Origin of the sequence: Amycolatopsis sp. NPDC051758 (genome assembly GCF_044453095.1) — a bacterium.
Lineage (GTDB): Bacteria > Actinomycetota > Actinomycetes > Mycobacteriales > Pseudonocardiaceae > Amycolatopsis.
The window spans coordinates 54908-109608 of the sequence record NZ_JBITCJ010000003.1; the positions used below are offsets into that span (position 1 = coordinate 54908).

Annotated in this window: 56 protein-coding genes and 1 pseudogene (1 of these 57 cut by a window edge); 25 read left to right on the forward strand and 32 right to left on the reverse strand. The window is 71.2% G+C overall.

The genetic code is table 11. The features are described 5' to 3' along the window. Positions 1-88 precede the first annotated feature (88 nt). The gene (locus tag ACIA5G_RS15585) at positions 89-610 is read left to right on the forward strand and encodes a helix-turn-helix domain-containing protein (RefSeq protein ID WP_395923587.1); all 522 of its coding nucleotides are present in this window, start codon (positions 89-91) and stop codon (positions 608-610) included. Between the two features lie 55 nt (positions 611-665). On the opposite strand, the gene ACIA5G_RS15590 is transcribed toward ACIA5G_RS15585, so the two are convergent. From ACIA5G_RS15590 to ACIA5G_RS15620, 7 genes and pseudogenes are all read right to left on the reverse strand, one after another. Continuing rightward, complete coding sequence (locus tag ACIA5G_RS15590) at positions 666-1631, reverse strand: anti-sigma factor RsbA family regulatory protein (RefSeq protein WP_395923588.1); 966 nt, start codon at positions 1629-1631, stop codon at positions 666-668. A 650-nt stretch (positions 1632-2281) separates the two neighbouring features. After that, positions 2282-2941 carry a hypothetical protein gene (locus ACIA5G_RS15595; protein ID WP_395923589.1) on the reverse strand — a complete coding sequence of 220 codons (660 nt, stop codon included), beginning with the start codon at positions 2939-2941 and terminating at the stop codon, positions 2282-2284. Positions 2942-3002: 61 nt separating this feature from the next. Further along, positions 3003-3374 (reverse strand): hypothetical protein, encoded by a 372-nt coding sequence (locus ACIA5G_RS15600; RefSeq protein ID WP_395924897.1) that lies wholly within the window; start codon positions 3372-3374, stop codon positions 3003-3005. A 73-nt stretch (positions 3375-3447) separates the two neighbouring features. Then, the gene (locus ACIA5G_RS15605; protein ID WP_395923590.1) at positions 3448-3816 is read right to left on the reverse strand and encodes a roadblock/LC7 domain-containing protein; all 369 of its coding nucleotides are present in this window, start codon (positions 3814-3816) and stop codon (positions 3448-3450) included. Positions 3817-4300: 484 nt separating this feature from the next. Next, positions 4301-5229: pseudogene (locus ACIA5G_RS15610) on the reverse strand (MerR family transcriptional regulator). Then, positions 5223-5918, reverse strand: coding sequence for a HEAT repeat domain-containing protein (locus ACIA5G_RS15615; protein ID WP_395923591.1), 696 nt, complete (start codon positions 5916-5918; stop codon positions 5223-5225). The pseudogene ACIA5G_RS15610 and the gene ACIA5G_RS15615 overlap by 7 nt, the downstream one beginning before the upstream one ends. A 29-nt stretch (positions 5919-5947) precedes the next feature. Further along, complete coding sequence (locus tag ACIA5G_RS15620) at positions 5948-6934, reverse strand: helix-turn-helix domain-containing protein (RefSeq protein ID WP_395923592.1); 987 nt, start codon at positions 6932-6934, stop codon at positions 5948-5950. Positions 6935-7092: 158 nt separating this feature from the next. On the opposite strand from ACIA5G_RS15620, the gene ACIA5G_RS15625 reads away from it, so the two are divergent. Genes ACIA5G_RS15625 through ACIA5G_RS15640 form a run of 4 tightly spaced genes read left to right on the forward strand, consistent with a single transcriptional unit; the run spans position 7093 to position 10882 of the window. Next, positions 7093-8046, forward strand: a complete 954-nt coding sequence (locus ACIA5G_RS15625) for a VOC family protein (protein ID WP_395923593.1) — start codon at positions 7093-7095, stop codon at positions 8044-8046. Between the two features lie 12 nt (positions 8047-8058). Further along, the gene (locus tag ACIA5G_RS15630) at positions 8059-9027 is read left to right on the forward strand and encodes an alpha/beta fold hydrolase (protein ID WP_395923594.1); all 969 of its coding nucleotides are present in this window, start codon (positions 8059-8061) and stop codon (positions 9025-9027) included. Between the two features lie 20 nt (positions 9028-9047). Next, on the forward strand, positions 9048-10232 hold the full coding sequence (locus ACIA5G_RS15635; RefSeq protein ID WP_395923595.1) for an acyl-CoA dehydrogenase family protein: 1185 nt from the start codon (positions 9048-9050) through the stop codon (positions 10230-10232). After that, on the forward strand, positions 10229-10882 hold the full coding sequence (locus tag ACIA5G_RS15640) for an alpha/beta hydrolase (protein ID WP_395923596.1): 654 nt from the start codon (positions 10229-10231) through the stop codon (positions 10880-10882). Before ACIA5G_RS15635 ends, ACIA5G_RS15640 begins: the two co-directional genes overlap by 4 nt. Positions 10883-11010: 128 nt before the next feature. Here ACIA5G_RS15640 and ACIA5G_RS15645 read toward each other — a convergent pair whose 3' ends face one another. Together ACIA5G_RS15645 and ACIA5G_RS15650 are read right to left on the reverse strand one after the other, a co-directional pair. Next, entirely contained in the window at positions 11011-11952 is a 942-nt protein-coding gene (locus tag ACIA5G_RS15645) for an SDR family oxidoreductase (RefSeq protein WP_395923597.1), read from the reverse strand. Between the two features lie 44 nt (positions 11953-11996). Further along, positions 11997-12620 (reverse strand): NADPH-dependent F420 reductase, encoded by a 624-nt coding sequence (locus ACIA5G_RS15650; RefSeq protein ID WP_395923598.1) that lies wholly within the window; start codon positions 12618-12620, stop codon positions 11997-11999. A 121-nt stretch (positions 12621-12741) separates the two neighbouring features. Between ACIA5G_RS15650 and ACIA5G_RS15655 the strand changes: the two genes are divergently transcribed. Beyond that, positions 12742-13653, forward strand: a complete 912-nt coding sequence (locus tag ACIA5G_RS15655; RefSeq protein WP_395923599.1) for a LysR family transcriptional regulator — start codon at positions 12742-12744, stop codon at positions 13651-13653. Between the two features lie 65 nt (positions 13654-13718). Here the strand turns inward: ACIA5G_RS15655 and ACIA5G_RS15660 are convergent, their stop codons facing one another. Beyond that, complete coding sequence (locus ACIA5G_RS15660) at positions 13719-14348, reverse strand: hypothetical protein (protein ID WP_395923600.1); 630 nt, start codon at positions 14346-14348, stop codon at positions 13719-13721. A gap of 414 nt (positions 14349-14762) precedes the next feature. Between ACIA5G_RS15660 and ACIA5G_RS15665 the strand changes: the two genes are divergently transcribed. Next, positions 14763-15056, forward strand: a complete 294-nt coding sequence (locus ACIA5G_RS15665; RefSeq protein WP_395923601.1) for a hypothetical protein — start codon at positions 14763-14765, stop codon at positions 15054-15056. Then, positions 15043-16080: a ketoacyl-ACP synthase III family protein gene (locus ACIA5G_RS15670; RefSeq protein ID WP_395923602.1), complete on the forward strand. Its 1038-nt coding sequence runs from the start codon at positions 15043-15045 to the stop codon at positions 16078-16080. Before ACIA5G_RS15665 ends, ACIA5G_RS15670 begins: the two co-directional genes overlap by 14 nt. A 102-nt stretch (positions 16081-16182) precedes the next feature. Here the strand turns inward: ACIA5G_RS15670 and ACIA5G_RS15675 are convergent, their stop codons facing one another. The 3 genes from ACIA5G_RS15675 to ACIA5G_RS15685 are packed head-to-tail and all read right to left on the reverse strand — an operon-like array spanning position 16183 to position 18963. Then, the gene (locus ACIA5G_RS15675) at positions 16183-17112 is read right to left on the reverse strand and encodes an SDR family NAD(P)-dependent oxidoreductase (RefSeq protein ID WP_395923603.1); all 930 of its coding nucleotides are present in this window, start codon (positions 17110-17112) and stop codon (positions 16183-16185) included. Between the two features lie 10 nt (positions 17113-17122). Then, positions 17123-17599, reverse strand: a complete 477-nt coding sequence (locus ACIA5G_RS15680) for a TspO/MBR family protein (RefSeq protein WP_395923604.1) — start codon at positions 17597-17599, stop codon at positions 17123-17125. Then, on the reverse strand, positions 17596-18963 hold the full coding sequence (locus tag ACIA5G_RS15685; RefSeq protein WP_395923605.1) for a TIGR01777 family oxidoreductase: 1368 nt from the start codon (positions 18961-18963) through the stop codon (positions 17596-17598). The genes ACIA5G_RS15680 and ACIA5G_RS15685 overlap by 4 nt, the downstream gene beginning before the upstream one ends. 173 nt (positions 18964-19136) lie before the next feature. Between ACIA5G_RS15685 and ACIA5G_RS15690 the strand changes: the two genes are divergently transcribed. Genes ACIA5G_RS15690 through ACIA5G_RS15700 form a run of 3 tightly spaced genes read left to right on the forward strand, consistent with a single transcriptional unit; the run spans position 19137 to position 21381 of the window. Beyond that, positions 19137-20705: a cytochrome bc complex cytochrome b subunit gene (locus ACIA5G_RS15690; protein ID WP_395923606.1), complete on the forward strand. Its 1569-nt coding sequence runs from the start codon at positions 19137-19139 to the stop codon at positions 20703-20705. After that, on the forward strand, positions 20702-21085 hold the full coding sequence (locus tag ACIA5G_RS15695; protein ID WP_395923607.1) for a hypothetical protein: 384 nt from the start codon (positions 20702-20704) through the stop codon (positions 21083-21085). Before ACIA5G_RS15690 ends, ACIA5G_RS15695 begins: the two co-directional genes overlap by 4 nt. Next, positions 21082-21381, forward strand: coding sequence for a DUF3099 domain-containing protein (locus tag ACIA5G_RS15700; RefSeq protein ID WP_395923608.1), 300 nt, complete (start codon positions 21082-21084; stop codon positions 21379-21381). Before ACIA5G_RS15695 ends, ACIA5G_RS15700 begins: the two co-directional genes overlap by 4 nt. Here ACIA5G_RS15700 and ACIA5G_RS15705 read toward each other — a convergent pair. Continuing rightward, on the reverse strand, positions 21346-22197 hold the full coding sequence (locus ACIA5G_RS15705; protein WP_395923609.1) for a MerR family transcriptional regulator: 852 nt from the start codon (positions 22195-22197) through the stop codon (positions 21346-21348). The two genes, ACIA5G_RS15700 and ACIA5G_RS15705, sit on opposite strands and share 36 nt — an antisense overlap. Positions 22198-22474: 277 nt before the next feature. After that, a complete protein-coding gene (locus ACIA5G_RS15710) occupies positions 22475-22879 on the reverse strand; it encodes an SDR family NAD(P)-dependent oxidoreductase (RefSeq protein WP_395923610.1) in 405 nt (134 codons plus the stop codon). Between the two features lie 124 nt (positions 22880-23003). On the opposite strand from ACIA5G_RS15710, the gene ACIA5G_RS15715 reads away from it, so the two are divergent. Next, the gene (locus tag ACIA5G_RS15715; protein ID WP_395923611.1) at positions 23004-23633 is read left to right on the forward strand and encodes a TetR/AcrR family transcriptional regulator; all 630 of its coding nucleotides are present in this window, start codon (positions 23004-23006) and stop codon (positions 23631-23633) included. Positions 23634-23641: 8 nt separating this feature from the next. Here ACIA5G_RS15715 and ACIA5G_RS15720 read toward each other — a convergent pair whose 3' ends face one another. Continuing rightward, positions 23642-24580, reverse strand: coding sequence for a helix-turn-helix transcriptional regulator (locus ACIA5G_RS15720; RefSeq protein WP_395923612.1), 939 nt, complete (start codon positions 24578-24580; stop codon positions 23642-23644). Between the two features lie 61 nt (positions 24581-24641). Here ACIA5G_RS15720 and ACIA5G_RS15725 point away from each other — a divergent pair, with 61 nt between their 5' ends. Then, positions 24642-25199, forward strand: coding sequence for a DinB family protein (locus ACIA5G_RS15725; protein WP_395923613.1), 558 nt, complete (start codon positions 24642-24644; stop codon positions 25197-25199). Continuing rightward, positions 25196-26281, forward strand: a complete 1086-nt coding sequence (locus tag ACIA5G_RS15730) for a winged helix DNA-binding domain-containing protein (RefSeq protein WP_395923614.1) — start codon at positions 25196-25198, stop codon at positions 26279-26281. The genes ACIA5G_RS15725 and ACIA5G_RS15730 overlap by 4 nt, the downstream gene beginning before the upstream one ends. Here ACIA5G_RS15730 and ACIA5G_RS15735 read toward each other — a convergent pair. Beyond that, positions 26278-27135, reverse strand: coding sequence for a GNAT family N-acetyltransferase (locus ACIA5G_RS15735; protein WP_395923615.1), 858 nt, complete (start codon positions 27133-27135; stop codon positions 26278-26280). The two genes, ACIA5G_RS15730 and ACIA5G_RS15735, sit on opposite strands and share 4 nt — an antisense overlap. Before the next feature lie 49 nt (positions 27136-27184). Beyond that, positions 27185-28141 carry a helix-turn-helix transcriptional regulator gene (locus ACIA5G_RS15740; RefSeq protein ID WP_395923616.1) on the reverse strand — a complete coding sequence of 319 codons (957 nt, stop codon included), beginning with the start codon at positions 28139-28141 and terminating at the stop codon, positions 27185-27187. A gap of 111 nt (positions 28142-28252) precedes the next feature. Between ACIA5G_RS15740 and ACIA5G_RS15745 the strand changes: the two genes are divergently transcribed. Further along, complete coding sequence (locus tag ACIA5G_RS15745) at positions 28253-28711, forward strand: nucleoside deaminase (protein ID WP_395923617.1); 459 nt, start codon at positions 28253-28255, stop codon at positions 28709-28711. Positions 28712-28751: 40 nt separating this feature from the next. Beyond that, entirely contained in the window at positions 28752-29714 is a 963-nt protein-coding gene (locus tag ACIA5G_RS15750) for an isopenicillin N synthase family dioxygenase (protein WP_395923618.1), read from the forward strand. 30 nt (positions 29715-29744) lie between these two features. Here the strand turns inward: ACIA5G_RS15750 and ACIA5G_RS15755 are convergent, their stop codons facing one another. Further along, positions 29745-31019: a diguanylate cyclase gene (locus ACIA5G_RS15755; protein WP_395923619.1), complete on the reverse strand. Its 1275-nt coding sequence runs from the start codon at positions 31017-31019 to the stop codon at positions 29745-29747. 236 nt (positions 31020-31255) lie between these two features. Between ACIA5G_RS15755 and ACIA5G_RS15760 the strand changes: the two genes are divergently transcribed. Both ACIA5G_RS15760 and ACIA5G_RS15765 read left to right on the forward strand, forming a co-directional pair. After that, positions 31256-32215 carry a chitinase gene (locus tag ACIA5G_RS15760; RefSeq protein ID WP_395923620.1) on the forward strand — a complete coding sequence of 320 codons (960 nt, stop codon included), beginning with the start codon at positions 31256-31258 and terminating at the stop codon, positions 32213-32215. A gap of 162 nt (positions 32216-32377) precedes the next feature. After that, positions 32378-32935, forward strand: coding sequence for an HD domain-containing protein (locus tag ACIA5G_RS15765; RefSeq protein ID WP_395923621.1), 558 nt, complete (start codon positions 32378-32380; stop codon positions 32933-32935). Here ACIA5G_RS15765 and ACIA5G_RS15770 read toward each other — a convergent pair. Together ACIA5G_RS15770 and ACIA5G_RS15775 are read right to left on the reverse strand one after the other, a co-directional pair. Then, positions 32923-33399 (reverse strand): NUDIX domain-containing protein, encoded by a 477-nt coding sequence (locus tag ACIA5G_RS15770; protein WP_395923622.1) that lies wholly within the window; start codon positions 33397-33399, stop codon positions 32923-32925. The genes ACIA5G_RS15765 and ACIA5G_RS15770 overlap by 13 nt on opposite strands. Continuing rightward, on the reverse strand, positions 33399-34160 hold the full coding sequence (locus ACIA5G_RS15775; RefSeq protein WP_395923623.1) for a helix-turn-helix domain-containing protein: 762 nt from the start codon (positions 34158-34160) through the stop codon (positions 33399-33401). The genes ACIA5G_RS15770 and ACIA5G_RS15775 overlap by 1 nt, the downstream gene beginning before the upstream one ends. 167 nt (positions 34161-34327) lie before the next feature. Between ACIA5G_RS15775 and ACIA5G_RS15780 the strand changes: the two genes are divergently transcribed. Together ACIA5G_RS15780 and ACIA5G_RS15785 are read left to right on the forward strand one after the other, a co-directional pair. After that, positions 34328-34585 (forward strand): zinc finger protein, encoded by a 258-nt coding sequence (locus ACIA5G_RS15780; protein ID WP_395923624.1) that lies wholly within the window; start codon positions 34328-34330, stop codon positions 34583-34585. A 40-nt stretch (positions 34586-34625) separates the two neighbouring features. After that, positions 34626-35984, forward strand: a complete 1359-nt coding sequence (locus tag ACIA5G_RS15785) for a purine-cytosine permease family protein (protein WP_395923625.1) — start codon at positions 34626-34628, stop codon at positions 35982-35984. Here ACIA5G_RS15785 and ACIA5G_RS15790 read toward each other — a convergent pair. From ACIA5G_RS15790 to ACIA5G_RS15840, 11 genes are all read right to left on the reverse strand, one after another. Beyond that, the gene (locus tag ACIA5G_RS15790) at positions 35963-36442 is read right to left on the reverse strand and encodes a hypothetical protein (protein WP_395923626.1); all 480 of its coding nucleotides are present in this window, start codon (positions 36440-36442) and stop codon (positions 35963-35965) included. The genes ACIA5G_RS15785 and ACIA5G_RS15790 overlap by 22 nt on opposite strands. Positions 36443-36569: 127 nt before the next feature. Then, complete coding sequence (gene murJ / locus ACIA5G_RS15795) at positions 36570-38351, reverse strand: murein biosynthesis integral membrane protein MurJ (RefSeq protein ID WP_395923627.1); 1782 nt, start codon at positions 38349-38351, stop codon at positions 36570-36572. A 100-nt stretch (positions 38352-38451) separates the two neighbouring features. After that, on the reverse strand, positions 38452-38709 hold the full coding sequence (locus tag ACIA5G_RS15800) for a hypothetical protein (protein ID WP_395923628.1): 258 nt from the start codon (positions 38707-38709) through the stop codon (positions 38452-38454). Positions 38710-38792: 83 nt separating this feature from the next. Further along, positions 38793-39404 carry a TetR/AcrR family transcriptional regulator gene (locus tag ACIA5G_RS15805; RefSeq protein WP_395923629.1) on the reverse strand — a complete coding sequence of 204 codons (612 nt, stop codon included), beginning with the start codon at positions 39402-39404 and terminating at the stop codon, positions 38793-38795. Continuing rightward, positions 39401-40234, reverse strand: coding sequence for an SDR family oxidoreductase (locus ACIA5G_RS15810; protein WP_395923630.1), 834 nt, complete (start codon positions 40232-40234; stop codon positions 39401-39403). Before ACIA5G_RS15810 ends, ACIA5G_RS15805 begins: the two co-directional genes overlap by 4 nt. Before the next feature lie 8 nt (positions 40235-40242). Further along, complete coding sequence (locus tag ACIA5G_RS15815; RefSeq protein ID WP_395923631.1) at positions 40243-41409, reverse strand: acyl-CoA dehydrogenase family protein; 1167 nt, start codon at positions 41407-41409, stop codon at positions 40243-40245. Continuing rightward, complete coding sequence (locus tag ACIA5G_RS15820; RefSeq protein ID WP_395923632.1) at positions 41406-43355, reverse strand: acetyl/propionyl/methylcrotonyl-CoA carboxylase subunit alpha; 1950 nt, start codon at positions 43353-43355, stop codon at positions 41406-41408. Before ACIA5G_RS15820 ends, ACIA5G_RS15815 begins: the two co-directional genes overlap by 4 nt. Before the next feature lie 7 nt (positions 43356-43362). After that, entirely contained in the window at positions 43363-44961 is a 1599-nt protein-coding gene (locus ACIA5G_RS15825) for an acyl-CoA carboxylase subunit beta (protein WP_395923633.1), read from the reverse strand. Then, positions 44958-46106, reverse strand: a complete 1149-nt coding sequence (locus ACIA5G_RS15830; RefSeq protein WP_395923634.1) for an acyl-CoA dehydrogenase family protein — start codon at positions 46104-46106, stop codon at positions 44958-44960. Before ACIA5G_RS15830 ends, ACIA5G_RS15825 begins: the two co-directional genes overlap by 4 nt. Continuing rightward, a complete protein-coding gene (locus ACIA5G_RS15835; RefSeq protein WP_395923635.1) occupies positions 46103-47791 on the reverse strand; it encodes an acyclic terpene utilization AtuA family protein in 1689 nt (562 codons plus the stop codon). Before ACIA5G_RS15835 ends, ACIA5G_RS15830 begins: the two co-directional genes overlap by 4 nt. Then, positions 47788-48579: a TIGR03084 family metal-binding protein gene (locus tag ACIA5G_RS15840; protein WP_395923636.1), complete on the reverse strand. Its 792-nt coding sequence runs from the start codon at positions 48577-48579 to the stop codon at positions 47788-47790. The genes ACIA5G_RS15835 and ACIA5G_RS15840 overlap by 4 nt, the downstream gene beginning before the upstream one ends. Before the next feature lie 140 nt (positions 48580-48719). Between ACIA5G_RS15840 and ACIA5G_RS15845 the strand changes: the two genes are divergently transcribed. The 5 genes from ACIA5G_RS15845 to ACIA5G_RS15865 form a co-directional block, all read left to right on the forward strand. After that, a complete protein-coding gene (locus tag ACIA5G_RS15845; protein ID WP_395923637.1) occupies positions 48720-49550 on the forward strand; it encodes an enoyl-CoA hydratase-related protein in 831 nt (276 codons plus the stop codon). After that, entirely contained in the window at positions 49547-50149 is a 603-nt protein-coding gene (locus ACIA5G_RS15850; RefSeq protein ID WP_395923638.1) for an acetoacetate decarboxylase family protein, read from the forward strand. The genes ACIA5G_RS15845 and ACIA5G_RS15850 overlap by 4 nt, the downstream gene beginning before the upstream one ends. Before the next feature lie 291 nt (positions 50150-50440). After that, positions 50441-53380 (forward strand): ribonucleoside-diphosphate reductase subunit alpha, encoded by a 2940-nt coding sequence (locus ACIA5G_RS15855; RefSeq protein WP_395923639.1) that lies wholly within the window; start codon positions 50441-50443, stop codon positions 53378-53380. 13 nt (positions 53381-53393) lie between these two features. Beyond that, positions 53394-54467: a ribonucleotide-diphosphate reductase subunit beta gene (locus tag ACIA5G_RS15860; protein WP_395923640.1), complete on the forward strand. Its 1074-nt coding sequence runs from the start codon at positions 53394-53396 to the stop codon at positions 54465-54467. 90 nt (positions 54468-54557) lie between these two features. Next, a protein-coding gene (locus ACIA5G_RS15865; RefSeq protein ID WP_395923641.1) for an alpha/beta hydrolase crosses the window boundary here: on the forward strand, positions 54558-54701 show its beginning. Its footprint extends 765 nt past the window's final position; 144 of the gene's 909 nt are visible here — the first part of the coding sequence; it begins with the start codon at positions 54558-54560; its stop codon lies off the right edge, out of view.

Genomic DNA, 54701 nt, shown 5'->3' on the forward strand with positions numbered 1-54701 from the left:
TCGGCGGACCGGACACAGGCGGCCGTTCCCCATTTCGGGGGCGGTGGAAGTCTTGATCGACGACTACACTGAACGTCCATCGGAAGGGATGGTTGCCGTGGCGGAATCGGCCGGTCGGGGGCACGAGGCGGTGATCGAGGTCGTCCCGGTCGAAATCGACAGCAAGATTTTTCCGGCGCGGCCGTCGTCGGTTCCGGAAATCCAGGAATTCCTGCGTGCGTGCCTCGCGGGCGCTTCGCTCACCGAGGCGGAGGAGCGTGAAGTGAGCGCCGCGATCCTGCGCGCCCTCCTCACCGCCGCCGGTACCGCCGGCACGCTCGAGGTTTCCTGCCGGCGATACGCCCGCCACGTCGAGGTCGACGTGCTCCCGTCGCGGGCCGAGCTCCCCCGCCCGGCCGCGCCGCCGGCCGAAGTCCCGGTCGCCGCCGCCAGTTTTGCCGAATGGCTGACCGAAGCGCTGCACAGCAGCGGGCTGCGCAAGGAGGCCGCCGCCGAGCGGCTGGGCGTTTCGGTGAAGACGATGAACCGCTGGCTCGGCGGGCGGACCGAGCCGCGCCTGCGCGACCTCCGCCGGATCCAGGACGAGTTCGGCGCCGTCCGGCTGCGCTGACCCGCCCGGTCCTGGGCGCTGCCGAAGACGCGAGCGTGACTTGCGCGGGCAGCGCTCAGGCCTGCTCCGGTCGATCCGGCATGGCCAGCTCGATGGTGCAGCCGGCGGCGTCGGAGCTGACGTCCAGCCACTCACAGATCCGGTCGGTCATCACCAGGCTGGTGCCGGGGCGCGCCGCGGACCGGAGGCCGTAGAACGCCGGGCCGTCGACCGGGCGGTCGCTGTGCAGCGTGCACACCACCCGGCCGGCCGCCGGCCGCACCCACACGGCCGCCCGGTTGATGCCGTGCTCGAGCAGGTAGGCGATCGCCTCGCCGACGGCGATGCCGAACAGAGTCACGGCGTCCTCGGACCGCAGCAGCGCGCTCGCCTTGTCCAGCACGTGGCGCCGGACGGCGACCAGGTTCCCCTCGAAGTGGAACAGGTCGCCGGCGGTGCCCGGAGCCGCGGAACCGCGCTCACCGGTGTCGCCATCGGGTGCCGCGAACGGCGCGGACGGCGAGGGCCGGCCGTTCCTCGCGCACTCGGGATGGGTGCGCCGGGCCTCCTCGACCACGCCGGCGTCGACGGTCCTGGTGTCGTAGGGGCAGATCATCCAGATCCCGGTGTCCGCCAGGGAGGTGTTGAAGCCCGCCTCCACGCGCTGCCAGCCGGCCCAGTCGCCGGGCTCGCCGGTGCGAGCCGGCTCGGCGAGGATGCGCACCGTGCCGGTCGGCGCGGTCGAGCGGTGCCGGTGCCAGTAGCGGCGCAGCGCGTTGGCCAGCTGCGCCGGCCGGCGGCCGAAGTAGGCCGATTCGGCAAAAGCGATCCGGTCGGCGTCGGCGCCCATCGCGGTGTGCAGCAGTTCGCGGTTCGCCGCCGTCGTGGTGACCAGCACCGGCTCACCCCCGCGCAGGCCGTCCTGCACGAACGAGACGGCCACCTCGAGGAACTCCGCGTCACTGCCGTAGAGGCAGCCTTGGTGGCGGAAGCCTGGCTTCTCCACGCTCCCCGACGCGGGGCCGGCTGCCGGGGTGGTCATGCGCACCGAGCCTCCTGGGGCCGTTCTTCACGGGTCGTCACTTCGATCGGATTTCCTCACACGTTCCGGCGGATCGATGGGAGAGTACCCGCCGCGGGGCCATCCGGCTATTGCCTACTGAATTGATTGCACCCGTTCGGAGCAATTCCCTCCGCCACGTGATCGAAAGCGCGCCAGGAGCCCCGTCACCAGGGAAACGCCTGGCGGGCAGGCCCATGGCCACAAGTGTCCCGCCGCGCGTGAGCTCCGACATTAATGTCCGCCGCGGCCCGCCGAAATGGATCCGAAATACGGCGACGGCGGCTTGTTCGAACAACATTTACCATGACGTTTCCGGGGTTCCCAGGAATTGTTCGGCGCCCACCGGCACCGGCGAGTTGCAGGTCCTGGCCCGGGACGGACCGGAGCCGGGTGCAGCGGCTGCGTCAGCACGACGGCCGCCGGACCGAAGTCGACGGCGGCCGGCCGGGCCCGTACCTACTCATCCCTGGAGTCGTCGGCGGTCACGAAGACCAGAAGTGTCTCGCCGGCGAGCGGCGGCTTCGGGCTGCCGGCCGGCGCGCGCGTCATCAAGGACGGCATGCTCCGCCGGGAACCGGCGGCCGACGTGAACCGGCCGCGTCAGATCGAACGGGCCGGGCAGGGCGCCGTCAGGACGGCAGCTCCACTTCGAGGCCCATGATCTTCGCCGTGCGGCGGCGGCGGATCCAGCGGCGGGTGGACGTCACGTCGGGCAGCTCGTCGGCGAATGCCTTGCGTTGCGCCGATGTCGCGGAGCGCCAGCGCATCACGAGCACCGGGCGGACCGGCGCGACCCACCCCTTCGCCGAATCGTGGGCCGCGGCGAGCCGGTCCTCGTAGCCGGCCTCCGGCCGGTACCCGAGCTCGAGGTCGATCAGTGGCTCGGGGCCGCCGGCGTAGTGGTGGCACCGGGAGAGCATCCGTGCGATCTCGTCCAGCGCGATCCTCAGCGCGGTGGGCACCTGGTCCTGCCACCGCCCGGGGCGCGGGGCGTCCGGCGCCCGCGCCTCCGGCACGACGATCACGGCCCGCACCGCGGTCCCGGCGAGCTCGACGCGGATCCGGCGGCCGCTCGCGTCGACGAAGAACCGCGGCACGTGGCCCGCCACACCGGTGCCGGACCACCGTTGCACCCACTCCGCCACGTCGTCCGGCGGCGGGTCGGACAGCACGAAGGTGAATTCCAGATCCTCGCCGGTCAGGTTCATCCGCACCGGGAACAAGGCCCCGAGCACGTCCATGAACGCCGAGCCGACGACGAGAGCGGCGCCGGAACCGCCTCCGGTCAACGCCGCCTCCTTTCCTCGCGGGCGGTCGATGCCCGCTGCCGCGCCGAGCGAGCGGCGGTCACTACACCTGCAGGTCCGCTTCGATGCGCTTGAGGTAGTGCCGGGCCAGCGCCAGGTTCGCCCGGTCGCGGTCCAGGACCAGGTACAGGAACAGCGAATTCCGCGAACCCACCGAGTTCATCAGGCGGATCAGGTGGTACTGGCGGTGCAGGGTGATCAGGATGTCCTCGATGCTGTCGTTCAGGGCGAGCGAGGACATCACCCGCAGTTTCGACCGCACGACCTCCGTGTTGCCGGCCGCGGCGACCTCGAGGTCCAGCCACTCGCCGCCCCCGCTCGTGCCGAGCGACATCCCGCTTTCGTAGTCGACCAGGGCGACGCCGACGGCGCCCGCGATGGACATGGCTTCCTTCAATGCGGTGTCGATGTTCATCATCACGCGACTTCCTCCTGTGAACTGGTGATCGGCGGCCGTGCGGCGCGCCCGGCCGGAAAACGGGTGCCGGTCAGGCGGTCAGGACCAACCCGATCCGATCGAGGACCGGACGGGACTCGAACAGGAGACGGCCGACGTTCAGCCCCTTGTCTCCGAGGACGACCAGCACCGCCAGCCGGCCGATGGCGTAGACGGCCATGTAACCCTCGCTGCTGAACACCACCGTCTGGTTCAGCGTGCCCTGGCCGCACACCTCGGCCGCCTGCCGTGCGATCCCGAGATCCGCGGCGGCGAGTGCGGACAGTTTTGCCGGGTCGATGCGGTCGTCCGCATCGGCGATGATCGGGATCCCGTCGACGGCGGCGAGCACCACGTCGGTGACCCCGGCAACGTTTTCCCGGAGTTTTCGCAGTTCGGCGGCCAGTGCGTCGAAGTCCACTGTTCTTTCTTTCTGCGTCGAAGAGATCGATCTGAATGATGGCAGCATTGACTCCGGGTGATCTCGTGACACGAAAAGCCCGGCCGGCTCCACGATCGGCCATTCGGGCCGCCCTCTCGCCGGGAGACCTTACCGGCGTGACTACTTCCCGCCTATCGGCTGCTCGATCTCGCCCTCAGCACTACACGATCGGTTCAACCACGCTGAGTTGCTTCGGATAACTGTTCAGAAATCACGTCGACGACCATTTCCCGGTTTCGAATTTCCGCAAAACCACGTGAACTGCCACGACACGACCGGGGAAACGTCGAAACCGGGCCACGGCCCACGGCAAACGCGCGGTGCCGGGCCGATTCACCGACCACGCGGGCGGTCAAGCGAGGTTGACACTCAGCGCGACAAAGCGTCGCCCGTTCAGCGGGTTGCGGTGGCGCCCCGGCACCGGCAACCGGACGCACAGTCCTTTGTGGACGATGCCGGGTGCTCAGTCGTGGGACCGCGATTCGAGCACCCCCACGAAGGCCGAGGCGATGCGGGCGACGGCCCGGTCGTCGTCGTCGGCCAGCTGCCGCAGGACACCGCACGCGGCGGTCCCCGGCAGCTCGACGAGTGCCTGGGCCAGCCGGATCCGCACGGCGGAGTCCGTGGTGTGTGCGGCGAGCGCGCCGGTGAGCGCGCTCATGATCCGGTCCGTGCCCGCGGGGTCCCGTGCCAGGGTGCCCAGCACCTCGGCCGCCTCGACGTCGTTCGTGCCCTCGACCACCATGCCGACCAGGGTCGGCACGGCCGCGATCGCACCACGCCGGCCCAAGGCCGGCGCGGCGTGCCTGCGCGCCGCCGGACGTCGGCGTCGTCCGAACCCATTCCGGACGCCACGCCGGCCACACCGTCGTCGCCCGCCCGCGCCAGCGCCCACCGCAGGGCGCCGGCGACGTTCGGATCGGATTCGGCGAGGACGGCCCTGGCCAGCAGCTCGGCGGGCAGCGGCACGTCCTCGGCCGGGGCCAGGACGGTCTGCTGCCGGCGTGCGGCGCTGGGCGAGCCGAGCCCGCGCAAGAGCTCCACGACCCGCAGGACGCCCGCCCAGCCCGACGGCGCCGAGGCATCGATCGTCCGGAGCCGCTCGAGGAGCTCCTGCTCCCGCTTCAGCCGGTCTTCGGTCCGCCGGATCAGGTCACCGACCAGGGCGGCCGGGGTGAAGGCGGGATCCGCCAGCAGACCGCCGATCTGCCGCAGGGACAGTCCCAGGGACCGCAGGCCCTCCACGTGGAAGATCCGGCGGATGTCCTCGGCGGAGTACTCGCGGTAGCCACCCACGGTGCGGCCGGTCGGTCGCACCAGCCCGAGCGAGTCGTAGTGCCGGAGCATCCGGGTGCTCACCCCGCAGCGGCGCGCCACTTCGCCGATCAGCACGCCGTGCCCCCGGCACGTTCCGGGCCGAGCGCGACGACCCGTTTCGCCTCGTCGACGGCCGGCTCGAACCCGGCGTCGGGGTCGAGGAGGAGCCGCTCGGTGGCACGGGCGTGCGCCCGCACCGCCGGGTCCCGGCTCGCCAGGCCGGTCCGCAGGGCCGGCCCGATCTCGTCGCCGAGTGCGACGAGCGCCCGGCTGAGGCTCAGCTGCACGGTCCGGTCGCCGCGCCCGAACTGCGCGGCCAGGTCCAGGGCCAGCCCGTTCCGCGCTTCGGGTGGCACGAGGACAACAGCAGCACGCCAGGCGCTTCGCGCGACCTCGTCGTCGGCGTCGTACAGCACCGACCGCGTGATGGCGGGCCACGCCGTCCGGTCCCCGATCTTCGACAGCGTGTGCAGCGCCTGGCTCCGGGGCTGAGCGCGCCCGGACCGCAGCTCGGAGAGGAGCCGGGGCACCGTGACCTCCGGCGGCAGGCGGGTCAAGGCCCAGGTGAGCATGTCACGCACGAAGAAGTCCGGCTCGACCGCGCACCGCGCCACGAGCGCGTCGACCAGGCCGGGGTCGGCGTCCGTGCCGGCGACCAGCGCCGCCTGCAGCCGCGTTGACGAGTTTCCGGCGCCCAGCGCGTCGAGCAGGCGCGTACTGGGTGAATCCTTGTGTGCCGAGTTGATCGGAACCACCTCCGGCACCCAGTGAAGACCTTGTCACCGTGTCAACGTCAAGCGCCGGTCTCGACCGGCCCGGCGAGCGTCCGCCGGCGGAACTCCGCGGGCGTCAGGCCGGTTTCCCGTTTGAAGACCTGCCCGAAATGGGAGGCGCCGGGGAATCCCCAGCGGGCGCCGATGGCGGCCGCCGGGACCTGCGTGAGTGCGGGGTCGGCCAGATCGAGCCGGCAACGTTCGACGCGCCGCTCGCGGATGCAGCGGGACACCGTGGTGCCGGTTCGCTCGAAGAGGATGTGCAGGGCCCGCGGCGACAGGAAGTGCGCGGCCGCGATCGGGCCGGGACCGAGATCGGCATCGGCCAGGTGGGCGTCGATATGGCCGAGGATCCGCTCGAGCAGGTCGTCGTGGCGGGACGGCGCGGGGACGTGGTGCCCGAGTTCACCGCGCAGCATCGTGCCGACGAGGGCCATCAGGGACCGCACGGCGGCAGGCCCGTGCACGCCGAGCGACTCGAGGTTGCGGTTGACGCTGAGCACCGCGCTCCACACCGTGTCGGTGAGGCCCGGCCCGCAGGCGAACGGCCGCGCGGTGAGCTCGGCCAGCGGATCGTCCTGCCGGGGTGTGATCGCGGTCTTGGGGAACCGGATGCAGGTGGAGCGGTAGCCGTCGCCGACGGTCAGCGTGGCCGGCTTGCCCGAGTCGTAGAGCGCGAACAGACCGGGCTCGAGCAGAGCGGCGCGGCCGTCCTGAGCGATGCGGATCTCGCCGGCGAGCTGCAGGGTGAGCACGTAGAACCCGGCGTCGGCGGGGCGGATCGTGTGGTGGTCGCGGTAGGCGGCGTGCCGTCCGGAGGCCATGTCGACGAAGCTGACCCCGTGCAGGTGCCGGTCGCGGACCCGGCCGGTGAACCGGTCCGGCCGGTCGCAGTCGAAGTCGAAGCTCAGCACACTGCGCCGGACGGCGTCCGCCCAGGACGTGAACGAGATCGGACGCGGCGCCACCCCGGTGTACTGCTCCGTCAGCGCTGTGAATGACGTCATCGTCATCTCCACGGTCGTTCAGGCCACGGTACCCAGCCGGCGCGCCGCAGGCCACGGGTGCGCTGGTTCGACATCGTCGTGCGCGCTCGCGCCACACACCGGCCGGCGGCGTTCCTACAGTCCCCCTCGGCGGACATCTCAGTGCAGAGGAGCCACCCATGACCTACGTGCAGGGTTCGCACCACGTGACGCTCTCCGTGGCGGACGCCCAGGAAGACGTCGACTTCCACGTCAAGATCCTCGGCATGCGCTTCATCAAGCGCACCGTCCTGTTCGACGGCTCCCTGCCGATCTACCACCTGTACTACTCGAACGCCGCGGGCGACCCGTCGAGCGTCGTCACGACCTTTCCCTGGGCGCAGGCCGGGTTCTTCGGCAAGCGCGGCACCAACCAGGCTCGCGAGGTCCTGCTGTCGGTCCCGGACCACTCGCTGGACTTCTGGCACGACCGGCTGACCGGGCACGGCATCGAGGTCACCGACGTCGAACGGTTCGGCCGGCGCCGGCTCGCGTTCCGGCACCCGTCGGGCATCGAGTACCTGTTCGTCGGCAACGACGGCGACGAGCGGGTGGGCCACCCCGGCCACGGCGTGCCGCAGGAGCACGCGATCCACGGCATCCACGGCGTGGGTGTGCACATGACCACCCCGGACCGCATGGTCGAGTTCGCCGGCGAGTCGTTCTTCGCCCAGGACGCCCTCGCCGAGGAGGGCGATGTCATCGGGCTGCGGATCGGCGACGCCAAGCACGGCAACCACCTCGAGATCACCGTCGACCGCACCGGCGACCAGGGCACCTGGAGCTACGGCGCCGGCACCTACCACCACTTCGCGTGGAACGTCAGCACCCTGGAGAACCAGGACGCGGTGAAGTTCGAGATCGAAGGGCGCGGGTACACCGACATCTCCGAGCTGAAGGACCGCAAGTACTTCAAGAGCGTGTACGTGCGCACGCCGAGCGGTGCGCTGTTCGAGCTCGCCGTGACCCACGCCGACGGCGGCTGGACCTGCGACGAGTCCCCGCACGAGCTGGGCACCCGGTTCCAGCTGCCGGAGCAGTTCGAGCACCGCCGCGACGAAATCCTGGGGCGGCTGGAACCGATCGACATCTGAGGACGGGATCACATGCCAGCTCCGCACGTGGCCGGCGGGTACGAGATCACCGTCCGGCGCGGCCAGTTCTGGGTGCCCGGCGAGCGGGTGCGCACCGAGTACGGGACCGTGCAGCGGGCACCGCTGTTCGTGCAGTGGGAAGCGCCGCCGGGCGAAGCTCATCCCGTGCCGCTCGTGCTCGTGCACGGCGGCGGCGGGCAGGGCACCGACTGGACCGGCACCCCCGACGGCAGGCCGGGGTGGGCGACCCGGTTCGTCGAAGCGGGCTTCGCGGTCTACGTCGTCGACCGCTGCGGGCACGGACGCTCGCCGTACCACCCCGATGTGGTCGGCCCGATGGGCGCGCCGTTCCCGTACGAGGCGGCGCGGGCGCTCTTCCTGCCCGACGAGGTGAATGACGCGCAGACCCAGTGGACATACGGGCCGGAGCACCTGGATCAGCTCCTCTGCCCGATGGGTCCGCTCCCGGCCGACCTGGCCGAGTCGCAACGCCTCGACGCGGACCGGCTGGGCCGGCTGCTCGACATCGTGGGCGAGGCCGTGCTGGTGACCCACTCGGCGGGCGGTCCGATCGGCTGGCTGACCGCGGACGCGCGGCCGGAGAAGGTCGTCGCCATCACCGCGATCGAGCCGATGGGTCCCGCCTTCGCGCAGTTCCCCGGGCTGGGCGCGCTGACGTGGGGTCTCACCAGCACGGAGATCACCTACGACCCGCCGGCCGGCGACCCGTCCGAGGTCACCGGGCGGCGCATCCCGGCCCTGGCGGGCAAGCCGGTCGCGGTGGTGACGGGCGGGGCGTCGGCGTTCGCCGCGTTCGCCCCGCAGATCGTGGAGTTCCTGGCCGGTGCCGGGGCTCGCGTCCGGCACCTGCACCTGCCGGACTTCGGCATCACCGGCAACGGGCACGGACTGATCTTCGAGGCGAACTCGGACGAGACCGTGAAACCCGTCGTCGACTGGATCCTGGCCACCATTCGCTGACCACCGCGGAGGACGGACACATGAACCACCTGCACGTCAGCGACGAGTTCGACGCGCTCATGGCGCGCCTCGACGCGATCACGCCGGTTCTCCAGGAGAGCGCCGAAGAGGGCGAGGTACTCGGCCGCGTGCCCGACGAGGCCGCCAAGGCACTGCACGGGACCGGCGTGTTCAAGGTCGGCATCCCCCGGGAGCTCGGGGGTTACGAGTTCTCGCCCCGCCAGGTGCTCGACACGATCGCCAAACTGTCCTATGTAGACGCTTCGGTGGGCTGGGCCTTCATGGCCGTGCAGATGGTCACCGGCACGACGGCCGCCTACCTCGGCCCGGAGGCCGTCGCCGACCTGTACCCGGACGTCGGCAACGGCGAGTACGCGCTCATCGCCGGCCAGGGCACCAAGCTCGGCACGGCGGTGCGCGTGGCCGGCGGCTACCGCATCAGCGGGCACTGGCACTTCGCGTCCGGGATCTCGATGGCGACCCACATCCACACCGCCGCGCTCTGCGCCGAGACCGGCGAGGCGCTGGTCTTCACACTGCCCAAGGACCAGGCGACGGTGATCGACAACTGGGACGTCATGGGCCTGCGGGCGACCAGCAGCCACGACTACCTGTGCGAGGACCTGTTCGTGCCGGAGAGCCACGTGTACGGCATCGCGACCACCGAAACCCGGCACGGTGGCGCGATCTACCGCATGGGACTGGTGAACATGGCCGGCATCTGCCACACCGGGTGGGCACTCGGGGTCGGCCGCCGGCTGCTGGACGAGCTGAAGGCGTTGGCGGCCAAGAAGACCGGCAGTCCGAACGCGACGGTGGACACGCAGCAGTTCTTCGCGGAATACGCCCAGGCCGAAGCGAAGCTGCGCGCGGCGCGGGCGTGGGCGATGGAGACCTGGGCGGACAGCGAAGCCACCCTGGACCGCGGCGAGCTGCTGGACACCGGGCAGGAGACGCTGACGCGCCTGATGCTCAACAACACCACGTGGTCGGTGCACGCCGTGGGCCAGACCGTCTACAAGTGGGCGGGGACGGCGGCGCTGCGGCACGGTGTCCTGCAACGGTTCTTCCGCGATCTGCACGCCGGCACGCAGCACGTCACCTCCGGCCCGGTCGTGCTGCAGAACTGCGGCAAGCTGCTCAGCGGCTTGGCACCCGGTGCCCACTGGGTGTTCCTCGACCTCCAGGACGCGGTGCCGGCATGACCGCGGCACTGCTCGAATGGGGCGCCCCGGCGGACCGGGCCGGGCTGGCCGTGCTCGCCGTGCACGGCCGCGGCCAGGACCCGGCGTTCATGCGCGCGACGGCCCGCCGGCTCGGGACGGCGCCGGTGCGGTTCTTCGCGCCGGAGGCCGAGGGCAACACGTGGTACCCGCTGTCGTTCCTGGAGCCGGTCGAGCGCAACCAGCCCGCGCTCGACCGGTCGTTGCGGACCGTGGAAGCGTGTCTCGACCAGCTCGCCCAGGCCGGTTTCGACGGTGGCCGGGTGGTGCTGTGGGGCTTTTCGCAGGGCGCCTGCCTGCTGGCGCACCTGGTGCTCACCACCCCGCGGCCGGTGGCCGGGCTCGTGCTGTTCACCGGCGGCTACCTCGGCACGGTGCCCCCGTCCCGGCCGGACGACCACGTCCTGCGCGGAGTTCCCGTCGTGCTGCGAAGCATCGAACACGATCCGTGGGTCCCCCGGCACCGGGTCGAGGAGACGGCCGGACTGCTGCGGCAGGCCGGGGCGGAAGTGGACCTGCGCATCGACCCGGGCACCGAGCACGTCATCACCGACGAGGCATGCACGGCGGCGACCGAGCTGCTCACCACGAAAGCTCAGGGAGAGCACGTGAGCGTCCGGAAGCGGGGATAGAACCGCGCGATCTCCGGGTTGCGCCGGCTCGTGGTTACCGCCTCGCGGTGGCCGGTGCCGCGCGGATCGTCTGCCGATGGTGCCACTTCCGATGAATCCCACAGTCGTCGTGGTCCGGCGTCCTTCCGTCAGCCGGCGGGGAAGTAATGACCGTTGTCCAGATCGGCGAACAGGCCGGGCTGGACGGGTTCCCAGCCGAGGGTCCGGCGGGTGATGAGGCTGGACACCGGAAGGTCCAGCGTGACCACGGCCGTGAGGAACCCGAAGTATCCCGGCAGCATCAGCTCGTCGGACGGAATGCTCACGGCGGGCAGGCCCAGCCGGCCGCCGATGGCCTCCGCGATCTCGCGGAACGGGATGCCCTCGCTCTCGACCGCGTGCCAGTAACTGCCGGCCGGGCCCTTCTCCAGCGCCAGGCGGAACACGGCGGCGGCATCGCGGACGTGTCCTGCGTTCCACCGGTTCGCGCCGTCTCCGGGGTAGCCGGCGACGCCCTTCTCCTTCGCGACGGCGATCAGCGTGGTGAGGAAGCCCGCATCGGTCGTGCTGTGCATGATGGTGGGAAGCCGCACCACCGAAGACCGCACTCCCTGCTCGGCGAGGTCGATCACGGCGGCTTCGACGACGTTACGAGCCCGCAGAGTGCCCTTGTGCTCATCGCGGACCGGTAGGGCCGGGTCCTCCTCGGTGGCCGGCCGGTCCAGGTTCCTCCCGTTCCCCGGCGAGCCGATGCTCCCCGCCGCGACCAGCGGCTTTCCGGTTCCCGCGAGTGCCTCGCCGTACGCGAGCACGACCGGGAGCTCCGCGGCGGCCACGGCGTCCATCCCGCCGGCCGGAAGCAGGTCCTGCCGGTGCGCGACGTGGATGACGCCGTCGGAATCGGCGGCCGCCTCCTTGAGCCCGTCGAGATCCTCGAGGCTGCCGCGACGCACCTTCGCGCCGAGTGCGGACAACGCCGCCGCGGAGGCGTCCGACCGAGCCAGGCCGGTGACCTCGTGCCCGGCGGCGATGAGCTCCGGGACGAGGTACGAGCCGGCGTGGCCGGTCCCGCCGGTGACAAAAACGCGCATGCTCCTGATGCTCCTTGTCAAGCGGTTGTGCTGGTGCGGGACGCTCAGTCGAGGATGGTGACGCCCAGCGCGACGTTGAATCCCGCCCCGCTGCGGGCCAGGCCCATCAGCAGCAGGCCGGCGCCTTCCAGCCGGTGCGCCATGTCCAGACCGCCGACGTCCAGCGGGCGCAGCCCGAGGCTCTCGACGAACGCCGACACCCTCGCCTTGGCCCCCGCGTCGTCGCCGGCGACGAGCACGTCCAGCGAGCCTCCCCGGGCCAGGACGTGCCCGAAGACGGTGTTGAACGCCTTGACCACGTGCGCGCTCGCCGGGGCGGCCTTGGCGATCTCCTGCGCGGCGGAACTGCCCTCCGGGGTGGCCAGCGCGGTGTCATCGGGGCCGGCGAACGTGTTGGAGATGTCGATGACGACCTTGCCGGCCAGCGCGTCCCCGTACTCGGTGACAACCGGTACGCCGCCGGCGTGCGGCACGGCGAGGACGACGAGGTCGCCGGTCGGAGTGGTGCCGAACGTCCCGGCCGTGGCGCCGCCGCCGAGCGCGGCGGCCAGGTCCTTGGCCTTCGCCGCGTCGCGGCCGATGACCTCGACGGCGTGGCCGCTCTCGACCGCGCGGGCTCCGATGGCGCGGGCCATGCCTCCCAAGCCGATGATGCTGATGCTGCTCATGGTGTGCTGCTTTCTGGAGTCGGGTGCTCTGTTCCCGAGGCTGCCAGCGGCCGGAGTGCGTGTCCAAGACCTCTTTCAGCTGCTGCGATACCCTGGAGACATCGCCGGACCGGGAGGCTCCATGGATCTGGACCTGCGCAAGCTGCGCTACTTCGTCGCCGTCGCCGACAAGCTGCACTTCGGCCGCGCCGCCGACGAGCTGCACATCGCGCAGCCGGTGCTCAGCCGGCAGATCCGCGCACTGGAACAGGATCTCGGCACCCCGCTGTTCACCAGAGACAGCCACGGCGTGGCGCTGACCGACGCCGGCCGGCAGCTGCAGGCCGACGCCGGCCCGCTGCTGGCCTCCGCACAAGCGGCCCGCCACCGGGTGACCGCGGCCGCGCGGGGCAGCCGGCGGCTGGTGGTCGGCTTCCGGGCCGGCATCCCCGTCACCCCGGCGGTGCACCGGTTCGCGACCCGGCACCCGGACGTTCTGGTTGACGTGCAACGGATCGACTGGGACGACCAGACCCCGATGCTGCTCGACGGCCGCATCGACATCGGCTACGTGCGACGGCCCATCAACGAGACCGGCCTGCGCGTCGTCCCGCTCTACACCGAGCCACGGGTGGTGGTGCTGCCCGCCGGCCATCGGTTGGCAGGCAAGGAAGAAGTCACCGAAGCCGACCTGGCCGGCGAGCCGCTGATCTGGCCCGCCGACCCGAGCACGCAGCCCACCAGCCGCCCCCACCCCAACGCCGGATACGTCGTGCGCGGGGTGGACGAAACGCTCGAGCACGTCGCGGCCGGCCGGGGCATCTCGTTCCTGGCCCGTTCGGCGACCGTGTTCTACTCCCACCCGGAAATCAGCTACGTGCCCATCCCGGATCTGGCGCCCGAACAGGTGTGCCTCGCGGTGGCGGCGTCGCGCAACTCACCGGTGGTCGACGACTTCTTCACCGCGGCCCAGGAGGCGGCCGAGACCACGGCCGAATGCGGGAACTACGAAATGTGGCAGCGTGGCGGCGAGGCCGCGGCAAAACAAGGTTGAGTGACGTCGTCACAGCGGCTCGCCACGCCCGAGTGCCCGGCGTGGCGAGCGATCCGCACGGCCGATCAGCTGATCGGCAGGAACGCCGTCGGCGACAGGATGACGCACCCGCTGCCCGAAAGGAGGGTCACCCCACCGGACAGGGTGAGCGCCAGTGCGCTGGGCCGGGGCGACGTCGCGGTTGTGGTCGCCTGGTAGTACGGACTGAACATGACCGAACTGTCGACGAGGGCGCCGGAGATGATCCCCATGTCGATCGTGGTGAAGTTGTACGAAACCAAGAGGCTGCGGTAGACCATCGGCCCCTGGTACGAGGTCATGCCCCAGACGACTCTCGCCACGCCGTCACCGGGGAGGTCGTCGAAGATGTCGATCCACGCGGCACCACAGTTTCCGGTGACCGTGCCGTCCGTGCTCGCATCGCCGGGCGCGGGGCACTGCTTCTGTTCGACGGCCTTGGTGAGCGCCTCGGCGGACATGCCGGCGCAGTCGAACTTCATCTCGGCCGTGATCCTCGCGACCGGCTTGTCCGAGGTGCTCGAGGTGAAGTTGCGTTGCAGTGTCGGTGAAGCCGGCACGGTTTCCGCCTGCGCCGCGGGAACCGCCGACACCATTCCCAGGCCGATCGCCAGGACCACCCCCAGCAACCGTCTCCGGCCACCGGGCCGACTCCGAACCACGTTGTGCTTGACCATGTTCCAGTCTCCTCTCCTCAGCACGCCGGACCGTGCGGACGGAGTTTGCTGGCGGCAACTGGACGGCCGCTGTATGGCGACTGGACACGCGCCGACGGCCACGATCGGGTTCCGCTTCACCACCGAGACCGGTGCCCGCGCCCACTGGCCGGCGGCAAGCGCGCACACGAAGAGTAATCACAAGCCGAAGGATTCTCACGACCGACCTCGGCGAAAACCGAGCTATTTTCGGCAAACCGTCTCCCGTACCAGTCCACCTGATCACTCTGTGTATCAGGGGGTGACTCGGCGCGCATGATCATCGCGATAGGTTGACAGCGTTTCCAGGGGCCCCGACGACGCGGTTCCCGCCCTCCCCGTCAGCAGCGCGCGCCCCGAGGTGCGTGCTGTTCGCCGTGCCGAAAGGAAGTTGGCTTGACCGCCACGACGTTGACACAGGTGCTGCGCGAAACCCACGCCGCCCGGACCACCCGGCTGGTCGTCCGCTGGGACCGCGAGACCGGCTGGGCGCACCTGGCCATCGCCGTTCCCGGGTCCGGGCCGGCCTGCTTCGCGGGTTTCCACCGGTTCTCCGGAGGAAGCGCCGAAGCCGTCGCCACCGAGCTCGCCGCCGCCGGGTGCGTGTCCGCTCCCCCGCTCCACCTCGACGACACGCTCTCGGAGATCGAAGCCGTGCTCCCGGAGGTGAGCCCGGATGCGCGTGGATGACCTGCACCTCACCGGGATCGGCGCCGACGTCGGCGCGCTGACGCCGGTCGCCGTGCCGCTCGCGGCCGGCGAGTTCACCTCCGCCGACGCCGACCGCACCGGCCAGCTGTCCACCGCCGTCTCGACGCTGCCGGGCCCGGAGCTGGCCGTCCGCGCCGGCCGGGAAGCGTTGCGGCAGAGCGAACTCACGACCGGCGACGCGGCGTGGCCGACGCTGTGCCTGCACGCCGGGATCTACCACCCCGGCATCGACTTCTGGCACGCCGCGTCCTACGTCCGCGACCAGCTCGGCCTCGGCGCCGGTCCCGGCCTCACCCTCGAGCTCGGCGCGATGAGCAACAGCCTGGTGGCCGGCCTGGACATCGCGGCGAGCGTGCTGCGCGGCCGCCCGGACCACGAAGCCGCGCTCATCACCGCCGGCGACCGGTTCGGCGCGCCGGGCTTCCCGCACTGGAGCACCGACACCGGCATCGTCTACGGCGACGCGGGCAGCGCGGTCGTCCTCTCGCGCCGGCCCGGCCTGGCCCGGGTCCGCGCGATCGCGTCGTTCACCGACCCGTCCCTGGAAGGACTGCAGCGCGGCGACGAACCGTTCCGCACGGCCAGCGTCACGGCCCACCGATCGTTGGACATCCGGCGCCGGAAGCGGCAGTGGCTCGGCCGGCACGGCGGTCCGGCGCACGTCGACACCCGCAACGCGGACGGGGTCACGACGGTCGTGAAGACGGCCCTGTCCGAAGCCGGGATCGACCTGCCCGACATCGCGAAGATCTGTGCCCCGCACTACGGCCGCCGGCTGGTGCACACGCAGATCCTGCGGCCGCTCGGCGTGCCCGAACACCGCACGATGACCGAGCTGGGGCTGCGCGTGGGACACCTCGGGGCCAGCGACCAGATCGTGGCGCTCGACCACCTGCTCCGGACCGGCGAGGCGGGCCCGGGCGATCACGTGCTGCTGCTGGGCATCGGCGTGGGCATGACCTGGACGGCCGTCGTCCTGCAGCTCGGACCCGCCTGCCGCTGACGGCGCGGGCGCCGTCCGGTTCGCCGGTCGGCGCCCGCCCGTCCGGAACGCGCTCCGACGCGAGTGGAAGCACCGCGCTCGCGGCGCCGCCCGGCGGACTGCTCACCGGACGATGGCGTCCAGGCAATACCGCAGCAGGGTCGCCACCTCGGCCGTCGTCGCCCGGGTGTGCGGGAGCAGGTGCCGGGGGCGTTCGCGCCGGTCGTGCCAGAACCGGCCCGCCGGCGGGGCCGGCTGGGTCGCGGAGAGCCACACGGCGGTGTCGGCGCCTTCCCCGGGCGTGCGCAGCAGCGGTCCGACGAGCCGCCGGAACGCCGGCAACGACGTGGCCAGCCCGGGCGTATCGGCCCAGCCGGGGTGCAGGCTGTGCACGCCGATACCGTCCGCGCGCCAGCGCTCGGCGAGCAGCGGCGTCAACTCCACCTGCATGCGCTTGGTGCGCGCGTAGGCGGTCGCACCCCGGTAGCGCCCGGCGCGGTATTCCGGGTCGTCGACGGCGAGGGACTGCGTGTACATCCCGCCGGAGGACATCAGGACCACCCGTGCGTCCGCGGACGCACGCAAGGCGGGGCGGAGCAGTTCGGTCAGCAGCAACGGCCCGAGCACGTGCGTGGCCAGGGTGGTCTCGTGCCCGTCCACACTTTCGCCGCGCTCGGGCGGCAGCACGCCGGCGTTGTGCACGAGGATGTCCGCGCGCGGCTCCCGGGCGGCGAATTCGCGCACCGACGCGAAGTCGGCCACATCGCAGCGGGACGTGCGGACCTTCGCTTCCGGCACCGCCGCACGGACGCGGGCGAGCGCCGCTTCACCGCGGCCGAGGTCGCGCACGGCCAGGACGACCTCGGCGCCCAGCCCGGCCAGGCCCACCGCGACGGCTTCGCCGAGGCCCGAACTCGCCCCGGTCACCAGGGCGACCCGGCCCCGCAGCGCGTCCGGCGCCGGGTCGGCGGCCGGCCAGGTCCGCCGGCGCAGCAGGTACCCCGCGCGTGAGTAGCCGAGCACCACGGAACGGTCGAGGAGGGTGTCGATCACGTCAGTCCGATCAGTTGAGCACGACGATCGCGGCGTTGAGCGACGTCGCGAAGAGGGTCCACGCAAGGTAAGGCAGCTGGAGCGCGGCAGCGGCCGGCGAGCGGCGGCGGAACACCAGCGCCGTCGCGGCGACCACGAGGTCCAGGGCCACGATCTCCACCAGAGCCACGGTGTAGGCGCCCGCGGCGAAGAACAACGGCGTCCAAGCCGCGTTGAGCACCAGGCCGGCCGCGTACCAGGCGAACTCGCGCCGGGTGCCGCCCGCACGCCAGAACAGCCAGCCCGACACGGCGATCAGCAGGTAGAGCACTGTCCACACCGGACCGAACAGCCACCCGGGCGGCGCCCACGCCGGCTGGTTCAGACCTTCGTAGACGGCCCTCGACTGCGTGGCGGCGAGACTGCCGACCGCGGCGACCACCGCCACCACGGCGACGAACCCGGCCAGCACGACGGGTGCGGGAGCGGAACGGTGCACGGTTGTCATACCGGTTCTCCTACGGTCGGGCGAACGGCCGGGGCCGGGGCCCGGCCGAGCAGGTGGGCGAGCGCGTCGTCGAGCCGCGGGTGCCGGAACACGTGCCCGGCCCCGATCAACCGGTCCGGCCGCACCCGTTGGTCGGCGAAGGCCAGTTCACGGGCGCCGTCCCGGCCGAGCACCAGCTCCGGGCCGAACCGCGGCACCTTCAGCACCGCCGGCCGCGCGAGGACCCGGGCCAGCACCCGCGTGTACTCGGCGTTGCGCACGGGCTCCGGGCTCACCGCGTTGACAACGCCGTCGAGCGTGCGATCGGTGAGCGCGCGCAGGTAGACGTCGGTCAGGTCGTCGATGCCGATCCACGGCGTCCACTGCCGGCCCGGGCCGAGCGGCCCGCCGAGCCCGGCCGCGAACAGCGGGTACTGCAGCCGCAGCAGGCCACCGCGGGGGCTGAGCACCAGCCCGGTGCGGACCCGGACCACGCGGATCCCGGCCTCGGCCGCGGGCGCGGTCGCCGCCTCCCAGGCGTCGACGACGTCGGCCAGGAACCCGTCACCGCGGGCCGTGTCCTCGCCGAGCAGTTCGTCCCCGCGCTCGGGCCCGTAATAGCCGACCGCGGAGGCCGAAACGAAGACCCCGGGGCCGTCGGGCGTGCGGGCGGCCAGCTCGGCGAGCGCGCGGGTCGGGCCGAGCCTGCTGTCGCGCACGGCGCGGCGGTGGCGCTCGTCGAACCGGCCGGCGACGGACGCTCCGGCCAGGTGCACCACCGCGTCGACCCCGGTGAGCAGCTTCTCGTCGGGTTCCTCCGGCCGCCACGTCCGCTCGTCGGGGGTGCGCGCCGCGCGGCGGACCAGGCGGATCACGCGGTGGCCACCGGTGGTCAGCAGCGCGCTCAGCGCCGAGCCGACGAGGCCGCTCGCGCCGGTCACGGCGACGGTCAGCGGCTCGTGCCAGTACCGCCGCTGCGCGGCGAGGTCGTCGGCCAGCTGCCGGTGCCGGTAGGCGAACATCGCCCGCAGGAACGCCTCCGGCAGCGGTGTCTCGACGCGATCGGTGACAACCGTGCGGTCCGGTCCGTCGGCGTCGAAGCGGTGGGTGTGCCGCCAGGGCAGCACCGTCGCCAGCAGCGGGGTGGCGAGCCGGTCGACGAACTGGTGCGGCGGCCGGTAGCCGGCGGCCTGGTGCGCCGCGGTCCAGCGCAGTCCGCCGGGGAGGACGAGGGTGGCCGTGCCGTCCCGCAGCGAGTCGGCTTCCGCACCGGCGCGCACGGGCTGCCACGGCGGGGTCAGCCGCGTGATCGCCCCGGGCAGGCCGTGCCAGGCGAACACCTCGTCCAGCGGGGCCGGCACCACACCGGAGAACTCCGCACTCATCGACACCTCCGATGCAGATTCGACTCAGCCATTGGCTTCACGATAGCCATTCCTGCAGAAATTCGCCGATTCAGGACGTAATCTTCGATGCATCTCCGATGCAAGCACGTGCATCGGTACGGCATCGGTGTGACGATCGGAACGGAGGCGCGAGCCAGGAGGAGCGGGTGCCGATGAGTTCACTCACCACGCCGACCAAGGGCGCGAGTGCCGTCGAACGGCACTTGGGCGAGGCCGCGGACAACGCGGACCAGCGGTACCACGCGGCCAAGGGCCTGCGGCACCAGATGAACAAGGTCTTCCCGACGCACTGGTCGTTCCTGCTGGGCGAGATCGCGCTCTACAGCTTCATCATCCTGCTGCTCACCGGTGTGTACCTGACGTTGTTCTTCGACCCCTCCATGCAGGAGGTCGTCTACCAGGGCAGCTTCAAGAACATGCAGGGCCTGGAGATGTCCCAGGCGTTCCGCACCACGCTGGACCTCTCGTTCGACGTCCGCGGTGGCCTGTTCATGCGGCAGCTGCACCACTGGGCGGCGTTGATCTTCGTCGCGTCGATGGCCGTGCACATGCTGCGGATCTTCTTCACCGGCGCGTTCCGGCGCCCGCGTGAGGCCAACTGGGTGATCGGTGGTCTGCTGCTGATCCTGGGCTGTTTCGAGGGCTTCTTCGGGTATTCGCTGCCGGACGACCTGCTCTCGGGTACGGGTATCCGGGCGACGCTGTCCGGGATCGTGTTGTCGGTGCCGGTGGCCGGCACCTGGATCCACTGGGCGTTGTTCGGTGGGGAGTTCCCCGGCGACCAGATCATCCCGCGGTTGTACACGCTGCACATCCTGTTGCTGCCGGGCATCATGCTGGCGCTGGTCGGGGCGCACCTGGCGCTGGTGTGGTATCAGAAGCACACGCAGTTCCCGGGGGTGCGCCGCAAGGAGACCAACGTCGTCGGTGTCCGGATCATGCCGTACTTCGCGTTGAAGGGCGGGGCGTTCTTCACCCTGGTCACCGGGGTGCTGGCGTTGATGTCGGGGCTGTTCCAGATCAACCCGGTGTGGAACTTCGGCCCCTACAACCCTTCGCAGGTTTCCGCCGGCTCCCAGCCGGACTGGTACATGGGGTGGGCCGACGGGCTGCTGCGGATCTGGCCGCCGTGGGAGCTCTACGTCGGCGACCACACCGTGCCCCCGGTGTTCTTCGCCGGCGCCATCGGCATCGCGGTGCTCGTGACGCTGCTGCTGAGTTATCCCTTCATAGAGCGGAAACTGTCGGGCGACACCGCGCACCACAACCTGCTCCAGCGGCCGCGCGACGCACCGGTCCGCACGTCGATCGGCGCGATGGCGATCGCCTTCTTCCTCGTGCTCACCCTGTCCAGCTTCAACGACATCTTCGCCGTGCAGTTCGCCCTGTCGTTGAACGCGACGACCTGGGCCGGCCGGATCGGGCTGCTGGTCGCCCCGCCGCTGGCCTACTTCGTCACCTACCGGATCTGCCTGGGCCTGCAGCGGGCCGACCGCGAAGTCCTCGACCACGGCGTCGAAACCGGCATCATCAAGCGGCTGCCGCACGGTGAGTTCATCGAAGTCCACCAGCCGCTGGCCGCGAGCCCGCTCGAGTACCAGGGCGCGCCGGTGCCGAAGAAGATGAACAAGCTGGGCTCGGCCGGCCACGCCGTCCCGGGCTCCCTGCTGAGCCCGGATCCGGCCGAGGAAACCCGGGCCCTGGAACGGGAGCGGCGATGACCGTCACGGCACCCCGCAGTGCGCTGACCGTCCGCTTCGCGGCCGGGTGCGCGGCGGGAGCGGCGCTGTTGTCCGCGTTCGCCACGACCGCCAGTTTCGAGTGGTTGCCCCTCGAATCACCCGCGGTCGCCGCGGGGCTGTCCTTGACCGTCCACGCCACCCTCGTCCTCACCATCGTGGACAGCCGGGACCGGCGGCTGCGCGGTACGGCCGGCACCGTCGGAGCGCTGCTCGCCTGCCTGCTGCTCGCCGGCTCGGTCTGGTCCGCGGCCACGCACTTCCCCGGGCAGCCGGGATCCGTCGTCGTGCAGGTCCTGGCGAACACCGCCGGCCCGCTGGCCGTCCTCACCGTCCACATCGGACCCGGGAGCAGCCGGTGAACCGGCCGGTCCTCATCACCACGGCCGCGCCGTCGCCCGCCGAACAACTCTCCCGGCGACGCCGCAAGTACGTGGTGATGATGGCCTGCCGGATCCCCTGCCTGGTCCTCGCCGGGCTCACCGCGCACGTCTGGTGGCTGGCGTTGACCTTCCTGGCGATCTCCATTCCCCTGCCGTGGGCCGCCGTGCTCATCGCCAACGACGTGCCACCACGGCGAACCGACCGCGTCCACCGGTACCGGCGGCCGGGGCTCGCGCGGTCAGCCGCCGAACCCGGCCAGGGCCGCGGTGAATGACGGCGGCAGGGGCTCGCCCACGGTCGGCAGCCCCCGCCAGCCGGGGCCGGCCGGGCGCACCGGCACCCCTTCGCCGTGCAAGGCACGCAGGATCCGCACGTCCGCGGACTGAGACGTCATCGACCAGACCACCACGTCGCTCGGCGCGAACCGGCCGGCGACCACCCGCAGGACGTCGAGCGGCACCAGGCCACCCAGGAACATCGCCGGCGCCCCGTCGTCGTTCAACGCGGCGCTGAGCATCTTGACCGGCAGCTCGTGGCGCTCCGCCGGGCCGCAGACGAAGACGACCGGTGAACGTCCGGTCCGGGCCGGCGTGGGTGCCTGGTACCGGTCCACCGCCCCGGACGAAGCCGCCGCCAGCGCCCATTCCGCGGCCATGGCGTTGCGGTCACCACCGCGGGCCCACCGCTCTCCGACGGCGCGCAGCACCGGCGCGACGACGTCGGTCCACGTCTTCGCCACGCCCAAGCTGCCGAGCGCGTCTTCGACCAGGCCTCCGATCGTGGCCAGGTCGAGCTGCTCCGCCGCCTCGGCGAGCCGCTGCCGGCGCTGCCCGGCGGTCACCCCGGCGGCCGATCGCTCCAGCACCAGCCGGGCGGCGTCGCCCGCCCCGGTTCCCTGGGCCTGCAGAGCCCGCATCCGCCGCAGCCGCTCGAGGTCCTCGACCGTGTACCGGCGCCGGCCGTTCGCTTCCCGCTCCGCGGCACCGATCCCGTACCGCTGCTCCCAGGTGCGCAGCGTCACCTGCGACACCCCGAGCGTCCGGGCCACTTCGCTCGAACTGAAGAACCGCGCCCCGGCGGTGTTGCTCATCCGGCCTCCTCGTGGAGGCGTATTGAATCACGAAACGGCGGGCGAGCGGCGTCATCAGCGCCGCTCAGACGCCGATCCGCCGCGACTGGGGCTCGCGGTTGGATCGAGTTTGCATCGCCCGCACGCGAGGGAACGGGGTGCACCGAACGCCCTCTCGGCGGCGACCCTCTCGCTCGGCTCGATCCGCCCATCTCGAGGACGATCTCACCACGGAGAGCCGCCTCCGCGTGGTCCCGCCGCGCCTTGCCGCGGAGCTCGGGCGCCACGTCGGAGAGGTTCACCGGGCCAACCAACCGCCGTCGGAGGGCGGCACGACGCCGTTGACGTTCACACCGTTGTCGCTCAGCAGGAACGTGATCGACGCGGCCACCTGCTCGGCCGCCGCGACACCGCCAGGCGCGACGGCGTTCACGCGGATACCGTGCGGCCCGTACATGACCGCGCAGTTGCGGGTGATCCCGACAACCGCGTGTTTCGAGGCGGTATAAGCGATCCCCGCGGCCGAACCGCGCAATGCCGCTTCGGAGGCGATGTTCACGATCGAGCCGGACCCGGCTTCGAGCATCGCCGGGATCACCGCGCGGATCAGCCGGAACGTGCCCTCGACGTTGACCGCGAAAACCCGTCGCCACCAGATCGTCGACGACATCCTGGCCGAGTTTTCCCTGACTGAGCTCGACAAGCCGGCCCAGCGGTGTGCTCCAAATTAAGTCACCTGCTTGACAAAGCGCCCGCTTACAATGATCGGGTCGGGGCCGGCCGTCGTGGCTGCCGCTCGGGGCGGGGCGATCTGGGAGGATCAGCGGATGACGATGTCGCTGTCGGCCGAACTGTGGCCCGACGTCCAGCCCGAAACCGCCCGGCGGCTGATGCTGGCCGGAGTGGAAGCCTTCGCGAACCGCGGCTACCACGCCACCACGACGCGGGACATCGCCGGCGCGGCGGGGATGAGCCCGGCCGCGCTCTACGTGCACTTTCCCTCCAAGGCGGCACTGCTGTTCGCGATCAGCCGGTACGGCCACGAGCAGACCCTCGCCCTGGTCGAGAACGTCGTCGCGCGGGTTTCCGACCCGGTCGAGCGGATCCGGCTGATCGTCGAGGACTTCGTGGCCTGGCACGCGCGGCGCCACACCGTGGCCCGGGTCGTCCAGTACGAGCTGCAGGCCCTGCCCGAGCAGGAGTTCGAAGTGGTCGCCGAATTGCGGCGCCGGATCGAGCGGATCGTCCGCGAAGTGATCACCGAAGGCGTTGCGGGCGGCGTGTTCACGGTGTCCGACCCGCACATTTCCGCCCGGGCGGTGCTCTCCCTGGGTGTCGACGTCGCCCGCTGGTACACCGACCGCGCCCGCCAGACGCCGACCGCGCTGGGCAAGGAGTACGGCGAGCTCGTGCTGCGCATGCTCGGCGCAAAAGCTGAGACGCCGGTCACAGACTGAGCAGTCGGTCACGTCGCTGCCGCGGCGTACCGCCGGGCCAGCCGCCCGAAAGCCTCCTTCAACTCCCCCGGTCCGACAACCTCGATATCGGCGTCGAACCGGCCCAGCGAAGCGGCCAACCCCGGCCAAGACCAGGCCCCCAGCACGAGCCGGCAGCGGTCCGGGCCCAGTTCCTCGACCACGCCGTCACGGGCGTACGTGGACACCTCGTGCGCGGGCAGGTCGAGGATCACTTCACCCCGGCACGGCCAGTCCCCGGAAGCGTCCTTGCCCGCGAAGCGCTGCGCGACGAACGCGGCCACGTCTCCGCCCGGCAGCTCGCGGGGAGCAAAACGTGGGCCCGTCGGGACGCGCGGGGTGATCCGGTCGACGCGGAACGTGCGCCAGTCGTCGCGGTCGAGGTCCCACGCCACCAGGTACCAGCGGCCGCCGCGAGTCACCACGTGGTGCGGCTCCACGCGGCGTGGTGGGCCGCCGGAAGACGCGTAGTCGAACCGCAGCACTTCGCCGGCGTGGACGGCCGCGCTGAGCGTGCCGAGCACCGCCGGGTCGACCGCGGGCCCGGCGCGGTCGACGGCGGTCACGCGCAGCGCGTCGACGCGGTGGCGCAGCCGGGCCGGCAGCACCTGCCGGACCGTGTGCAGGGCGCGGGCCGCGGCTTCCTCGATCCCGGCGCCGGTCGCCGTCCGGAGCGCGACCACGAGCGCCACCGCCTGCTCGTCGTCGAACAGCAGCGGCGGCAGCTGCGCACCCGCGTCCAGCCGGTAACCGCCGTCGGGGCCCTTGGTGGTCGTGATCGGGTAACCGAGCTCCCGCAGGCGGTCGACGTCGCGGCGGACCGTGCGCGCGCTGACCTCCAGCCGCTCGGCCAGGAGCATGCCCGGCCAGTCCCGGCGGGCCTGGAGCAGCGAGAGCAGGGCCAGCAGGCGTCCGGAAGTTTTCGGCATGACCCGATCTTGCCCGAAGTAGCGGACACTTCCTGTCCGCTATCCCTGCCACAGTGGCCTCATGCCGAACAACGAAGACGAGCGAGCCGACCTGATCGCCGAGCTCACCACCGCCCGGACCGCCCTGATCTCCACGACGCGCGGGCTCACCGACGAGCAGGCCGGCGCCCGGCCGACCGTCAGCGCGCTGTGCCTGGGTGGCCTGATCAAGCACGTCGCCACCATCGAGGAGGGCTGGCTGCGGTTCGTCCTCGACGGCCCGGAAGCGATGCGCTTCGACCTCCCCGACGGGGTGACCTGGGCGGACATGGCCGCGGGCACGGCGAAGGAGATCCCGCAGTGGGCCGTCGACCACCAGAACGAGTTCCGGATGCTGCCCGGCGAGACCCTGGCCGGGGTCCTCGCGCGCTACGAGGACGTCGCCAAGCGCAGCGAAGACGTCATCACGACTGTCCCGGACCTGGCCGCGACGCACCCGCTGCCGGCGGCGCCGTGGTTCCCGCCGGGCGAAGAGCGGAGCGTGCGCCGGGTGCTGATGCACGTCATCGCCGAAACCGCCCAGCACGCCGGGCACGCGGACATCCTGCGCGAGACGCTCGACGGCCAGAAGTCGACGTGACCGTGCTGGACGCCCGGGCGCTCAACCGCGCGACGCTCGCCCGTCAGCTGCTGCTCGACCGCGCCGACCTGCCCGTTCACAACGCCGTCGCGCACCTCTGCGGCCTGCAGGCGCAGGAACCGCAGGAGCCGTTCGCCGGCCTGTGGTCGCGGCTGCGCGCGTTCGACCCGGGCGTCCTGTCGGAGCTGCTGAGCGGGCGGCGCGTGGTGCGGACCCACCTGATGCGCCGGACCGTCCACCTGCTCACCGCCGAGGACGTCCTGGCGTGGCGCGCCCGCTTCGACGGCATGCTGCGCCAGCGCGTCCTCGGCACCTACCGCCGCGAGCTCGAGGGAGTGGATCTCGACGAGCTCGCGGCGGCGGGCCGGGCCGTGCTGGCCGACGGTGAGCCGCGCTCGATGAGCGAGCTCGCCCGGGCGGTCGCCGGCCGCTGGCCCGCACCGGGGCCGCGGGCGCTCGGCGAGATGCTGATCGCGGCACTGATCCCCGCGGCGCAGCTGCCGCCGCGGGGGCTGTGGCGCACCAAGGCCGGTGTGCGCAACCTCCCGCTGTCCGCCTGGCTCGGCCGCGAGCCCGACCCGCCGGACCCGGACGCGGCCGACCCGGTCGGGCAGACGCTGGTGCGGCGCTACCTGGCCGCGTTCGGCCCGGCGGCGTCGGCCGACGTCCGGGCGTGGTGCGGCCTGGCCGGGCTGCCGGCGGCGGTCAAGGCGCTGCGCGAGGAGCTGGTGGTCTTCCGCGACGAGCGGGGCCGCGAGCTCCTCGACCTGCCGGACGCACCGCGCCCGGACCCGGAAACCCCGGCCCCGGTGCGGTTCCTGCCGGCGTTCGACAACGCGATCCTCGGCTACCACGACCGCAGCCGGATCATCGACGAAGCGCACCGCGGGCTTTCGGTCGCCGGTGAACGTGTTGTCCTGGTCGACGGCCGGGTCGCCGCGACGTGGACGGTCGACGCCGCGACGGTGGCCGTCACCCCGCTGCACCGCCTCGGCCGAGCCGAGCGTGAGGCCGTCGCGGAAGAGGGGGCACAGCTCGCCAAGTTCCTTTCGGACGGCGAAAGCGACCGCGTACGGGTCTAAGCGTCCCGATACCGGTCCCGGACCTCCGGAAGCGGCCGGAAGCCCGCCGACGCGTAGGTCGCGACGGCGCCGACGTTCGAACTCGGGGTGCAAACGATTGCGCTCGACGAACCCAGCTGCCGAAGCGCGGCCGCCGCGGCGACGCTGATCGCCCGGCCGTACCCGTGCCCGCGGTGGTCCTGGTGCACCCCCATCGGCTCGAGCAGCCCCGGCCGCCCGGCGCCGGCCGACCACACCGTCACCGCCGCCACCGCGGCACCCCGGCTGTTGTACGCGATCAGGCAGCGGGCGTCGGCGTAGGCCGGACCGGCCGCCATCGTGTGCCAGGACTCCGCGGTGAACGTCGACCGGCCGAACGACGCCCGGTGCACCACGGCCCGCACGTCCGCCTGCGCCGGCCCGGCCACCTCGATCCGCAGCACCGGGTCCGGCACCGGCTCCGCGAGGTCGTGGCACAGCGGCGTCCACGGCTCGTCGACGTCCCAGCCGGCCTCGGCCAGCAGGTCGTGCAGCAGCGCGTCCCGGGGCGCCTCGACGTTCACCCGGCCCGCCGGCAACACGCCGCGCGAGGGTTCGACGATGTCTTCGGCCAGCTGCCGCGCCAGCTCCTCGTCCCGCCGGACGTCCGGCGCGGTCGTCAGCCGCAGCAGCTCGGGTCCGTCGAGCAGCCCGACGGCGAGGATCCGGCCGTCGCGGCGCCAGACGCGGACCGCCGCGGCCGCCTTTTCGGCACCGAACCGCCGGTACCAGCCCAGGTCCCCCGGGTGCAGCTGCATCGGCGCGCCGTCGTGCTGCCACTCCCCCAGCGCGCGCACGGCTTCGTCCAGCCCGTCGACGTCCGGCATGATCGCCATCCCCCGATCACACCCCACCGCACCGCCGGCCCGCACCCGAATTTCCGCGTCAGCCGACCGCCCGGGTGAAGCGTTCGGCGACCTCCCGCAGCAGTTCGACCAGCCCGGGCGGCGCTTCCTCGATGACGAAGTCGTAGCCCCACTGCGCCAGGTAGTACGGCACCGTGTCCAGGGAGTTCGCCCCGGTCCGCACCCGGCAGCTGTGCTCGTCGATCGCCTCGACGACACCGGTGGTCGGCGGGATGCGGGCCGCCATCACCTCGGCCGGGGCGGCGATCCGCAGCACGAACCGGTGCGAGTACGGCGCCGTCGAGATCTGGCGCGAAACGTACGCCGCCAGGTCCTCGGCCGGGGGCTCGCGCGGGGTGAACCGGAAGCCCGGCACCGGCACGCCCACGATCCGGTCGACGCGGAAGGTCCGCCACTCCTGCTTGTCGAGGTCGAACGCGACCAGGTACCAGCGCCGCCCGGTGTGGACCAGCCGCAGCGGCTCGGCCGAGCGGTCCGTCTGCGTGCCTTCGCGGTCTCCGTAGCCGAACCGCAGCCGCTCCTGGTCGCGGCAGGCGGCGGCGATCGTGGTGAGCACCGCCGCGTCGACCGTCGGCCCGCTGCCGGGCAGGGACAACGTCGCCGCGTGCAGCGCCCCCACCCGCGGCCGCAACCGCGCCGGCAGCACCTGCTCGAGCTTCGCCAGCGCGCGCACCGACGTCTCCTCGATGCCGCTGACCGTGCCGCTCGCGGCCGTGCGCAGGCCGACCGCGACCGCGACGGCCTCGTCGTCGTCCAGCAGCAGCGGCGGCAGTGCGGCGCCCGCGCCGAGGCGGTACCCGCCGGCCACCCCCGGCGTCGCGTGCACCGGGTAACCGAGGGACCGCAGCCGCTCGACGTCGCGGCGGATCGTCCGCACGTCGACCTCGAGACGTGTCGCGAGGTCGGCGCCCGGCCAGTCCCGCCGCGCCTGCAGCAGGGAGAGCAGCCTGAGCAGTCGCTCCGAAGTGCCGTACATGCCACGCAGTGTGTCAGACATCGAGGACAGTTCCGGTCCTCGATCCGCCGGATGGTGCAGCCGCGTGGTCAAACACTTGCCACGCACCGCCCCAGGCGGAAAGAGTGACGCATGCCGATCGACCCTGGCGCCCTGCTCGCCGTCGCCCGTGAAGAAGCCGAGCTGGGCAAGGCCGAAGGCGGCGTGCCGATCGGGGCCGCGCTGTTCGACACCGCGGGCACCCTGCTGGGCCGCGGGCACAACCGGCGCGTGCAGGACGGCGACCCGTCGACGCACGCCGAGACCGCGGCGTTCCGCAACGCCGGCCGCCGCCCGCACTACCGCGACACGATCATGGTCACCACGCTCTCGCCGTGCTGGTACTGCTCCGGGCTCGTCCGTCAGTTCGGGATCGGGCGCGTCGTCATCGGCGAAGCGGAGACGTTCCACGGCGGGCACGACTGGCTGGCCGGCCTCGGCGTGGAGATCACCCTGCTCGACGACCCCGCGTGCACGGCGCTGATGACGGAGTTCATCGCGGCGCGCCCGGACCTGTGGTTCGAGGACATCGGGGTCGAGAAGTCCGAATAGGACAGTGCTGGACAGGACTGTGCTTTGCTGAGGAGCCGGTATGCCGTCATCCGTTCCGCTCGTGGACCTTTCGCCGTGGTTCGCGGGCACGTCCGAAGGCCGGGCCGAGGTCGCCGGCCAGGTCGACCGCGCGCTGCGGGAGTCCGGCTTCCTGCTGGTCACCGGGCACGGCGTCCCGGACGACCTGCGCGGCCGCACCCGTGAGCTGGCGCGGCGGTTCTTCGCGCTGCCCGAGCACGTCAAGCAGCGTTACGCCGTCACCGTCGGCGGCCGCGGCTGGCTGCCGCCGGGGGTCGAGGCCAACGGGTACGCCGAGGGCACCGAAACGCCCCCGGACCTCAAGGAGTCCTACTCGGCGGGGGCCGACCTCGGCGTCGGTGTCGCCGAGGTGGACGGGTTCTGGTTCCAGCCCAACGTCTGGCCGGACGAGGTGCCCGACCTCGCCGAGACGGCCACCGAGTACATGCGCCGGATGCGCGCGCTGTCGGACCACCTGCTGGAGATCTTCGCGGCGGCGCTCGGCCTGGCCGAAAGCCACTTCACGCGGCACACCGCGCACCCGACGTACACGTTCAACATCAACTGGTACCCGCCGATGACCCGGGTCGGCGCGCCCGAGCCGGACCAGTTCCGGATCGGCCCGCACACCGACTTCGGCACGGTGACGGTCCTCGACCGCCAAGCCGGCGTCGGCGGCCTGCAGGTCTTCACGGCCGGCGGCGAGTGGGAGGACGCGCCGTTCCACCCGGACGCGTTGACGGTCAACATCGGTGACCTGATGGCCCGCTGGACGGGCGACCGCTGGCGGTCCACGCGGCACCGCGTCCTGCCGCCGGCGGCGACCGCGCCGGACGAGGACCTGGTGTCGCTGATCTTCTTCTACGAAACCGACCACGACGCGCGGATCACGTCGCTGGCGCCGCCGCTGGGCCGGCGGAGCTACCCGGAGGTCATCGCCGCGGACTACCTGAAGGAGAAGCTGGACGCGATCACGATGAGCTGACCAGCAGTGCAAACGTCATGAACGACTCGTTCACGACGTCGGCTCGGCGCAGATCGTCCGGTTCCGCCCCGCCGCCTTCGCACGCAGCAACGCCGCCTCCGCCGCCAGCAGCGCGTCCGAAAGCACCTCATCGGCCGCGCACGCCGCGACCCCGATCGACACCGTCACCCCCACGAACTGCGGCCCGTCCCCCGATGCCTTCAACGCCACCAGCGTCGACGCGACCCGCAGCCGGATCCGCTCGGCGATGGCCATCGCGTCGAAGCGGCCGGTGCCGGCCAGCAGGACCGCGAACTCCTCACCACCGGAGCGGCCCACGAGGTCCGCGGCCCGGACCTCGTCGCGCAGGGTGTCGGCGACCGCGCGCAGCACCGCGTCGCCGATGCGGGCGCCGTAGCGGTCGTTGAGCTGGCGGAAGTGGTCGAGGTCGAGCAGCAGCACGGCCTGGCCGGGGCCGTGCCGGCCGAGCCGGGTCAGTTCGGCTTCGGCGGCGCCGAGCCACGACGAAGCGGTCAGCACGCCGGTGCCGGGATCGAGGGTGACGTGCGAGCGGCGGCCGCGGCCCAAGCCCCCGCGGTGCAGCACGACGGTGGCGCCGGCCAGCACCGGCACGAGCAGCGGCGCGGCCACCGCGGCCCAGGCGAGCGGCAGGCCGAACGCGGTCATCGCGGCGTCGAAGGCGTGGCCCGGCGCGGCTTCGCGGGGCCGGCGGGGGCCGTCGGCGGCGGTCACGAGCGCGGCGTTCACCGCGAGGAACACCACCCCGGCGACGGTGAGCAGGGTGACGCTGCGGGCGTCGAGGACCTCGCCGAGCGGCCGGACGCCGGTCGCGGTGAGGAAGGCCCCCGCGACCAGACCGGCCAGCGCCGTCGACGCGGCGCCGAACACCTGCCGGTACGCGGGTCTTCTCCGGACCCGGAACCACTGGTGCAGCGCGGAGAACGCGACCAGCGCGACGGCGAAGCCGGGCCGGAGCACGAGCACCCCGGCGAAGATCCACGGCGTGTCCACACCCGGGCCGAGGAGGGTCTCTTCGCGGTGGCGTTCCACCGGCCGCGCGAGCTCCGCCGACACCAGCATCCCGCCCAGGAGCAGCGCGAACGGCGCCAGCATCGTGGCGAGCGGCGGGAACCGGAGGGCGGCGAGGACAACGGCGGCGACCGCGAGGACGTCGACGAGGAGGAGGTACCAGACCTGGCCGCGGCGCGGCAGCCGCCACAGCGCCCACCGCTGGAGGAAGACGGCGGGCAGGAAACGGCCGGGGCGGCGTCCCCCGCCGGCTGCGACCGTGGAATCCCCCACCATTTCGGCAAACTAGCCGGTCTGCCGCGTGGTGTCACTCCGCCTTCAGGGGAATCTCACGTCGCCCTCCGCAGTGGGACGCTCGGGAGCCGGTCGCACACGGTGGGTCATTTTTCCGACCGAAGAAGGGTTGACACGCAACATTGGTCTAGTCCACTGTGTGGTGGCACAGCGCTCCTCCCGGGATGATCCCGCCGCCTCAAACCGGAGGTGCTCCAACCGCTCGTTTGGAGGACCCCATGAAATCCATACGCCGTCTGGTGACCCTCGCGGTCGCGGCCGGAGCCGCGATGGCGACGGCCGTCGGCCTCGCCCCGCAGGCCATGGCCGCGGTGGACCCGGTGCTCGCTTCCCCGTACCTGTACCAGTGGGGCGGGCAGACCAGCCCGACCGCGGCGATGTCCGCGACCGGGGTGAAAGCGTTTACCCTCGCGTTCGTGCTGTCCGACGGCACCTGCAACCCCAAGTGGGACGGCAGCCGTTCGCTGACCGGCTCGGACAAGACGATGATCCAGAACATCCGCAACGCGGGCGGGGACGTGATCCCCTCCTTCGGCGGCTGGTCCGGCACGAAGCTGGGCTCGAAGTGCACCTCGGCTTCGGCGCTCGCGGGCGCGTACCAGAAGGTCATCGACGCCTACGGGCTCAAGGCGATCGACCTGGACATCGAGAACACCGACGAGTTCCAGAACAACACGGTGCAGGACCGCATCCTCAACGCGGTCAGGCTGACCAAGCAGAAGAACCCGAACCTCAAGGTCGTCATCACCATCGGCACCACCACGACCGGCCCCGACTCGTGGGGCAAGCGCCTGATCAACCAGGCCAAGGCGATCGGCGCCCCGGTCGACGTCTGGTCGGTCATGCCGTTCGACTTCTCCAGCGGCGGTGACATGGCCGCCATGACGAAGTCCGCGGTCGACGGGCTGAAGAACCAGCTCAAGACCACGTTCGGCTGGAACGACGACACCGCCTACCGGCACAGCGGCCTCTCCTCGATGAACGGCAAGACCGACAACGCGGGCGAGACGGTCACGGTCGCGAACTTCAATTCGATCCGCGGCTACGCGGCGAGCCACCACCTGGCCCGCTTGACGTTCTGGGCCACCAACCGCGACTGCAGCGGCGGCGGCGAGTGCTCCGGCATCACCCAGGACAAGTACGCGTTCACCAAGATCGTCGCCGGCTACACCGGCTGACCCGGACCCGTAGTGGGGCTGTCGAAGGCCCTCTCACCGGCATCGGGGCCGGTGAGGGGGTCTTCGCGGGTTTTGGGAATACCCCCGCTGGGTGCCGCTGACCGGGAAGGGTTCCGGTCAGCGGGAACCGAATTCCGTCACACCGGCCGGTAGCCTGGCACCATGCCCGCCCCATCGAGCCCGGCGGAGGCCGCGAAGCTCGCGCGCACGCTGGTCGAGCCACTGGGCGACCGGTGGGCTCACGTGCGGGCAGTCGCAGCCCGCGTCACCGAACTGCTTCCGGCGGTGCCGCTGCCGGATCGAGGTCCGCTCGTCAGCGCGGCCTGGCTGCACGACATCGGCTACGCCCCCGAGATCGCCACCACCGGCTTCCACCCCCTCGACGGGGCCCGGCACCTGCGGCGCCTCGGCTGGCCGGACAGCGTGGTCAACCTGGTCGTGCACCATTCCGGCGCCCGGTTCGAGGCCGCCGAACGAGGACTGACCCGAGAACTCGCGGCCTTCCCGATGCCGGAAGCATCCACCCTCGACGCGCTGGACACCGCGGACCTGACCACCGGCCCACGAGGCGATCGAGTCGGCTTCGCCGAGCGGATAACGGAGATCCTCGAGCGGTACCCGGCTGCTCATCCGGTTCACCGCACCTGGACGAGAGCGGCTCCCGTGCTGAGAGAATCCGTCACCCGAACCGAAACCCGGATGGCGGCTCAGCCGAGGTAGGGCGCCGTGCGGCTCTCGTCCAGCGCGTGCTCGATCCGCAGTCGCATGGACGGATGAGTGTCCAAAGTGGCCAAAGCCCCGGGCTCGACCCACCGGACAGCCTTCGTCTCCGTGCCGTCCTCGCGCGGCGTGCCACCGGTCCACCGAGCTTCGAAGCACAGGGAGAACTGCTGCCGGACCTCACCGTCGCTGTAGGCCATGACGTGCCGGGGATCGGTGTAGGTTCCCACCAGCCGCACCACTTCGACACTGAGCCCGGTCTCCTCCCGGACCTCGCGGACGACCGTTTCCGTGATTCGTTCGCCTACGTCGTGACCGCCGCCCGGCAGCGCCCACCGGTCGTTGTCGATCTTGTGGATGAGCAGCACGCGACCTTGTTCGTCACGGACGACCGCGGTCACCGAAGGCACCACGCTGGTGGCCATCGGTGCCGCAGGATCGTCGAAGTAGTCGATTCGGCCCATCAAAGCTCCCGTCGGGTTTCGGGCACACCGGCCGCCCACGCACGCTCGAAGGCCCTGCGGTAGTGCTCCCAGATCGGACCGGCGGACGTTCGCCTCAAGTGCCACACCGGGCTTTGGCCCGCGAGCGCACCCAACGTGTGCCCGTTCACGAGCAGTTCGTCGTCGAACCGGTAGAGCGAGTTGTAAAGCGTCTCGCCGTGCGTACGTACTTCAACACCGTCCAGGCCAGCGATCTCGACCAGATACCGTCGCATCAGCTGGACCCGGCCTTCGAGTCCGCCGGGCGTGCCCTCCTCCACCGCCCGGCGGAGGACCGCCGGGGCCGACTCGTCGCCGACCAGGAGCCGGAACCGCACCCCGGCCGCGGACTTCGCCCGGATCAGCGCGACGAGATCGTACTGTTCGACCAGGAAGATTCCGGAGAAGACCTGCAGGTCCATCCGCGCCCGAAGACCAGTGAGCAGGCTTGTCCAAGTAGTCGCCGTGATCGCCGAGCGCGACGGGTACAACCGGACCAGTTCCGTGTCTCCCGGCGGGGCGTGCGGGTCCTCCGACAGCGACGGCCACAGATCGACCTCACGACATCCCAGTACCTCGACGACCTTGTGCCGCGTCGCCCGATGCGGCACCCGCTCGCGGCTGATCCACCGCTCGGCCGTCTTCGGATCGACATCCACCGCGACCGCGAGCCTGTCCACCGTCAGGTTGACCGCGAGCATCGCCGTCCGGAGCCGGTCGTTGGCCATGCGCGATTTTCCCATGGGGACGTTTTGCTCGGGCCAACCGATCCCGCAAACGTCCGCAAGAGTCTCGCCAACGTGGTTCCGAAGTCCCATGAGCTGCGGTTTTCTCGAAGGATGACCTCGGATGACCAACGATCTGCGCCCAGCCGAACCGGCTCGACGACCCACGGCCGAGGAGGGTGGCGATGCCGCTGAACGTTCTGCTCGATCTCGACCGCCTTCACCTCGTCGCCCGAGGTGAGCGCCATCGAGCCGCGCTCGTCCGCGTGCCCCACCCCGGCGATGCGGTCACCATGCTTTGCGGCTACACCGATCTCGTCGAATACGCCGACCGAACGGCCGACTTCGTCGGCATCCGGACCTGCTGGCCCTGCGACCTGGCTCACCGACGGCAGCTCAGGCTGCACGTCCCACCGACCCATCCCGGCGCAGGCCGCCGTTGACTGTCACACCGGCGCAATCTTCGTCACCTACCGTCTTCGCATGACGAGCACCGAAGCGGCCGGGTACGGCGACAAACTCGCGGCCGTCGAGCCCGGCGGGGTCGAACCCGTCGCCGGCGCCGATCGGCACGGCGCACCGCGGCAACTGGCCTGGACCTGGGCCTCCCCGAACCTCGAGTTCGCCACGATCTTCGTCGGTGTCCTCGCCGTCACCGCGTTCGGGCTTTCCTTCTGGCAGGCCGCGCTCGCCGCGGTCATCGGGAACGGGCTCGGCGCCCTCGCGCACGGCGTTCTGAGCGCGCGCGGACCGCGTTACGGGGTGCCGCAGATGGTCCTCGGGCGCGCCGCCTTCGGGTATCGCGGGAACCTGCTGCCCGCCGCGCTGATGTCGGTGATGGCCGGGGTCGGCTGGTTCGCCGTCAACAGCGTCAGCGGCGCCTTCGCGCTCACCAGCCTCACCGGGCTGCCGGTGCTCGCCTGTCTTGTGCTCGTCGTCGCGCTGCAGATCGTCATCGCCTTCTTCGGGCACAACCTCGTCCAGGCGTACGAAAAGTACGTCTTCGCCGTGCTCGCCGTGGTGTTCGCCGCCGCGAGCGTCGTCATCTTCACGAAGGCCGGTCCGACGGCGAACACCGGCAGCTCCGGCGGGTTCCTCCTCGCCGTCGGCACCGCGTTCGGCTACACCGCGGGCTGGAACCCCTACGCCGCCGACTACACGCGCTACCTGCCGAAGACCGCGTCGAAACGCGCGATCGGCCTCTATGCCGGCAGCGGCCTGTTCCTCTCGACCACCGTCCTGATGCTCGTCGGCGCCGCTTCGACGACCATCGCCGGCCCGGCCGACGCCAACCCGGCGACGGCGTTCACCGGGCACCTGCCCGGTTTCCTGGCCGCCGCGACCCTGCTGGCGATCACGCTCGGCGCGGTCGCCGCGAACGTCCTCAACGTCTACTCGGGAGCGCTCGCCTTCCTCGCCCTCGGCGTCCGGCTGCCGCTGGCCTGGCGCCGCGCCGTGGTCGCGCTCGCCTTCGGCGCGGTGGGGTTCGTGCTGGCCTGGCTCGGGCTCGCCGACGCCGGCCACGCCTACGAGAACTTCCTGCTGGTCATCGCCTACTGGATCGGCCCGTGGCTCGGTGTGCTGCTGGCCGACCACCACCTGCGCCGCGGCGCCGACTTCGGCGAACTGCTCGCCGATCGGAGTCACCGCAACGTCGCCGGCTTCACGGCGTTCCTCGTCGGCCTGGTCGTGTCCGTCGGCCTGTTCGCCAACCAGGCGCTCTACACCGCGCCGATCCCGAAAGCGGTGCCCGGCCTCGGCGACCTCACCTTCGCCGCCGGGTTCGTGCTCGCCGCCGGGACCTACCTGCTGCTACGCCGTCAGCGCACCGGGGTGCCGTGATCGCGGCAGCCGTACGGGTAACACCGGTAGTAGTCCGTTGTGGACGGTGGGGCGGGCACGGTGGTGGACGGCGGCGGCAGCTCGACCGTCACCGTCGGCGTGGGGGTGGGTGTCTGGCGTGCGTGCATGACCACCGGGGACGGCGTGGTCGTCCGTGTCGGCGCCGCGACCGCACTCGACGACGGGACGGCGGTGGCCGGCTGCAGCTGCGGGAACTGCGTGGAGCCCGGGACGGGGTCCGGCCGCGTCGCCAGCGCGAGCACCAGCCCGCCCAGCACCACGAGCACCGCCGAAGCCAGGGCGAACCGGCCGCCCGAACCACGCGGCTCGGGTGCGGTGCCGCGCCGGGCGGCCGCCTCGGCCGCCCGCGACCCGGGTTTCCGCGGGCGCGCCCCGGCCTGCCGCAGCAGTTCGTCGACCGTGACCCGATCCCGCCGCCTGCGCGCACTGCGCGTCATGCACGACCTCCACCCCATCGCTGATCCCGGTGGATCCTAGGAAGCCGCGCCGGAATTGTAAACGCGCTGATCGCAGCGCTCTCGTTACCGTTTCGAGACATCCGGATCGGGTTCCCGGCCGTAGTCGTCAACGAGGCGCGAACCGCCGCAGGAGGGTGCCCACGCGCCGGGTCACCGGGGTGAACTCCGGCAGCTTCAGCAGCGCCAGCAACCCGAACGGCACGGCCATCCCGAGCAAGGTCTGGACCGGCAGTTTCACCCAGGCGGCGGGGATCGTGCCGAGCGAGCCGGGCACGGCGTACCCGGCGAGCACCGCGGCCCCGACACCGAGGGCGCTGGCCCCGAGGGTGATCAGCCCGACCCGCAGCGACCGCTTGCTGCGCAGGTGCCCGAGCCGGACCCACAGCCAGACCTGGCCGAGCACCGCGCCGACGACGAACCCGGCGCCGTTCACGAGCATCACGCCGTAGACGATGTGCTCACCGTCGAGCAGCCCGCGGCAGAGGATCAGCAGCGGGATCTTCACCGCGGTCATCACCAGCATGATCAGCGTGGGCGTGCGGGCGTCCTTCATCGCGTAGAACACCCGCAGCTGCAACATCACCAGCGCGAACGGCAGCAGCCCGACGGCGGAGACGGCCAGCGTCTGGCCGAGCCGCTCGGCGTCGTCCAGGGTGCCGCGGCCCCAGGTGAAGATCGTGATGCCGACCGGCGTGCCGACCACCGCCAGCACCGCGGAGATCGGCAGGAAGAGCACCGTGGAGATGCGGGAGGCGAGCGAAAGGTCGCCGACCAGGCTCGCGGTGTCGCCGTCCGCGGCGGCGCGGCTCATCCGCGGCATCAGCGCGGTCAGCAGCGAGACGCCGAGGATGCCGTACGGCAGCTGGAAGAGCAGGGACGCGTAGCTGTAGGCGGTGACCCCGCCGCTGGTGCCGCCGGTCAGCACGCGGGTGGTGACGACGAACCCGACGTGGCTCACCACGACGTACCCGAGGATCCACGCGGCCAGCCCGCCGAACTCCTTGATCCGCGGGTCGAAACCCCAGCGCCAGCGGAACCGGAACCCGGTGCGCAGCAGCGCGGGGATCAGCACCATCGCCTGCACGATGATGCCGAGCGTGGTGCCGAGGCCGAGCACGAGCAGCTTCGGGTCGCTCATCCGGACCGGGTCGAGGGTCAGCTCCCCCGGCACCACCGCGAACACGACGAGCGTGCCGGTGACGACGACGTTGTTCAGCACCGGCGCCCAGGCCGGCGGGCCGAAGACGTTCTGGGCGTTGAGGATCGCCGACAGCAGCGCGAAGAGGCCGTAGAACAGGATCTGCGGCAGCAGCAGGTACGCCAGGGCGGTGGTGAGCCCCGGGTTCGCCTCCGCTGACGATTTGTCGACGTAGAGCGACGTGAACAGCGGCGCGATCGCCACCGCGACGGCCGTGCCGACGGTGAGCAGCACCAGCGCCATCGTGATCAGCCGCTGCGTGTAGGCGCGGCCGCCGTCCGGGTCGTCCTGGGAGCGCACCAGCAGCGGCACCACGACACTGGCCAGCACACCGCCGAAGAGCAGCTCGAACACGATGTTGGGCAGGGTGTTCGCAACGGTGAAGGAGTCGTTGACCACGCCGGTCCCGACCACGGCGGCTAGCAGCAGCTTCGCGACGAAGCCGGTGATCCGGCTGACGGTCGAGGCGACGGCCATCCGGCCGCTGGAGCGGGCCAGCGACGAGCCGGCGCCTTCACCACGGCCGGCGCTGACGGGCGAGGCGGGCGGCCGGGCGACGATCTGGGTGGCGAACTCGTCGTAGGGCCGCCGGGAGACGTCGAGGTCGCGAGTGGGCCAGTGGGGGCCGCGCAGCTCGCTGGGGAGGAAGACCGTCGCCTCGTCGTCCACCGGTGGTGGGGGTTCCGCCATGGGCTCAAGACTGCCAGGTCAGGGCCTCGGGCGGGAGCACCGCCCGGCACCGAACGTGCGAGCGAAGCCGCGACGCTCCGTAAAGGCGGGGAGACGGCGCTCAGGCGGCGAGGGAGATGTCCAGCGCGGCGCGGCCGGCCTCGGTGAGCTCGGCGGGCACGCGGCCGACGGCCTTCTCGGCGGCGGCGCGGATGTAGCCGCCATGGGCCAGCGCGTGGGCGGTCATCTGATCGCAGCACGCGAATCCGTCGACGAAGAGGTCCGGTTCGCAGCTGACCGACATCTGCGCTCGGCCCGCTGCCACCGCCTTCAGCATCGCCATCGCGCGGTGGTTGAGCTCGACATCGGAACCGGACACCGGACTGCCTTCCTACTTGAACCGCTTACTACGAGTCATCGTCCATTGGACCAAGTGTGTTACCAATGCCACTAGGACGTTTACTAGACCTCGCCGGTTCCGGCCAGTCGGAGCTCCAGGCTGCGGGCCCACTCGCGGACGATCTGCCGCCGGCGCCGTGTGTCGTCGGTCAGCAGGTTCGCCAGGCCCAGGCCACGGGCCAGATCGAGGGTGGCCTGGACCAGCTCGCGCACACCCGGGCGGGCCTCGTCGACGCCGAGCAGTTCGACGGTCACCCGGTGCGCCTCCCGCCCGACCCGGGCTTCCAGCGGCACGAGCACGTCACGCAGCGCTTCGTCGGTCGCGGCGACCGCCCAGAGCTGCAGCGCGGCGCGGAACAGCGGCCCGGTGTAGAGGTTCAGCACCATCTCGACCACCCGCTCGATGCGCGACGACCCGCTCGGCAGGTCGGCGGCCTGGGCACGCAGTTCGTCGATCTGCGCCTCGCCGAGGAGGTCCACCGCCGCCGCGACGAGGTCCTCGCGGGTCGGGAAGTGGTGTTGCGCGGCGCCCCGGGAGACACCCGCGCGTTCGGCGATCACGGCCACCGTGACGCCGTGCCAGCCGCGCTCGCCGAAGCTGTCGAGCGCGGCCTCGATCAGCCGCCGCCGCGTGGTGCGGCTGCGTTCCTGCTGGGGTTCGCGGACGCCGGTCAAGCCGGGTCGACCCAGAAGTCGAGCTGGAGGTCCTCCTCAGAGCCGCCGATGCGGTACTTCGAGAAGTCCGTGACGCCTTCCGCGCGCAGCACCTCGTCGTCGAGGAAGAAGTTCCCGGTGGCCGCACCGCTCGGCTTGGTGAGGATGGCGTACGCGGCGTCGGCCATGATCTCCGGCGTCCGGCTGCGGTCGGCCAGCTCGGCGCCGACGACGTTGCGGATCGCCGCGGTGTCGATCGTGGTGCGCGGCCACAGCGAGTTGACCGCGACGCCGTCCCTTTTCAGTTCCGCGGCCAGGCCGACGGTCACCAGGCTCATCGAGTACTTCGCGATGCTGTAGGCGAGGTGCCCGGCGGTGAACCACTTCTCGTCGAGGCTGATCGGCGGCGACAGCGTGAGGATGTGCGCGTTGGCCGAGACCCGCAGGTGCGGGATGGCCAGCTTCGACAGCAGGAACGTGCCGCGCGCGTTGATGTCCTGCATCAGGTCGTAACGCTTCATGCTGACCTGCTCGGTCGGCGTCAGGTCGATCGCGCTGGCGTTGTTCACCACGATGTCGATGCCGCCGAACTGCTCGACGGTCTTCGCCACCGCCGCGGCCACACCTTCGTCGTCGCGGACGTCCCCGAGGATCGGCAGCGCGTGCCCGCCGGCCTTCTCGATGGCCTCCGCGGCGGTGTAGATCGTGCCGGGCAGCTTCGGGTGCGGTTCGGCGGTCTTGGCCAGCAGCGCCACGTTGGCGCCGTCCTTCGCCGCCCGCAGCGCGATCGCCTCACCGATGCCGCGGCTGCCGCCGGACATGATGATGGTCTTGCCGTCCAAAGTAGACATGTCGCCTCCTAGTAGGACTTGGGCAGGCCGAGGCTGTGCTGGCCGACGAAGTTGAGCACCATCTCGCGGCTGACCGGCGCGATCCGGCCCAGCCGGACGGCGGTGACCAGCGTGCCGAGGCCGTACTCGGTGGCCAGGCCGTTACCGCCGTGCGTCTGGACGGCCTGGTCGGTCGCGCGGATGGCGACCTCGGCGGCGGCGTACTTGGCCATGTTGGCCGACTCTCCCGCGCCGAAGTCGTCGCCCGAGTCGTAGAGCGACGCCGCCTTCTGCGTCATCAGCTTGGCCAGTTCCAGCTCGACCTTGATCTCGGCCAGCGGGTGCGCGAGGCCCTGGTGGGCGCCGATCGGGGTGCCCCAGACCTGGCGCTGGTTGGCGTAGGAGACGGCCTTGGCCAGCGCGTACCGGGCGATGCCGAGGGAGAACGACGCGCCCATGATGCGTTCCGGGTTGAGCCCGGCGAACAGCTGCGCGATCGCCGCGTCCTCCTCACCGACGAGCGCCTCGGCCGGGAGCTTGACGTCGTCGAGGAACAGCGAGAACTGGTCTTCCGGCGCGATGATGTCCATCGGGATCTTGGTGTACTCGAACCCGGGCGTGCCGGTCGGCAGGACGAACAGCGCGGGCTTGAGCTTGCCCGTCCTGGAGTCCTCCATGCGGCCGACCACGAGCACCGCGTCCGCCTCGTCGACGCCGGAGATGTAGACCTTGCGTCCACTGAGGACCCAGCCGTCACCGTCGCGCTTGGCGGTGGTGGTGATCTTGTGCGAGTTCGACCCGGCGTCCGGCTCGGTGATGGCGAAGACCATCCGCTTGGTGCCGTCGGCGATGCCGGGCAGCCACTGCTTCTTCTGCTCTTCGGTGCCGAACCGCGAAATCACGGTGCCGCAGATCGCCGGCGAGACGACCATGAGCAGCAACGGCGAACCCGCGGCGGCCAGCTCCTCGAGGACCGCGGCGAGGTCGGCGATGCCCGCGCCCCCGCCGCCGTACTCCTCGGGGATGTTGACACCGAGGTAGCCCAGGCGGCCGGCTTCGTCCCACAGCTCGTGGGTCTTCTCGTCGGCGCGGGCCTTGCGCGCGTAGTACTCGTGCCCGTACTTGGCGCCGAGCTCGGCGACGGCCTTGCGGAGCGCGATCCGCTCTTCCGGCTCGATGAAGTTCATCGCGTTCATTCTGCTTCTCCCACCACCGCGAGGATCGTGCCCACTTCGACCTGCTGTCCGACCGTGACCGGCAGTTCCGCCACCACACCGTCGGCGGGGGCGGCGATCCGGTGTTCCATCTTCATCGCCTCGAGCCACAGCAGCGGGTCGCCGGCCTTGACCGGGTCCCCGGCCTGGACGGCGAGCCGGACGACGGTGCCCGGCATCGGCGCGACCAGCGAGCCCGCGGCCAGCGCCGCGTCCGGGTCGGCGAACCGCGGCTCGGCCTTGAGCGCGACCGCGCCGAGCGCGGAGTCCACGTAGGACACTCCGTCGTGCCGGGCGACGTCGAAGGTGCGCCGCACCCCGGCGACGTCCAGGACGACCCGGCCGGGCTCGGCCGTGACCAGTTCGGCGTGGTGGCCCTCGGCTTTCAGCCCGTCCCGCGTGAGCGAATAGACGACCTCGTGCTCGCGGTCGCCCGCGGTGAAGACCTTGCGCTGCCCGGCCGAGCGGACGTTGCGCCAGCCGCTGGGCAGCCTGCCCTGGGTGGTCGCCGACGCCCGGTTGCCTGCCGCGTCCGCCAGGGCGGCGGCGAGGGCCGAGACGCGCTCGGTGTCCACAGTGGCCAGCGGTGCGGCCAGGGTGTCCAAGCCGTGCCGGTCGAAGAACGCCGTGTCCGTCTCACCGGCCAGGAAGGCTTCGTGGCGGAGGATGTTCACCAGCAGGTCGCGGTTGGTGACCACACCGTGGATCTTCGACGCTGCCAGGGCCTTCGCGAGCCGCCTCGCAGCCTCGGCTCGGGTCGGCGCCCAGGTGATCACCTTGGCGAGCATCGGGTCGTAGTGGACGCCCACCACGGAACCGCTCTCGAAGCCGGAGTCCAGCCTGAGCCCGGCGCCTTCGGTGAACTCACGGTCCACATCCGGCACCTCGAAGGTGTGCAGCGTCCCGCTCTGCGGCTGCCAGTTCTCGGCCGGATCCTCGGCGTACAGCCGGACCTCGATCGAATGGCCAACGGTCGGCGGCGGGTCGGCGGGCAGCCGTTCCCCGTCGGCGACGCGCAGCTGCAGCGCGACCAGGTCCAGGCCGGTGACGTTCTCGGTGACCGGGTGCTCGACCTGCAGCCGGGTGTTCATCTCCAGGAAGTAGAAGCGACCGTCGGGCCCGGCGAGGAACTCGACCGTGCCCGCGCCAACGTAGTCGATCGCCTGGGCTGCCTTGCGCGCGGCGTCGAACAGCTCCGCACGCATGGCGTCGTCGACGAACGGCGACGGCGCCTCCTCGACGACCTTCTGGTGGCGGCGCTGGATCGAGCACTCCCGCTCCCCCACCGCCCACACCGTGCCGTGCCGGTCGGCCATGACCTGGACCTCGATGTGCCGCCCGGTCTCCAAGTACCGCTCGCAGAACACCGTCGGGTCGCCGAACGCCGACCCGGCCTCCGCGCTGGCACCTTCCACCGCCTCGGTCAGCTCGTCCAGCGAGCGGACCACACGCATTCCGCGGCCACCACCCCCGGCAGATGCCTTGACCAGCAGCGGAAGATCGGCCTCGGTGACCGAAGCCGGGTCCAGTTCGGACAGCACCGGGACACCCGCGGCGGCCATCAGCCGCTTGGACTCCACTTTGGAGCCCATGGTCTCGATGGCTTCCGGCGGCGGCCCGACCCAGGTCAGCCCGGCGTCGAGGACGGCACGCGCGAACGCGGCGTTCTCGGACAGGAACCCGTAGCCGGGGTGGACGGCGTCGGCGCCGGTGTCGGCCGCGGCCTTCACCAGCAGCTCGGCCCGCAAGTACGTCTCGGACGGCGCGTTGCCCGGCAGCCGGACGGCCGCGTCGGCTTCCAGCGCGTGGGGCGCGGCGGCATCGGCGTCGGAGAACACCGCGACCGTGCCGATCCCGGCGTCGCGGCAGGTGCGGAAGACGCGGCGGGCGATCTCGCCGCGGTTGGCGACCAGCAGGTTCTGGATCATCGCTCACTCACATCCGGAAGACGCCGAAGCCCTCGGCGCCCTTCACTGGTCCATTGTGGATCGCGGACAGGCTCAGCCCCAGCACGGTGCGGGTGTCGCGCGGGTCGATGATGCCGTCGTCGTAGAGCATGCCGGAGAGGAACATCGGCATCGACTCGGCTTCGATCTGGCCTTCCACCATGGCGCGCATGGCCTTGTCGTTGTCCTCGTTGTACTCCTGGCCGCGGCTTTCGGCGGCCGCGCGGGCCACGATCGACAGCACGCCGGCCAGCTGAGCCGGGCCCATCACCGCGGACTTCGCGCTCGGCCAGGCGAACAGGAAGCGGGGGTCGTAGGCGCGGCCGCACATCCCGTAGTGTCCGGCGCCGTAGGACGCTCCCATGAGGACGGACAGGTGCGGCACCTTGGAGTTCGACACGGCGTTGATCATCATCGCGCCGTGCTTGATGATGCCGCTCTGCTCGTACTCCTTGCCGACCATGTACCCGGTCGTGTTGTGCAGGAAGACCAGTGGGGTGTGGATCTGGTTGGCCAGCTGGATGAACTGCGCGGCCTTCTGCGACTCCTCGCCGAACAGCACACCCTGGGCGTTGGCGAGCACGCCGACCGGGTAGCCGTGGATGCTCGCCCAGCCGGTCACGAGCGAAGAGCCGTAGAGCGGCTTGAACTCGTCGAAGTCGGAGCCGTCGACAACCCGGGCGATCACCTCGCGCGGGTCGAACGGCACTTTGAGGTCGGTCGGCACGATGCCGAGCAGGTCCTCGGTGTCGTAGAGCGGCTCGGCGTAGTCCGGCTTGGGCGTTGGGCCCTGTTTGGTCCAGTTGAGCCGCTTGATGATGTTGCGGCCCAACCGGATCGCGTCCTGCTCGTCGACGGCCAGGTAGTCGGCCAAGCCCGAGGTGCGGGCGTGCATCTCGGCGCCGCCGAGCGACTCGTCGTCGGACTCCTCACCGGTCGCCATCTTGACCAGCGGCGGCCCGCCGAGGAACACCTTCGCGCGTTCCTTGACCATCACGACGTAGTCCGACATGCCGGGCAGGTACGCCCCGCCGGCGGTGGAGTTGCCGAAGACCAGCGCGACCGTCGGGCAGCCCGCGGCCGAGGCCCGCGTGATGTCCCGGAAGATCCGGCCACCCGGGATGAAGATCTCCTTCTGCGTCGGCAGGTCCGCGCCGCCCGACTCGACGAGGTTGATCGACGGCAGCCGGTTCTGCGCGGCGATGTCGGCGGCCCGGAAGCTCTTCTTGGTGGTCCACGGGTTGCTGGCGCCACCCTTGACCGTCGGGTCGCTCGCCGAGATCAGGCACTCGACGCCTTCGACGACCCCGATCCCGGTCACCAGGCTCGCGCCGACGCGGTAGTCGGTGCCCCAGGCGGCCAGCGGCGAGAGCTCCAGGAACGGCGAGTCCTCGTCGAGCAGCAGCTCGATCCGTTCGCGGGCCAGGAGCTTGCCGCGCTTGCGGTGCCGCTCGACGTACTTCTCACCTCCGCCGGCCACGGCCTTGGCCTGCTCGGCGTTGATCTCGGCGAGCTTCTCCAGCATCGCCTCGCGGTTGGCGCCGAACTCGGCGGCCCGCGTGTCCACTGTGGACCTCAGAGCGGTCATGAGGTGTATCCCAATCGCTTCGCGGCCAGGCCGGTGAGGATCTCGTTGGTGCCGCCGCCGATGCCGAGGATCCGGACGTCGCGGTAGTGCCGCTCCACTTCGGCCTCGCGCATGTAGCCGAGTCCGCCGTGCAGCTGGACGGCCTCGTTGACCACCCATTCGGCGGCCTCGACGGCGGTGTTCTTGGCAAAACACGCCTCGGCGATGACCTCCTCACCCGACACGTGCCGGATCGCGGCCTGCCGGGCGTAGGTGCGCGCGACGTCGGTCTTGCGCGCCATCTCGGTCAGCTTGTGCTGCACGACCTGCCGTGAGATGAGCGGACGGCCGAACGTCTCGCGCAGCCGGCACCAGTCCAGCGTCAGGTCGAGCGCGCGCTGGGCGTGGGAGTACGCCTGCACCGCCAGCGAAAGCCGTTCGGTGACGAACTGGGTGGCCACCTGCGCGAACCCGCTGTTCTCGGCGCCGACGAGGTTCTCGACCGGCACCCGGACGTCCACGTAGGACAGTTCGGCGGTGTCGGAGCAGAGCCAGCCCATCTTCTCCAGCTTGCGGGAGACGGTGAACCCGGGCGTCCCGCGTTCGACGACGATCAGCGAAAGTCCGTGTGCACCGTCGCCGCCGGTGCGCACGACCGTCGTCACGAAGTCCGCGCGGCAGCCGGAGGTGATGTAGGTCTTCGCGCCGTTGATGACGTATTCGTCACCCTCGCGCACCGCCGTCGTCCGGATCCCGGCGACGTCCGAACCGCCGTCCGGCTCGGTGACGGCCAGCGAACCGATCTTGTCCCCGGCGAGGGTCGGACGCACCCACCGCTCGATCTGGACCGGGTCGGCGGCCTCGGCGATGTGCGGGACGGCGATGCCGCAGGTGAACAGCGACGCGAACAGCCCGCCGGACCCGCCCGCGTAGTGCATCTCCTCGGCGACGACGAGCGCGTCGAGGTAGTTGCCGTCACCCCCGCCGATCTCCTCGGGGAACGCGACACCGAGCAGGCCCAGGTCCCCGGCCTTGCGGTGCAGGTCGCGCGGCAGTTCCCCGGCGCGTTCCCAGTCGTCGAGGTGCGGCAGGACCTCCTGCTCGACGAACCGGCGCACGGTCTTGCGCAGCTCGGCCCGCTCGGGCGTCCGGAAGGGATCGGTCACAGGAGCACCTCGGGGATGTCGATTTCGCGGGACCGCAACCACTCGCCGAAGGCCTTGGCCTGCGGGTCGAACCGGGCCTGCGAGGCGACACCCTGACCGAGGATGCCTTCGACGACGAAGTTCAGCGCCCGCAGGTTCGGGAGCAGGGAGCGCGTCACCGGCAGGTCGGCGGTCTCGGGCAGCAGCAGCTTGAACTCGGCGACGGTCAACCGGTGGGCGAGCCACCGCCACGCCTGGTCCGACCGCACCCAGACACCGAGGTTGGCGTTGCCGCCCTTGTCACCACTGCGCGCGCCGATGACACGACCGAGCGGCGCCCGCCGCACCGGCCCGTGGTCGAGCGGCTCGGGCAGCGCGGGCTCGTCCACATCGGACAGCTCCAGGGTGGACGTGGCTGGCGCTATGTCGACTCGCATGCCGTCCGGCAGCACGGCGACGTGCGGCACCTGGCCGGCGTCCACATAGGCCGCGGTGTAGACGCCGTAGGGCGAGGCGTCCGAGGGCGGCGCGGTGACGTGGAAGCCGGGGTAGCTGGCCAGCGCGAGTTCGACCGCGGCGCCGGTGAACGCGCGGCCCGCCACCTTGGGGTCGGCGTCCTTGACGGCGACGTGCAGCAACGCGCTCGCGGTCTGCTCGGTGTCGGCGTCGGTGTGGTCCGTCCGGGCCAGCGTCCAGCGGACGTCGGCGGGCGGCCGGGCCTTGAGCGCGCCTTCGAGTTGTTCACGCACCAGCGCGGCTTTCGCCTCGATGTCGAGTCCGGTGAGGACGAACGTCGTCTCGTTGCGGAAGCCGCCCAAGGTGTTCAGCGCAACCTTCAGCGTCGGCGGCGGGGCTTCACCGCGGACTCCGGAGATGCGGACGCGGTCGGGCCCTTCTTCGCTGAGGGACAGCGTGTCGAACCGGGTCGTGACGTCCGGCCCGGCGTAGCGCGCGCCGGTGATTTCGTACAGCAGCTGCGCGGTGACCGTGCCGGCGTTGACCACTCCCCCGGTGCCCGGGTGCTTGGTGATGACGCTGGAGCCGTCGGCCTCGATCTCGGCGATCGGGAAACCCGGCACGCCCAGGGAATGCTCGGTGAAGAAGGCGTAGTTGCCGCCGGTGGCCTGGGCGCCGCACTCGATGACGTGCCCGGCCGCAACCGCGCCGGCGAGGGCGTCGTAGTCGTCGCGCGCCCAGCCGTAGTGCGCGGCGGCCGGGCCGACGATCACGGACGCGTCGGTGACCCGCCCGGTGACCACCACGTCGGCGCCCGCGTTCAGGCACTCCGCGATGCCCCACGCGCCGAGATAAGCGTTGGCCGTCAACGGTTTCCCGAAATCCAGCTCGTCGGCGCGGGCGACCAGGTCGTCGCCCTCGACGTGCGCGATCTTGACGTCGAGGCCGAGCTTGTCGGCCAGTTCGCGCAGCGCGTCCGCGAGCCCCGCCGGGTTGAGCCCACCGGCGTTGGCGACGATCTTGACGTTGTTCTCGCGCGCCAGCTCGAGGTTCTCCTCCATCTGGCGCAGGAACGTCTTGGCGTAACCCCGGTTCGGGTCCTTCATCCGGTCGCGGCCGAGGATGAGCATGGTCAGCTCGGCGAGGTAGTCGCCGGTCAGGACGTCGAGCGGCCCGCCGGTGAGCATCTCGCGGACGGCGGAGAAGCGGTCGCCGTAGAACCCGGACGCGTTGCCGATGCGGTAGGTCATGCGAACTGCCCCGGTTTCCGGCCTTCCCCGGGAGGCCCGGCGAACGCCTGCGCGACGGTCAGCCACTCCTCGACGTCGACGCCGTGCGCGACCAGGTCGGTGTCGGCCGGGTGCCGCCGCTGGGTGACGACCAGGCAGAAGCCGACGGCGCTGCCGGTGAGCTTCTGCTCCGCGTCCTCGGGCCCGAACGCCCAGGTGGTGCCGTCCGGCGCGGCCAGCTCCACGCGGAACTCTTCGGCCGGCGGAGCGAGCGAGTTGACCTTGTAGGCGAAGTCGCGGGTGCGCGTGCCGAAGCGCGCGATGTGCCAGAGCCTCGCCGTCGGTTCGCGGGTCAGCCCGAGCGCGTCGAAGACGTCCTGGCCGTGCGCCCAGGTCTCCATCAGCCGCGCGGTCACCATCGACGCCGCGCTCATCGGCGGCCCGTACCAGGGCAGCTTCTGCCCGTCCGGCACCGCGGCGAGGGCCTCGGCCAGCCGTGCCCGCCCGGTCCGCCAGCGTTCGAGCAGCTCGCGAGGCGGCTGCTCGGCACCTTCGGCGGCACCGTCGTCGACGTAGTGCTCGCCGCCCTTGAGCAGCTCTTCGACCTCGGCCTGCCAGTCCTCCGGATGGGCCGCCGCGATCAGGGCCTTTTCATCGGTCCAGGCCAGATGGGCGATCTGGTGCGCGATGGTCCACCCCTCGGCGGGCGTCGCGCGCACCCAGTCGGACGCGGGCAGGTTCGCCACCACGTCGTCGATCGTCCGTGTCTCCGCGTCGAGATCCCCGAGGATCACGCCGAGGTCCGCCATCGCCGCCTCCTTGCGTCCTGCCGCCCAGGGTGGCACCGGCCGGCAGAAAAATCAAGCACGCCTGATTGTTTTGGCCCGGACGCTGCGGACGCACTATTGACATCTTGCCAGTAGTGCCGGACTGCAATAGTTTCGTCGGCATGGCCGAGACCACCTACGCCGTCGCGGACCGGATCGCCACGGTGACGCTGAACCGCCCCGAGGCGCGCAACGGCTACACGATCCGGATGGCCGACGAGCTCGGCGCGGCGATGGACCGCGCCGATCGTGACGAGGACGTCCGCGTGGTGGTGCTGACCGGCGCGGGCAAGGACTTCTGCGTCGGCGCCGACCTGTCGCAGGGCGGCTTCGACTTCGACCCGGAGACCGGGCCGGACGCGGCCTGGCAGGAGCCCGCCGGCCGGTGCTCGAAGCGGATCTTCACGATGAACAAGCCGGTGATCGCGGCCCTGCACGGCGCGGCGGTCGGCGCCGGCAGCACCATCACCCTCCCCTGCGACTACCGGCTCGCCTCGGAGGACTCCCGGTTCGGCTTCGTCTTCACCCGCCGCGGCATCTACCCCGAAGGCGCGTCGGCGTGGTTCCTCCCGCGGCTCGTCGGGATGGGCACCGCGCTGGACTGGATGATCAGCGGCCGCGTCTTCCCCGCGGCGGAGGCATTGGAAAAGGGCCTGGTGCACCAGGTCTTCCCCACCGGAACCGTGCTCGACGAGGCCTACAAGCTGGCCGGCGAGATCATCAAGAACACCGCGCCGGTCTCCGTCGCGGTCACCCGCCAGCTGCTCTACCGGATGGCGAGCGCCGATTCGCCGTTCCCGGTGCACGAACTCGACTCGAAGCTGATCGGCGGCCTGGGCGCCAACCCGGACGCCGTCGAAGGGGTCATGTCGTTCCTGCAGAAGCGGCCGCCGTCGTGGGGCCTGCGGGTGGACAAGGACCTGCCCGACTACCTGCCCTGGCTGGAGAAATGAGCATCTACCCGCCGCAGCCCTGGAACCTCGTCGCGGACGCCCGCGTGTCGGTCTGGCGCGTCCCGGCAGCCGACCTGCCCGAGCTGCCGGCCGAGCCGCTGCTCGTCGCGGGGCACGCATCGGTGTTCACGGCGTGGATCGACTACACCCCGCCGGGGCAGCTGGCCTACCACGAGCTGCTGGCCGCGACGGCGGTCAAGGGCCGCCGGGTGTCGTGCTCGATCAGCGAGATCTGGGTCGACAGCGAGGTCTCCCTGGCGGGCGGCCGCGAGCTGTGGGGCATCCCGAAGGACCTGGCGACACTCGACTTCACCGGCGACCGCACGTTCACGGCGACGGCGGCCACGGCGGACGACTGGATCGCCACGGCCGCGTTCCGCCGTCGTGGCGGGCTTCCGCTGCGCGTGCCGACCGTCTTCGAGGTTGCGCAGTTGCTCGACGGCACGCTCCTGCGGACGCCGGTTTCGGCGAAGATCAGCCCGCGGGCCGCGGCGGCGGACTGGAGCTTCAACCCGGCGGGCCCGCTCGGCTACCTCAGCGGACGGCGGCCGGTGACGAGCCTCGAGCTGCCCGCCTCCCAGCTGCGCTTCGGCGCCTGAGCGCAGCCACGAGGCCCGGAAACCTACCCCCTCAGCGCCCGGTCCCGCGGCCTGAGCAGCACCTCTGGGTGATCACGTAACCCGGCAGGGTGAGCCCGCGACACGCCACCCCTTGGGGCCCGTGCGGTCGATCACCCCTACATGTAGTCTCTGGTGACCGGCAGGGCCCAGCGACGGGGAGACCGCTGCAGAGAACTGCCGGGCAGCTTTGAAGAACCTGCAGCACACGGCCTTGTGCGGCCGTGTGGCGATCCGACGCGCCCATTTTCCGAGAGCACAGTGGAGACACGCATGTCAGTCGAAACCGGTCAGCGGCCGCCCGCCGCCGCCGACACCCCCACCGCGATCCGGGTCATCCGGCGGGACGGCAGCGTGTCGCCGTTCGACGCCGGGAAGATCTCGGTCGCGCTGACGAAGGCGTTCCTCGCGGTCGAGGGCGGCGACGCCGCCGCGTCCTCCCGCGTGCACCACGTCGTCGCCGAGCTGACCCAGCAGGTGGAGACCACCCTGCTGCGTCACGCCGGGCCCGAGACGGCCCTGCACATCGAGCAGATCCAGGACATCGTCGAGCTCGCGCTGATGCGCGGCGAGCACCACAAGGTCGCCCGCGCCTACGTCCTTTACCGCGACGAGCGCATGAAGGCCCGCGAGGCCGTCAAGCCGGCCACCACCGAGGTCGCGCTGAACGTCAAGGGTGTCGACGGCGTGCTGCGCCCGCTCGACTGGGCCCGCGTTTCCCACGTCGTGGGCGAGGCCGTCGCCGGGCTCGAGGACGTCACCGCCGAGCCGGTGCTGGCCGAGGCCAAGCGCAACCTCTACGATGGCATCAGCGCCGACGAGCTGGCCCTGGCCCAGATCATGGCCGCCCGCGTGCTGGTCGAGCAGGAGCCGAACTACTCCTACGTCTCCGCCCGCCTGCTGCTGGACAAGCTGCGCGGCGAGGCCCTGAGCTACCTGGCGAAGAAGCCGCGCCTGGCCAGCCAGGACGAGATGGCCGTCGAGTACCCCGCGTACTTCCGCGCCTACCTGCGCCGCGCGGTCGAGCTGGAGCTGGTCGACGGCGAGCTGCTGTCGTTCGACCTCGACAAGATCACCGCGGCCATCGAGGCCAAGCGTGACCTCGACTTCGGCTTCCTCGGCCTGCAGACGCTGTACGACCGGTACTTCCAGCACCACAACGGCACCCGCTTCGAGCTGCCGCAGGCCTTCTTCATGCGCGTCGCGATGGGCCTGGCGATCCGGGAAGACGACCGCGAAGCCCGCGCCATCGAGTTCTACGAGCTGCTCTCGACGTTCCACTTCATGGCGTCCACCCCGACGCTGTTCAACTCGGGCACCACCCGCGCGCAGCTGTCGTCCTGCTTCCTGACCACGGTGGACGACGACCTGGACTCGATCTTCCAGGCGTACAAGAACAACGCGCTGCTGGCCAAGTACTCGGGCGGCCTCGGCAACGACTGGACCCCGGTCCGCGGCCTCGGCGCGCACATCAAGGGCACCAACGGCCAGTCGCAGGGTGTCGTGCCGTTCCTCAAGATCGCCAACGACACCGCCGTCGCGGTCAACCAGGGCGGCAAGCGCAAGGGCGCGGCCTGCGCGTACCTCGAGACCTGGCACGTGGACATCGAGGAGTTCCTCGACCTGCGCAAGAACACCGGTGACGACCGCCGGCGCACACACGACATGAACACCGCGAACTGGGTGCCGGACGAGTTCCTGCGCCGTGTCGAGGCCGACGCGCAGTGGACGCTGTTCTCGCCGAACGAGACGCCCGACCTGCACGACCTCTACGGCAACGCGTTCGCCGAGCGCTACCGCGAGTACGAGGCCGCCGCCGACCGCGGCGAGATCAAGGTGTTCCGCCGGATCCGCGCGGTGGAGCTGTGGCGCCGCATGCTGACCATGCTGTTCGAGACCGGCCACCCGTGGATCACCTTCAAGGACCCGTGCAACCTGCGCTCGCCGCAGCAGCACGTCGGCGTGGTGCACTCGTCCAACCTGTGCACCGAGATCACGCTGAACACCAACAGCGAAGAGGTCGCGGTCTGCAACCTCGGCTCGGTGAACCTGCTCAAGCACGTCACCCCCGAGGGCCTGGACACCCAGCGCCTCGAGAAGACCGTGCGCACGGCCGTCCGCATGCTGGACAACGTGATCGACATCAACTTCTACACGATCCCGGAGGCGCGCCGCTCCAACCTGCGCCACCGCCCGGTGGGCCTGGGCATCATGGGCTTCCAGGACGCGCTGTTCGAGATCGGCGTCCCGTTCGCTTCCGACGAAGCCGTGAAGTTCGCGGACGTCTCCATGGAGCACCTCTCCTACTACGCGATCTCGGCGTCGACCGACCTCGCCGAGGAGCGCGGGCAGTACCAGTCGTTCGAGGGATCGCTCTGGAGCAAGGGCATCCTGCCGATCGACTCGCTGCAGCTGCTCATCGACGCCCGCCAGGGTGACGGCCTCGACGTCGACACCTCCACGACGCTCGACTGGGCGCCGTTGCGTGAGCGCGTCAAGACCGTCGGCATGCGCAACTCCAACGTGATGGCGATCGCGCCGACCGCGACGATCTCCAACATCTCGGGGGTCGGCCAGTCGATCGAGCCGCTGTTCCAGAACCTGTTCGTCAAGTCGAACATGTCCGGCGACTTCACCGTGGTCAACCCGCACCTGGTCCGCTCGCTCAAGGCGCGCGGGCTGTGGGACGAGGTCATGGTCAGCGACCTCAAGTACTTCGACGGCAGCCTCGGCCAGATCGACCGGGTGCCGGACGACCTGAAGGCGCTGTACGCGACCGCGTTCGAGATCGAGTCGAAGTGGATCGTCGACGCCGGTTCGGTGCGCCAGAAGTGGATCGACCAGGCGCAGTCGCTGAACCTGTACATCGCGGCGCCGAGCGGCCGCAAGCTCGACGAGCTGTACCGCTACGCGTGGCACAAGGGCCTCAAGACCACGTACTACCTGCGGGCGCGGTCCGCGACGCACGTGGAGAAGAGCACCCTGCGCGGCACCGACGGCAAGCTGAACGCCGTCTCGGCCACCCCGGCTCCCGCAGCTCCGGCGGCGGCTCCGGCCCCCGCGCCGGCGCCCGCCGCCGCGGTTCCGGCCGTGCCGGTGACCCCGGCTCCGAAGCCGGAGTCCAAGGAACTGCCGAAGACCGACGTCGACTTCGTCGCCACCGAAGGCGCCGCCTGCCGCATCGACGACCCCGACTGCGAAGCCTGCCAGTAAGGAACCCTGGAACATGACCAACGTGGAGACGACCGACGCCACCGGCCTCGGCGAGATCGAGGTCGGGGCCGCCCGGATCAACGTCGACGACAAGCGCATGATCAACGCGCGCGCCGACGTCAACCAGCTGCTGCCGATGAAGTACACCTGGGCGTGGGAGAAGTACCTCGCCGGCTGCAACAACCACTGGATGCCGACCGAGGTCGCCATGCAGGCCGACATCGCGCTGTGGAAGTCGAAGGACGGCCTCACCGAGGACGAGCGGCAGATGCTCAAGCGCAACCTGGGCTTCTTCGCGACCGCGGAGTCCTTGGTGGCCAACAACATCGTGCTCGCGGTGTACCGGCAGATCACCAACCCCGAGTGCCGCCAGTACCTGCTGCGCCAGGCGTTCGAGGAGGCCGTGCACACGCACACCTTCCAGTACATCTGCGAGAGCCTCGGCCTGGTCGAGGGCGAGCTGTTCAACATGTACCGCGAGGTCCCGTCCATTTCGGACAAGGACGCGTGGGCGCTGAAGTACACGCAGCACCTGGAGGACCCGGACTTCGAGACCGGGACGCCGGAGGCCGACACGGCGTTCCTGCGTGACCTCGTCGCGTTCTACGTGATCTTCGAAGGCATGTGGTTCTACACCGGCTTCGCGCAGATCCTGTCGCTGGGCCGCCGGAACAAGATGGTCGGCATCGCCGAGCAGTACCAGTACATCCTGCGCGACGAGTCGATCCACCTGAACTTCGGCATCGACTGCATCAACCAGATCAAGATCGAGAACCCGCACCTGTGGACCGAGGAGTTCCAGGCCGAGGTGCGCGGGATGCTGAAGGACGCGTGCGAGCTGGAGGTCGCGTACGCACGCGACACGATGCCGCGCGGCATGCTCGGCCTGTCGGCGCAGCTGTGCGAGCAGTACATGCACTTCATCACCGACCGGCGCGCGCAGCAGATCGGCCTCCAGCCGATCTTCGGCGAGACCGAGAACCCGTTCCCGTGGATGTCCGAGGCGATGGACCTGAAGAAGGAGAAGAACTTCTTCGAGACCCGCGTCATCGAGTACCAGTCGGGCGGCGCGCTCGACTGGGACTGATCTCCCCTCCGGGTTCCTGCCTGGGAAGAATCCTTCCCAGGCAGGAACCCGCGGCTTTTGCCGGTCACCTCGCCGGTCGATGGTGGAGCCATGACCACCACCGTCACCTTCACCAGCGCCGGCCTCGACATCGCCGCGCACCTCTACGTTCCCGACAATGCCGACGGCCGGGCCCTCGTCGTCGGTCACCCCGGGACCGGGGTCAAAGAACAGACCTCCGGGACCTACGCGCGG

Coding starts and splice junctions, on each gene's coding strand:
- ACIA5G_RS15585 (WP_395923587.1), top strand. CDS start 89: ATGGTTGCCGTGGCGGAATCGGCCGGTCGGGGGCACGAGGCGGTGATC.
- ACIA5G_RS15590 (WP_395923588.1), bottom strand. CDS start 1,631: ATGACCACCCCGGCAGCCGGCCCCGCGTCGGGGAGCGTGGAGAAGCCA.
- ACIA5G_RS15600 (WP_395924897.1), bottom strand. CDS start 3,374: ATGAACATCGACACCGCATTGAAGGAAGCCATGTCCATCGCGGGCGCC.
- ACIA5G_RS15620 (WP_395923592.1), bottom strand. CDS start 6,934: ATGACGTCATTCACAGCGCTGACGGAGCAGTACACCGGGGTGGCGCCG.
- ACIA5G_RS15625 (WP_395923593.1), top strand. CDS start 7,093: ATGACCTACGTGCAGGGTTCGCACCACGTGACGCTCTCCGTGGCGGAC.
- ACIA5G_RS15630 (WP_395923594.1), top strand. CDS start 8,059: ATGCCAGCTCCGCACGTGGCCGGCGGGTACGAGATCACCGTCCGGCGC.
- ACIA5G_RS15635 (WP_395923595.1), top strand. CDS start 9,048: ATGAACCACCTGCACGTCAGCGACGAGTTCGACGCGCTCATGGCGCGC.
- ACIA5G_RS15640 (WP_395923596.1), top strand. CDS start 10,229: ATGACCGCGGCACTGCTCGAATGGGGCGCCCCGGCGGACCGGGCCGGG.
- ACIA5G_RS15645 (WP_395923597.1), bottom strand. CDS start 11,952: ATGCGCGTTTTTGTCACCGGCGGGACCGGCCACGCCGGCTCGTACCTC.
- ACIA5G_RS15650 (WP_395923598.1), bottom strand. CDS start 12,620: ATGAGCAGCATCAGCATCATCGGCTTGGGAGGCATGGCCCGCGCCATC.
- ACIA5G_RS15655 (WP_395923599.1), top strand. CDS start 12,742: ATGGATCTGGACCTGCGCAAGCTGCGCTACTTCGTCGCCGTCGCCGAC.
- ACIA5G_RS15660 (WP_395923600.1), bottom strand. CDS start 14,348: ATGGTCAAGCACAACGTGGTTCGGAGTCGGCCCGGTGGCCGGAGACGG.
- ACIA5G_RS15670 (WP_395923602.1), top strand. CDS start 15,043: ATGCGCGTGGATGACCTGCACCTCACCGGGATCGGCGCCGACGTCGGC.
- ACIA5G_RS15680 (WP_395923604.1), bottom strand. CDS start 17,599: ATGACAACCGTGCACCGTTCCGCTCCCGCACCCGTCGTGCTGGCCGGG.
- ACIA5G_RS15685 (WP_395923605.1), bottom strand. CDS start 18,963: ATGAGTGCGGAGTTCTCCGGTGTGGTGCCGGCCCCGCTGGACGAGGTG.
- ACIA5G_RS15690 (WP_395923606.1), top strand. CDS start 19,137: ATGAGTTCACTCACCACGCCGACCAAGGGCGCGAGTGCCGTCGAACGG.
- ACIA5G_RS15695 (WP_395923607.1), top strand. CDS start 20,702: ATGACCGTCACGGCACCCCGCAGTGCGCTGACCGTCCGCTTCGCGGCC.
- ACIA5G_RS15705 (WP_395923609.1), bottom strand. CDS start 22,197: ATGAGCAACACCGCCGGGGCGCGGTTCTTCAGTTCGAGCGAAGTGGCC.
- ACIA5G_RS15715 (WP_395923611.1), top strand. CDS start 23,004: ATGACGATGTCGCTGTCGGCCGAACTGTGGCCCGACGTCCAGCCCGAA.
- ACIA5G_RS15720 (WP_395923612.1), bottom strand. CDS start 24,580: ATGCCGAAAACTTCCGGACGCCTGCTGGCCCTGCTCTCGCTGCTCCAG.
- ACIA5G_RS15725 (WP_395923613.1), top strand. CDS start 24,642: ATGCCGAACAACGAAGACGAGCGAGCCGACCTGATCGCCGAGCTCACC.
- ACIA5G_RS15735 (WP_395923615.1), bottom strand. CDS start 27,135: ATGGCGATCATGCCGGACGTCGACGGGCTGGACGAAGCCGTGCGCGCG.
- ACIA5G_RS15740 (WP_395923616.1), bottom strand. CDS start 28,141: ATGTACGGCACTTCGGAGCGACTGCTCAGGCTGCTCTCCCTGCTGCAG.
- ACIA5G_RS15745 (WP_395923617.1), top strand. CDS start 28,253: ATGCCGATCGACCCTGGCGCCCTGCTCGCCGTCGCCCGTGAAGAAGCC.
- ACIA5G_RS15750 (WP_395923618.1), top strand. CDS start 28,752: ATGCCGTCATCCGTTCCGCTCGTGGACCTTTCGCCGTGGTTCGCGGGC.
- ACIA5G_RS15755 (WP_395923619.1), bottom strand. CDS start 31,019: ATGGTGGGGGATTCCACGGTCGCAGCCGGCGGGGGACGCCGCCCCGGC.
- ACIA5G_RS15760 (WP_395923620.1), top strand. CDS start 31,256: ATGAAATCCATACGCCGTCTGGTGACCCTCGCGGTCGCGGCCGGAGCC.
- ACIA5G_RS15765 (WP_395923621.1), top strand. CDS start 32,378: ATGCCCGCCCCATCGAGCCCGGCGGAGGCCGCGAAGCTCGCGCGCACG.
- ACIA5G_RS15770 (WP_395923622.1), bottom strand. CDS start 33,399: ATGGGCCGAATCGACTACTTCGACGATCCTGCGGCACCGATGGCCACC.
- ACIA5G_RS15775 (WP_395923623.1), bottom strand. CDS start 34,160: ATGGGAAAATCGCGCATGGCCAACGACCGGCTCCGGACGGCGATGCTC.
- ACIA5G_RS15780 (WP_395923624.1), top strand. CDS start 34,328: ATGCCGCTGAACGTTCTGCTCGATCTCGACCGCCTTCACCTCGTCGCC.
- ACIA5G_RS15785 (WP_395923625.1), top strand. CDS start 34,626: ATGACGAGCACCGAAGCGGCCGGGTACGGCGACAAACTCGCGGCCGTC.
- ACIA5G_RS15790 (WP_395923626.1), bottom strand. CDS start 36,442: ATGACGCGCAGTGCGCGCAGGCGGCGGGATCGGGTCACGGTCGACGAA.
- murJ (WP_395923627.1), bottom strand. CDS start 38,351: ATGGCGGAACCCCCACCACCGGTGGACGACGAGGCGACGGTCTTCCTC.
- ACIA5G_RS15810 (WP_395923630.1), bottom strand. CDS start 40,234: ATGTCTACTTTGGACGGCAAGACCATCATCATGTCCGGCGGCAGCCGC.
- ACIA5G_RS15815 (WP_395923631.1), bottom strand. CDS start 41,409: ATGAACGCGATGAACTTCATCGAGCCGGAAGAGCGGATCGCGCTCCGC.
- ACIA5G_RS15820 (WP_395923632.1), bottom strand. CDS start 43,355: ATGATCCAGAACCTGCTGGTCGCCAACCGCGGCGAGATCGCCCGCCGC.
- ACIA5G_RS15825 (WP_395923633.1), bottom strand. CDS start 44,961: ATGACCGCTCTGAGGTCCACAGTGGACACGCGGGCCGCCGAGTTCGGC.
- ACIA5G_RS15835 (WP_395923635.1), bottom strand. CDS start 47,791: ATGACCTACCGCATCGGCAACGCGTCCGGGTTCTACGGCGACCGCTTC.
- ACIA5G_RS15840 (WP_395923636.1), bottom strand. CDS start 48,579: ATGGCGGACCTCGGCGTGATCCTCGGGGATCTCGACGCGGAGACACGG.
- ACIA5G_RS15845 (WP_395923637.1), top strand. CDS start 48,720: ATGGCCGAGACCACCTACGCCGTCGCGGACCGGATCGCCACGGTGACG.
- ACIA5G_RS15850 (WP_395923638.1), top strand. CDS start 49,547: ATGAGCATCTACCCGCCGCAGCCCTGGAACCTCGTCGCGGACGCCCGC.
- ACIA5G_RS15855 (WP_395923639.1), top strand. CDS start 50,441: ATGTCAGTCGAAACCGGTCAGCGGCCGCCCGCCGCCGCCGACACCCCC.
- ACIA5G_RS15860 (WP_395923640.1), top strand. CDS start 53,394: ATGACCAACGTGGAGACGACCGACGCCACCGGCCTCGGCGAGATCGAG.